This window comes from Nocardioides halotolerans DSM 19273, from assembly GCF_000422805.1.
In the GTDB taxonomy this organism is placed as follows: Bacteria; Actinomycetota; Actinomycetes; order Propionibacteriales; family Nocardioidaceae; genus Nocardioides; species Nocardioides halotolerans.
In genome coordinates this window covers 1-56611 of sequence record NZ_KE383925.1, presented here as the reverse complement: position 1 = coordinate 56611, position 56611 = coordinate 1, and the positions used below count along the sequence as shown (strand labels likewise).

Here is a 56611-nt window from a genome sequence, read left to right as displayed (position 1 = left end):
CGAGGCTGGGTCATTGTCGACGGCCAGCTCCGGCCGAAGGTCGAGGATCGGGTCTGGGCTCGAGGGATGCAACGGGATCGGTCACCACATCGCGATGCGGCTGCTTGCTGCCGTCGAGAGCACCCTGGTCATGCTCGAGCGACTGCGGACGGCGCGATCGTCGGTCCGAGCTCGGGTTCGGTTCGTGCCGCCGCGGACGCCCGAGCCGCTCAGGTCTCCGCGCGCAGCACGGCGTACGCCGGCTTGATCACGTCGGCGATCAGTGCCAGCCGCTCGTCGAAGGGCAGGAACGCCGACTTCATCGCGTTGACCGTGAACCACTCGAGGTCGCGCACGGTGTAGTCGAAGGCCGCGGCGAGGTTGGTGAACTCCGAGGTCATCGAGGTGCCCGACATCAGCCGGTTGTCGGTGTTGACGGTGACCCGGAAGCGCAGGCGGGTGAGCAGTCCGATGGGGTGCTCGGCGATGGAGGTGGCGGCACCGGTCTGCACGTTGGAGGCCGGGCACATCTCGAGCGGGATCCGCATATCCCGGACGTACGCCGCGAGGCGGCCCAGCGTGACGTCGCCGGAGTCGGAGACGGTGATGTCGTCGATGATGCGCACGCCGTGGCCGAGCCGGTCGGCGCCGCACCACTGGATGGCCTCCCAGATCGACGGGAGGCCGAAGGCCTCGCCGGCGTGGATCGTGAAGTGGGAGTTCTCCCGCTGGAGGTACTCGAACGCGTCGAGGTGCCGGGTGGGCGGGTAGCCCGCCTCGGCGCCGGCGATGTCGAAGCCCGCGACGCCGCGGTCGCGCCACGCGATCGAGAGCTCGGCGATCTCGCGGGAGCGGGCCTGGTGGCGCATGGCGGTCAGGAGCTGGCGGACCGTGATGCCCGTGGCCGCCATGCCCTCCTCGAAGCCCTGCTGCACGGCGGAGACCACCTCGTCGAGGCTGAGGCCGGCGGTGACGTGCTGCTCGGGCGCGTAGCGCACCTCGGCGTAGACGACGCCGTCGGCCGCGAGGTCCTCGACACACTCCCGCGCGACCCGCGTCAGCGCGTCCGCGGTCTGCATCACCGCGACGGTGTGGTCGAACGTCTCGAGGTACTTCACCAGCGAGCCGGAGTCGGCCATCGTCGTGAACCACTCGCCCAGCGACTCCGCGTCGGGCGCGGGCAGGGTGTGCCCCACCTCGTCGGCCAGCTCGACGATCGTCGCGGGCCGGAGGCCACCGTCGAGGTGGTCGTGCAGGAGCACCTTGGGTGCCCGCCTCACCTGCTCGCGGGTGACCGCGGGACCTGCACTAGGTTCGGTCAGGACTGCGCTCATGCGCGCCATCCAACCACCCTCGCCGATCACCCTGCTGGAGGAACGACGTGCGCACCTTCACCGACCTCGACGAGCTGGCCGCTGCCGTCGGGGAGGAGCTCGGCACCAGCGAGTGGTTCGAGGTCACCCAGGAGCGCGTCGACCAGTTCGCCGACGCCACCGACGACCACCAGTGGATCCACGTCGACCAGGAGCGCGCCGCGCAGGGACCCTTCGGGGGCACCATCGCGCACGGCTACATGACCGTCAGCCTGATCCCCGCGCTCAGCCAGAGCATCTTCAGCGTCGAGACCGACGGCCCGCGGCTCAACTACGGCCTCAACAAGGTCCGCTTCCCCAACCCCGTCAAGGTCGGCAGCCGGGTCCGCGCTCACGCCACCCTGGCCGAGCTCGCGGACGTCCCCGCCGGCAAGCAGCTCGTGGTCCGCTACACGATCGAGATCGAGGGCGAGGACAAGCCCGCCTGCGTCGCCGAGACCGTGGTGCTCCTGCTGGGCTGACGGCCTAGCGATCCTGCAGCGCGGCCTCGATCGAGGCCAGCTCGGCCGGCGCGGCGAGCGCCGTCGTGTCGTCGGACGTCCGGAGCTGGACCACGACGACGCTCGGGTCCTCGGCGTACGACGCGGCGTACGCCGCCGAGAACGGCTCCCCCGCGACCCGGTCGGACGCCAGCTCGCACCGGCGCTGCGCCTCGCCGACCTGGCTGCCCACGGCGGTGCGGCAGACCAGGTCGAGCGCGGCCGCCGCCGCGTCGCGGTCGCCGAAGTCGGTGAGGGTCACCCGGAGCGAGGTGTCGCCCGGCCCGGTCAGCTCGCACGTCGCGGTCGAACCCTCCGTCCGGTGGGCGTCCTCGGTCAGCTGCCACTCATCCGTCACGGCGCCGAGCACGGGCTCGCAGAGGTTGTCCGGGAGCGACGCGGACGCGTCCGACGACCCGGAGCCGTCGGACGTCGAGTCGCCGTCGGAGCACGCGGACAGGGCTCCGACACACGCTGAGAGGACGACCGCCGCAGCGGCCGCGCGGAGGACGAGCACACTGCGAGCCTGCCTCGGGCCGCGCTCCGGCAAACCCTCGAACGCCGGTGTTTGCCGGACGCCGGACGCGGGCAAGCCTCGGCACATGGCAGTGACCTACGACGCCCGGCTCGCCGAGCTGCGTCGCTTCGACTCCGTGGGCCACTACGCCCACGACGGACTGGTGACCGGCCGCGACGAGACCGGCACCCTGCTCGTCACCGTCGACCCGACCCGCCGGGTCGTCGGCGTCAGCTCGGGTCGTCTCGACGACTCCCTGCGCCGCCCCGCCGGGCTCGCCCACGCCGTACGCCGCGCGCACACCGACGCCGTGATGGACGCCGTCGAGCTCGGCCTGCGGGCGGCCGGCCGGATCGACCCGACCGCCCCGCGCCGCAACCACGCCGCGCCCGCGGGCTCCGCGCCCTCGGTGGCCGAGCTGCACCCCGACTTCGGCCACGCGCCGGTCGACATGGAGCTCTTCCGGAGCCTCCCCGACCGTCCCGGGCCGCGCACCACCGGCCCGCACGTCGGCCACTCCGACAACGACTGCGTCACCGTGACGCTCGACGCCGCCGGACCGTGCGGCGAGGTCGAGACCGACCCGGGCTGGCTCGCCAACGCCGGGCCCGCCGCCGTCGCGGCCGCCGTCCACCAGGCCTTCACCGCCGCCTACCAGGAGAGAGACCACCATGGGTGACATCGGATCGTTCGAGGTCCAGAGCCGAGAGCTGCGCCGGGAGGGCCAGGAGTGGCAGACGCGCAAGGAGGCGGTGCAGGGCGCGCACGACCTCGCGGACAACGGGGTCGGCAAGGGCTACATGTTCGGCTTCCTCGCCAACGTCGCCCACCTCGGTGAGTACCACGACAACTTCATCAGCTCGATCACCGAGGCCTTCGCCGACGGCGTGAAGACCTTCGACTACATGTCCGCGGCACTCATCTCGGCGGCCAACGCCTACGACGGGGCCGACAGCACCGCCGCCGAGTCGGCACAACACCTCGAGAACAGGCTGCCCCGATGACCGACATCACCAACTGGGACGAGCTCGCCGAAGAGGTCCGCAAGCGCTGCCAGGAGCTCTTCGACAGCGTCTGGGGTGAGCTCAACCGCATGGCGGACGTGCTCAACGACGCGGCGAGCCACTTCGACTGGGTCGGAGTCCTGTTCCCGATCCCCAAGCTGATCTGGGACGGCCTGACCTCCGACGACGTCGAGCGCGCGATCGACAAGTTCAACAACGAGATCCGGCCCCAGCTCGAGCAGAAGGCCCGCGACGTCGTCGCCGACATCAACAAGGTCGTCGGCACCCTGGCGGGCGACCCTCCCGGCCTCAAGCGGCTGTCGTTCGACTACGCCCAGTGCCGCGAGAAGCTCGTCTACCCGGCGCCCTCGATCCAGTCCGAGATCCAGCAGCTCGGCAAGTCGTGGAAGGGCGAGGCGTTCGCGGCCTACTCGCTCGCCGCCGGCGAGCAGGTCAAGGCGATGAGCGACGCGGCGCTCGGCATGGAGCGCGCCGCCGACATGACCAACAAGGGGGCCGCGAAGATCCTCCAGCTCTGGGTCGACCTCAACGACAAGCTGATCGGCGGCCTGGTCGACGTCGCGAAGCTCCTGTCCGACGCCACCACGGTCGACAAGATCCTCAGCTTCGAGATCCCGGTCGTGGTCAGCGCGATCGGCGACCTCATCGCCTTCGTCCAGAGCATCGCCAAGACGCTCGAGGACTACTGGATCGGCGTCGGCTTCCAGGACCAGCTCGACTGGGTCAAGCTCAACAACGGCGCCACCGGGCTGCCCCACAACACCTGGCCGGTCATCCACCCCGGCGAGGTCGACGACATCTCCAACTCCCACGACTGGGGCGTGGTCGCCTAGGAGCCTCCTAGCGGCTGACGAAGCGGTGCAGCTTGCCGAGCCCCTGGGTCGGCACCGTGATCGGCACGCCCTCGCCGACCGCGTCGAGCACCCAGCCCGACGACGTTCGACGCAGCAGCGCGAGCACCGCGCCGGTCTCGGTGACCGACATCGTGAGCGTGAAGCGCGCCAGCTCCTCGGCGGTGTCCTCGTCGACCAGCCGGCAGTAGGCGTTGGCGACCCACTCCAGCGAGTGACCCTGGTAGCTGCTGACCAGGAACACGATCGTGTCGACCGGGCCGTGCACCTTGTCGAGGTCGACCAGCACCTGCTCGTCGTCGCCCTCGCCGCTGCCGGTCTGGTTGTCACCGAGGTGCTCGACCGACCCGTCACGGGTCCTCAGGTTGTTGTAGAACGCCAGGTCGAAGAGCTGGGTGCCCACGAACTGCAGGGCGGTCGCATCGAGGTCGACGTCGGGCCGCCCGGTGCGGGCCACGCCTGCGCCGGCGTCCTGGTCCCAGCCGATCCCCATGCGCAGGCGGGTGGCCGCGACCTCGAACGACTCCCCCGCGGAGAGTTGGGTCATGGCTTTTCGGGGTCCCCGCGGAAGCGGTTGGCCTCCACGCGGAGCGCCCCCTCCGAGCGATTTCGTGGGGTGATCATTTGCCGACCCGGTCGATGACGATCGGGCCCGCGGTGAAGGAGCCGTCGGAGGAGATGTCGAAGGAGCCCTCGAGCACCGCCAGCGCCCGCTCGAACCGGTCGGGCTCGTCGGTCAGCAGCGTCATCAGCGGCTGGCCCTCGGTCACCTGGTCGCCGGGCCGCGCGTGCCACCGCACCCCGGCTCCGGCCTGCACCGGGTCCTCCTTGCGCGAGCGTCCCGCGCCGAGCCGCCACGCGGCGGTGCCGACCGCGAGGGCGTCGAGCCGGGTCAGCACGCCGGACGCGGGCGCGACCAGGTCGTGAGACTCGCGCGCCGTGGCCATCGGGGCGTCGGGGTCGCCGTCCTGGGCGCGGATCATCGCCTTCCAGGTGTCCATGGCGGACCCGTCGGCGAGCTTGTCGGCCGGGTCGACGTCGGTGACGCCGGCCCCGGCCAGCATCTCCTTCGCCAGTGCGAGGGTCAGCTCGACGACGTCGGCGGGCCCGCCCCCGGCCAGCACCTCGACCGACTCCTCGACCTCGATGGCGTTGCCCGCGGTCAGCCCCAGCGGCGTCGACATCTCGGTCAGCAGCGCGACCGTGTGCACGCCGGCGTCGGTGCCGAGCGCCACCATCGTCTCGGCGAGCTCGCGGGCCGTCTCCTCGGTCTTCATGAAGGCACCGGTGCCGACCTTGACGTCGAGCACGAGCGAGCCGGTGCCCTCGGCGATCTTCTTGCTCATGATCGACGAGGCGATCAGCGGGATGGCCTCGACGGTGCCGGTGACGTCGCGCAGGGCGTAGAGCTTCTTGTCCGCGGGCGCCAACCCGTCGCCGGCCGCGCACACGACCGCACCCACCGACTCGAGCTGGGCGAGCATCTCGTCGTTGGACAGACCGGCCCGCCAGCCCGGGATCGACTCGAGCTTGTCGAGGGTGCCGCCGGTGTGCCCGAGGCCGCGACCCGAGAGCTGCGGCACGGCGACCCCGCAGGCCGCGACGAGCGGCGCGAGCGGCAGCGTGATCTTGTCGCCGACGCCGCCGGTCGAGTGCTTGTCGGACGTCGGGCGCGAGAGCCCCGAGAAGTCCATCCGCTCGCCCGACGCGATCATGGCGTCGGTCCACCGGCCGATCTCGGCGCGGTCCATGCCGTTGAGCAGGATCGCCATCGCCAGCGCCGACATCTGCTCGTCGGCGACCACGCCGCGCGTGTAGGCGTCGACGACCCAGTCGATCATCGTGTCGGAGAGTCGGCCGCCGTCGCGCTTGGTGACGATCACCTCGACGGCGTCGTGGGCCTCAGCCATGGTGCTCCTCGATCTTGTGGAGGTCCTCGGGCCCGAACGCGTCGGGCAGCACCTCGGTCATCGGCTTCACTCCCGAGACGGTCCACGCGAGCAGGGCCGCGCCGCCGTTCTCCCAGAGCAGCTGGCGGCAGCGGCCGCACGGCATGATCACCGAGCCGTCGGCGTCCACGCACACGAAGTGGGTCAGGCGCCCGCCGCCGGTGATGTGCAGCTGGCTGACCAGCCCGCACTCGGCGCACAGCGTGACGCCGTAGGCGGCGTTCTCGACGTTGCAGCCGGTCACGACCCGGCCGTCGTCGACACGGGCCGCGGCGCCGACCGGGAAGTGGGAGTACGGCGCGTAGGCGTGCCGCATGGCCTCCACGGCCTGCGCCTTGAGCCCCTCCCAGTCGAAGCCGTCGTCAGGAGTCGACGTCATCGCGTCACGACTTCACGTAGGGCTCGCCGTCGGCAGCCGGCGGTCGCACGCGGCCGACGAACCCGGCGACCGCGATCACGGTCACGAGGTAGGGAGACGCGCGGAGCAGCTCGCCCGGGATCTTGTCGAGGAACGCCAGCTGGGCCTGGAGCGTGAAGCAGAACCCGAACAGCAGCGACGCCAGGGTGGCCCCGACGGGGTGCCAGCGACCCATGATGACCGCCGCCAGCGCGATGAAGCCGTTGCCGGCGGAGGCGTTGGAGTCGAAGGTGCCGGTGGACCCGACGGTGAAGAACGCGCCGCCGAGGCCGGCGAAGACGCCACCGATCAGGACCGCCTGCCACCGGATCCGGTTGACGTTGATGCCGACCGTGTCGGCCGCCTTGGGGTGCTCGCCGACCGAGCGGACCCGCAGGCCCCAGGTGGTCTGGAAGAGCAGGAGCGTCACGAACACGACCGAGCCGTACATGATGTAGACGAGGATCGTCTGGTTGAACAGCGCCGGCCCGATGACCGGGATGTCGACCAGCCCGGAGACCGGGACCTTCTCGAGGATCAGCGGCTCGTTGAGGTACTTCTTGATGTCGGGGTCGTCGGGGATCTGGCTGAGCAGGAAGTCGGTGAGACCGGTCGCCAGCGCGATCAGCACGACTCCGAGCACGACCTGGTTGACCTGGTAGCGGAGCGCGAAGACACCCAGCAGCGCGGCCATGGCGACCCCGGCGGCGATCCCGCCGACCAGGCCCATCTCGGCACTGAAGGCCAGGGACGACGCGACCGAGGCGAAGAAGGCGCCCATGAGGAACTGACCCTCGATCGCGATGTTGATGACGCCGGCCCGCTCGCACAGGCAGCCGGCGAGGGCACCGAAGATCAGCGGGGTCGCGAGCCGGATCGTGCCCGGGAACGGGTTGATGATCGCCACCGAGAACGTGCCGGTCTGGTCGGCGTAGTTCCAGAACACGAAGCCGGCGAAGAACGCCACGCCGACCAGGAAGTAGATCAGCCCGCCGAGCGCGCCCTTGGGCACCTTGTTGACCACCGCCAGCAGCAGCGCGACCGCGACGACGACGAGGCCGGCGATCATGATCGTCTGCGCGTCGAGGTCCTTGGCGGGGTCATCCTTGGTGACGCGCTCACCGAGCGTGTACTTGACGCCGAAGTCGTCGATCTTCAGGTAGAAGAAGACCAGCGCGAGCAGCACGAGGCCGAAGACCGAGACCAGCCTGATCTGGCGGCGTACGTCGCCACGATCGCGGACATCGACAGCGCCCTCGTCGGAGATGGCAGTCGCAACGGCCACGTCAGGACCCCCAGCCCTTCGCCATGACGGTCGACCCGCCGCCTGTCTCCCTGATCCGCAGCATGCCCTTGACGAGGGCGGGAGCGGCCACGAAGAGGACGATCAGCGCCTGCAGCACGTCGGTGAGCTCCTTCGGGGTGCCGGCGCTGGCCTGCATCGCCACGCCGCCGACGCTCATCGCGCCGAAGAGCAGCCCGGCCAGCACCGTGCCGAGCGGGGTCGCCCGGCCGAGGAGCGCCACCGTGATCGCGTCGAAGCCGATCGAGCCGGGCAGCGTCGGGCTCAGCGAGTTCTGGTTGCCGAGCACCTGCATGGTCGCCGCCAGCCCGGCCAGCAGGCCGGCGAACAGCATCGCGAGGGTGTAGACCTTCGCCACGCTCATGCCGGCGGTGCGCGAGGCGTCGGCGTTGGCGCCGACGGCCCGCAGCTCGAAGCCCCAGGTGCTGCGCTCGAGCAGCCACCACACCGCGAAGCCGGCGAGGATCGCGAGGACCACACCGGTGTGCACCGGGAACCCGTCGCCGAGAGGCTTCCCGAACGTCGCCGAGTCGTCCACCTTCGGGGAGAGCGCGTTGTCGCTGCCGGGCCGCTGGAAGGTGTCGTGCCCGAGCGCGAAGATCAGGATCGAGGCCGCCAGGTAGTTGAACATGATGGTGGTGATGACCTCGTGGGCGCCGGTCCGGGCCTTGAGGAAGCCCGTGATGGCACCCCACACGGCGCCGCCGAGCAGGCCGGCGATGAGCGCCACGACGAGGTGGAGGACCGGCGGGAGGTCCCAGGTGAAGCCGACGTAGCCGGCGCAGATCGCTCCGACGATCAGCTGGCCCTGGGCCCCGATGTTGAACAGCCCCGCGCGGAACGCCAGCGTGACGCCGAGACCCGCGCAGATCAGGGGCGCCGAGCGGTTGAGCGTCGAGGCGATCGCGTTGCTCGATCCCACCGAGCCGCGCACCAGCGCGCTGTAGGACGACCAGACCGCGTCGGCCGACCGGGTGAAGAAGTCCCAGGGATAGCTGCCGAAGTAGCTCAGCGACTCGATGACGTCGTCGTCGCTGAACGCGATCACGAACGCGCCGATCACCAGCGCGATCACGAACGCGCCGGCGGTGACCTTGACGCTGGGCAGCCAGGACCTCGGGTCGCGCAGGTCCGTCCTGGGCTCCGGCTCGGCCGGCTCGGGAGCGGCGCCGGGCGGCGGCGCGGGTGCTTGGGTGCTCATGCCGGGACCTCCTCGGTCTTGCCGGAAGCGGGTCCGGAATCGGGCGTGGCTCCGGCCATCAACAGACCGATGTCCTCCCGGGCGATGTCGGGACTGACGGTGGCGACGATCCGGCCGTCGTACATGACCGCGATCCGGTCGGAGAGCGTGAAGATCTCGTCGAGCTCGGTGGAGACGATGATGACCGCGGTGCCCTTGTCGCGCTCGGAGATGATCCGCTTGTGGATGAACTCGATCGAGCCGACGTCCACGCCGCGGGTCGGCTGTGAGGCGATCAGCACCTTGAGCGGCCGCGAGAACTCCCGCGCGACCACGACCTTCTGCTGGTTGCCGCCCGAGAGCGACGACACCGGGGTCTCCGCGGACTCGGTGCGGATGTCGAACTCCTTGATCCGCGCGTCGGCGTTGGCGGCGATGTCGTCGAGCTTCAGCGCGAGGCCCGTGGAGAACTCGTCGCTGCGGTAGATGTCGAGGATGAGGTTCTCGCGGACGCTGAACGCACCGACGTAGCCGTCGTGCGAGCGGTCCTCCGGGATGTAGCCGATGCCGTCGTCGAGGCTCTCGCGCGGCCCGTGCCTGCTGATGTCGTCGCCGTCGAGGCGGATCACGCCGGCATCGGGCTTGACCAGCCCCAGCAGCGCCTTGATCAGCTCGGTCTGACCGTTGCCCTGGACTCCCGCGATGCCGAGCACCTCGCCGGCACGGGCCTCGAAGGACACGTCCTTGACGACCTGGTGACCGCGCGGGTCGACGACGGTGCAGCCCTCGACCGACATCACGACGGCGCCGGTGTCGGGCGGGTCCTTGTCGACCTTGAGCTTGACCTCGCGGCCGACCATCATCTCGGCCAGCTCGGCCTCGGACGTGCTCGGCGGAGCGGTGCCGACGACCTTGCCGCGCCGGATCACCGAGATCCGGTCGCCCACCGCCTTGACCTCGCGGAGCTTGTGGGTGATGAAGATGATCGAGGTGCCCTGCTCCTTGAGCGAGCGCATGATGTCCATGAGCTCGTCGATCTCCTGCGGGGTGAGCACCGCAGTCGGCTCGTCGAGGATCAGCACCTTGGCCTCGTTGGACAGCGCCTTGATGATCTCGACCCGCTGCTGCACGCCGACAGGCAGCGCCTCGACCAGCGTGCCCGGGTCGACCCGGAGGCCGTAGCGCTCCGAGAGCTCGGTGACCATCGCGGACGCCTTGCGGCGCGACAGCACCCCCGGGACCGAGACCTGCTCGCGGCCGAGCATGACGTTCTCGGCGACCGTGAACACCGGGACCAGCATGAAGTGCTGGTGCACCATGCCGATGCCGGCGGCGATCGCGTCGCTGGGCGACTTGAACGTGACCGGCTGCCCGTCGACGAGGATCTCGCCCTCGGTCGGGTCGAGCAGCCCGTAGAGCATGTTCATGAGCGTCGACTTGCCGGCGCCGTTCTCACCGAGCAGGCAGTGGATCTCGCCAGGCTCGATGGTCAGGTCGATGTGGTCGTTGGCCGTGAACGACCCGAACCTCTTGGTGAGCCCCTTGATCTCCAGCTTCATCGCTGTCCCTCCACTGACGGCACCTTAGGGCATGCAACGTGAGGCAGAGCCGGGGCGGGGGAAGTCCCCGCCCCGGCTCTGTGACTCAGTGTTGAGCGGTGTCGACCAGATCAGCCGGCAGCCGGCGTGATCGTGATCGAGCCGTCGATGATGCCGGCCTTGAGCTCCTCGATCTTGTCCTTGAGCTCCTGCGGGATCACGCTGTCGAAGTCGTGGTACGGAGCCAGGCCCACACCACCGTTCTCGAGCGTGCCGTTGAAGAGCTCGTTGCTGAAGGTGCCGTCGATCGACTCCTTGATCGCCTCGGTCACGGAGACGTCCATGCCCTTGGCGACCGAGGTCAGGAGGATGTCGCCGTACTCGGTCGACTCGAAGCCGTCGGTGTCGACCCAGATGGCCTTGGCGCCGGCGTCCTTGGCGGCCTGCAGGCCACCGAGGCCGGCGGGACCGGCGACCGGGAACAGGATGTCAGCGCCCTGGCCGATCAGCTGCTCGCCGACCGACTGGCCCTTGGTCTTGTCCTCGAAGTCCTCGGTGAACGAGCCGTCCTTGCCGTCCCAGCCGAGCAGCTGCACCTCGGCGCCGTTGTCCTCGTTGTACTTCTCGACGCCCTGGCGGAAGCCCTCCATGAAGATGGTCACGGTCGGGATCGGCAGACCGCCGAAGGTGCCGACGATGCCGCTCTCCGACATGCCCGCGGCGAGGTAGCCCGCGAGGTAGGAAGGCTGGTCGGTCGCGTAGACGAGACCCTTGAGGTTCTTCGGCGCCTTGTCGTAGGCGAAGTCGACGATCGCGAAGTCGACGTCGGGGTTCTTCTTGGCGGCCGCCAGCGTGGCGTCGCCGAGGAGGAAGCCGACCGTCGTGATCTCGTTGCAGTTCTGCTGCACGAGCTGGTTGATGTTGTCGGCGTACTGGTCGTCGCCGGTCGACTCGACCTGCGCGGTCTGGATGCCGAACTGCGCACCGGCGTCGGTCTGACCCTTCAGCGCGGTCTGGTTGAAGCCCTTGTCATCGAATCCGCCCGAGTCGGAGACCATGCACGCCTTGAAGTCCGGGTTGCCGGTCGCCTCGGTCGGCGAGGCCTCCGTGGTCGCCTCGGTCGGTGCCGCGCTCGTCGTCTCCTCGTCGGGCGCACTGCTGCCACTCGAGTCGTCCCGGTCCCCACATGCAGTCAGCACCAGTGCGGCACAACCCGCCACCAGCGCCATGCGTGCCGTCTTCTTCACGGCATCCTCCTGATCGTTTTTGTCATAGTGCACGCCCGGTCCGGGAGCGCGTCGCGCCACCCTAGGCCCTGACAGGGGTCTTGGGCGATGGCCCGACCGGAGTTTTGCGCGTTGTTATCCGTTGGTGACCTCGGACCATCCGCCACAAGGGGAAACCCCCTCCCAAGGGGCCATTGCGCCATGGTCCGGACGGGTGGTGTCAGCGTGTCAGGGCACGGGTGGCGGTCTGTGCCAGCAGCTTGGCGCCGATGCCGACCGCGCGCTCGTCGATGCGCAGGTTGCCCTGGTGGAGGTCGTACGTCGGCCCGCCGGGTGTCCGGGTGCCGAGGCGCATCATGGCCCCGGGCACCCGCTCGAGGTACCAGCCGAAGTCCTCCGCGCCCAGGCTCTGCGGCGCCACCACCTGACCCTTCTCGCCGAGGACCGCGCGCACCGCGTCGGAGAGGATCCGGTTGGAGACCGGCTCGTTGACCACCGGAGGCACGCCGCGCTGGTAGTCGATCTCGGCGCTGACGCCGTAGGGCCGCACGATCTCGTCGACCACGGTGCGGACGACGTTCTCGCAGTCGGACCACGCGACGGCGTCGAGGATGCGGACCGTGCCGGTGACCACGCCGTGGTCGGGGATCACGTTGGCCGCCGAGCCGGCGTGGAGGCTCCCCCAGACCATGCTGACACCGGCGCGCGGGTCCATCCGCCGGCTCAGCACCGCCGGGAGCTCGGTGGTCACCTTGGCGAGGGCGAAGGTGAGGTCGCTGGTCAGGTGGGGGCGGCTGGTGTGTCCGCCGGACCCCGTGAGCCGCACCTCGACCCGGTCGGCGGCGCTGGTGAGCGGTCCGAGCCGCAGCCCCACCTGGCCGACGTCGACGCCCGGGTCGCAGTGCAGCGCGAAGACCCGCTCGACCTCGTCGAGGGCGTCCTTCTGGATGAGGTGCAGCGCGCCGCCGGGCATGACCTCCTCGGCCGGCTGGAACAGCAGTCGCACCCGGCCGGGCAGCAGCCCGCGGTCGTGGACCTCGGCCAGCGCCAGCGCCGCGCCCGTCAGCGCGGTGGTGTGCACGTCGTGACCGCAGGCGTGGGCGACCCCGGCCACCGTGCTCGCCCACGGGTCGTCGGTGAGGTCCTGCACCGGCAGCGCGTCCATGTCGGCACGGAGCGCGACCAGCGGGCCGCCGTCGCCGAGGTCGGCGGAGAAGCCGGTGCGGCCGTAGCGGGTGATCCGCCAGCCGGCCTGCTCGATCCGGCCGCCGACGACCTCCGCGGTGCGCAGCTCGGACCACGACAGCTCGGGGTGGGCGTGCAGGTCGCGCCGCAGGTCGACGAGGTCGGCGTCGTGCTTGTCGACGACGTCCGAGATCACCGTGGAGGCCGTGGCGCCGGCCCGCTCCTGCTCCTGCATGTCCCTCGCAGGCTAGTCGAGCCACACCGGCCGGGCCTCGGTCGGGTCCGCGCCCGGGACCCGGGAGGCGTGGGCAGCAAGGATCCCCGGCGCCGTGGTGGCGCCGGGGATCCTCGTCGAGGTCAGCTCCGGGTCACGGGGTGATCGTGACGACCTGCCCCTTCGGCTTGGGACCCATCGGCACCGCGTGGGCCGAGGCGAGCAGACCGGTCGGGGTCACGTCGACCGCGGCCGGGAACGGGAGCTTCACGTAGGTCTTCACCTTGTGCGAGCCCGCCGCGATGCGGGAGATCTCGCCGCGGAACAGCTGGGCGACGTACACGTCGCCGTTCGCCGCGACCGCCACGCCCGTGGGGCTCAGCAGACCGTCGACCAGGGTCGTGACCTTGCCGCTGACCGGGTCGATCTTGAGCACGCGGCCGTTGAGGCCGAGGCTGCCGTCCTCGGGGCCACCGGGGAGGCTGGTGACGTAGAGCTGGCCGTCGGGGCCGTACTCGATGTCGGTCGGCACGGCCTCGAGGGCGTACTTCTTCCCGGTGACGCAGCGGGGCAGGTGCAGGGCCTTGACGGCGGCAGCCGTCATCTTCACCTTCACCGGCTTCAGCGCCGCCACGGTGCGGAAGACGCCCTGGGCGTCGAGCGCGAGGATGGCGTTGCCGCCGGCGTCCGCGATGTAGTCGACACCCCCGGCCGAGGCGACGGCGTAGGCGTGCGTCTCCTTGACGCCGGAGTAGGAGCCCGGCCCGATGTCCTTCGGCAGCTGCGCCAGGCACGACTTCGGGGTCTTGAGGAAGCCGTACTTGAACTTGCCGTCGGGGTTGGCCTTCTTCTCGTAGGCGTAGGTGTCGCCCAGGAGCTTGGGTGCGCCGTTGGCGTCGAGGGTCCAGACGCCGCCGGACTTGTTGTCCGGGGAGCCGGTGACGAAGCGGAGCTGCCCGCCGTCGGCGGAGACGCCGTCGGCCGCGTGGCGCTTGCTCTTGTAGATCACGGTCACGGCCCCGTCGGGCGCCTTCTTGTAGAGGCGGCCGGCGAACGAGTCGGCCCAGTAGCGGGTGCCGTCGGGCGCCTGCGCGACGCTCAGCGGGCCGACCAGCTTCTTGGCGACCACGGCGACCGTGGGCTTGGCCTTCGCCGGTGCCGGCGCGGCACTCGCGGAGGCGGCGCCTCCGGCGAGGGCGAGCGCCGCGGCGGCGGCCAGGAGTTGACGAGTGGACATGGGTTTCCTCCGGGATGTGACTGACGAGGTTGGACGACTGCGAGGCCGTCCGCTGCGTTCCCGAGGCCGCAACGGCGCCTGCTCGGAGACTTCTACGCGATCTGTCCCGCCGACAAGGGGACCCGTGTCCCGACCTGCCGGGAAATGCCCGATTTCACCTGTCCGGGTGAGCCTCGTCGTAGGCCGCGAGCAGGCGGTCGGCGGCGGCCGGCGCCGGCAGCTCCCCGGACAGCACGGCGTCGCGCACCTCGTCCCGGATCCGGCGTACGCCGGGTGAGTGGCGCAGCCGCTGGTCGAGCTCGTCGCGCACCAGCGACCAGGTGAACTCCAGCTGCTGCTGCGCGCGTTTCGCGGCCAGCCCCTCGGCGCCGAGGTGCTCACGGTGCTCGAGCACCCGCCGCCACAGGTCGTCGACGCCGAGGTCGTGCAGCCCGGACACGGTGACCACGGGCGGGGCCCACTCCCCCTTGCCGCGCACCAGCCGCAGCGCGCCGGCGAGCTCGCGGGCCGCAGCGCGGGCCTCGCCCTCGCGGTCGCCGTCGGCCTTGTTGACGGCGAGCACGTCGGCGATCTCGAGGATGCCCTTCTTGATGCCCTGCAGCTGGTCGCCGGTGCGGGCCAGGGTCAGGAAGAGGAACGTGTCGACCATCCCGGCGACGGTGACCTCGGACTGGCCGACGCCGACGGTCTCGACCAGCACCACGTCGTATGCCGCCGCCTCCAGCACGGCCATCGCCTGCACGGTGGCACGAGCCACCCCGCCGAGGGTGCCCGCGGCGGGCGAGGGCCGGATGTAGGCGTCCGGGTCGGCCGAGAGCCGGCCCATCCGTGTCTTGTCGCCCAGCACGGACCCGCCCGTGCGGATGCTGGACGGGTCGACGGCGAGCACCCCGACGCGGTGGCCGTCGGCGGTGAGCCGGGTGCCGAGCGACTCGATGAACGTCGACTTGCCCACGCCCGGGACGCCCGAGATGCCGACCCGCACCGCCGGCGACTGCACCCCGGAGCCCGGGGCGGAGGCGAGCTCGCCCAGCAGCTCGCGCGCGTCGGCGCGGTGCTCGCGCTTCGACGACTCGACGAGCGTGATCGCCTGGGACACCGCGGCGCGCCGGCGCGCGCGGATGCCGTCGACGAGCGACGCGACGTCGGGCATGTGCTGGCGTCCGGACCTAGTGCTCGAGCTGCTCGCGGAGCCGGGCCAGCAGGTCGAGCGCGGACTCGGCGATCACGGTGCCGGGCAGGAACACCGCCGCGGCGCCCATCTCCTGGAGCCTCGGCACGTCGTCGGGCGGGATCACCCCGCCGATCACGACCATGATGTCGGGCCGCCCCTGCTCCTCCAGCGCGTTCTTCAGCGCCGGGAGCAGCGTGAGGTGCCCGGCCGCCAGCGACGAGATGCCGACGATGTGCACGTCGGCGTCGACGGCCTGCTGGGCCACCTCCTCCGGCGTGGAGAACAGCGGCCCCACGTCGACGTCGAAGCCCATGTCGGCGAACGCCGAGACGATGACCTTCTGGCCGCGGTCGTGACCGTCCTGGCCCATCTTCGCCACCAGGATGCGGGGGCGGCGGCCCTCGGCCTCCTCGAACTCCGCGGTGGCGTCGAGCACCTGCTGGACGACGGTCGCGCCGGACTGGCCCGACTCGTCCCTGAACACGCCGCTGATCGTACGGATGGTGGCCTGGTGCCGGCCGTAGACCTTCTCGAGCGCGTCGGAGATCTCGCCGACCGTGGCCTTCGCGCGGGCCGCGTCGACGGCGAGGGCCAGGAGGTTGCCGTCGAGGTCGGAGCCGGGGCCGACCTCGGCGGAGCGGGTCAGCGCCTCGAGCGCGCGGCGTACCTCGTCGTCGTCGCGCTCGGCGCGCAGCCGCTCGAGCTTGGCGACCTGCTGGCGGTAGACGTCGTCGTTGTCGACCTTGAGGACGTCGAGCCTGTCCTCCGCGGCCAGCCGGTAGGTGTTGACGCCGATCACCTTCTGGGCGCCGGAGTCGATGCGCGCCTGGGTGCGGGCCGCGGCCTCCTCGATGCGCATCTTCGGGATGCCCTGCTCGATGGCCTTGGCCATGCCGCCGGCCTGCTCGGCCTCCTGGATGTGCGCCCAGGCACGCTCGGCGAGGTCGTGGGTCAGGCGCTCGACGTAGTAGGAGCCCGCCCAGGGGTCGATGGTGCCGGTGGTGCCGCTCTCCTGCTGCAGCAGCAGCTGGGTGTTGCGGGCGATACGCGCGGAGAAGTCGGTCGGCAGCGCGATCGCCTCGTCGAGCGCGTTGGTGTGCAGCGACTGGGTGTGGCCCTGGGTCGCGGCCATCGCCTCGATGCAGGTGCGGCCGACGTTGTTGAAGACGTCCTGCGCGGTGAGGGACCAGCCGGAGGTCTGGGAGTGCGTCCGGAGCGAGAGCGACTTCGGGTTCTGCGGGTCGAAGTCGCGGACCAGCCGGCTCCACAGCGCGCGGGCGGCGCGCAGCTTGGCGACCTCCATGAAGAAGTTCATGCCGATCGCCCAGAAGAAGCTGAGCCGCGGGGCGAACTGGTCGATCGTCATGCCGGTCGCGAGCCCGGCGCGGATGTACTCCACGCCGTCGGCGAGCGTGTAGGCCAGCTCGAGGTCCTGCGTCGCCCCGGCCTCCTGGATGTGGTAGCCGGAGATCGAGATCGAGTTGAAGCGCGGCATCCGCGCCGAGGTGTAGCTGAAGATGTCGGAGATGATCCGCATGCTCGGCTCGGGCGGGTAGATGTAGGTGTTGCGGACCATGAACTCCTTGAGGATGTCGTTCTGGATGGTCCCGCTCAGCTGCTCGGGCTTGACGCCCTGCTCCTCGGCCGCGGCGATGTAGAGCGCGAGCACCGGCAGCACCGCGCCGTTCATGGTCATCGAGACCGACATCTCGTCGAGCGGGATGCCGTCGAAGAGGGTCCGGGTGTCGTAGATCGAGTCGATCGCGACGCCCGCCATGCCGACGTCGCCGCGCACCCGCGGGTGGTCGGAGTCGTAGCCGCGGTGGGTGGCCAGGTCGAAGGCGACGCTGAGGCCCTTCTGGCCGGCCGCGAGGTTGCGGCGGTAGAACGCGTTGGACTCCTCCGCGGTCGAGAACCCGGCGTACTGCCGGATCGTCCACGGCTGGGTGGTGTACATCGTCGGGTAGGGCCCGCGCAGGAACGGCGAGAGCCCGGGCCAGGTGTCCAGCGCGTCGAGGCCCGCGAGGTGCTCAGGCCCGTAGACCGGGAGGATGTCGATGCCTTCGGGCGATGTCCACGGCGCGGCCGACGGCGGCTGAGGTGCGAGCGCAGCGAGCCTCGAAGCCTCCGCGGCATCGGCGGCCAACGGCAGTCCGGCGAAGGTCTTCGGGACGCTCATGCCAGCTTCTCCCTCGTCCGGCGCAGGAACGCCAGGGCGTCCACGCCCACCGCTGCCGAGTCGTCGACCCGGTCGCGCGGCTTGCCGGCGATCACCACCCACTGCGCGCCCGCCGCGCGGAGCGCGGCGGCGGCCTCGTCGGCCCAGGCGTCGTAGGCCCCGTCGCTGCCGGCGAGGCAGACGACGGGCTGGCCGGCGTACGCCGCGACCAGGTCGTCCGCGGTCTCGGTCGGCCCGGCGACGTCGACCCCGATGCCGCCGGCGGCGAGCAGGTTGGTGGCGAACGTGGCGCGCGCGGTGTGCGCGGCAACGGTGCCCATCGTCGCGAGGAAGACGCGCTGGTCGGCCGGGTCGTCGCGGAGCGCCTCGTAGGCCGCGCCGTAGCGCCGCACCTCGCGGCTCTCCGGTGGCGCGGGCCGCTCGGGGAGCGACTCGGACAGGTGCGGGAACTCCGAGAGGCCCGTCAGCGGCAACCGGCGCGTCGCGACGAGCCGGTCGCGCTCCGCCACCGTGGCCTCGACCAGGGGCGCCAGGTCCGCTCCCTCCTCCAGCCTGCCGAACAGCTCCCACGCGGCGAGGGCGAGGTCGTCGGTGAGCTTCTCGACGGCGTAGGCGCCACCGGCGGGGTCGGACACGACCGCGACGTGCGACTCCTCGACGAGCAGGTGGGAGGTGTTGCGGGCGATGCGGCGCCCCAAGGCGTCCGGCCGGCCGAGCGGGGTGTCGAACGGGAGCACGGTGACGGCGTCGGCGCCGCCGACACCGGCCGCGAACGCGGCGACGGTGGTGCGCAGCATGTTCACGTAGGGGTCGTACTTGCTCATCATGGGCCGGCTCGTCACCGCGTGCTGGTGCTGGTCACGGACGCTCGTCCCACTCAGCTCGAGGACCCTGGCCCACAGCCGGCGGGCCGCGCGCAGCTTGGCGATCGTCGTGAACTGGTCGTCGGTCGCGGCGTAGCGGAACTCGACGATCCTCGCGGCCTCGTCGAGGTCGAGCCCGGCGCCGGTCAGCGTGCGGAGGTACGCCGCCCCGACGGCCAGCGAGTGCGCGAGCTCCTGGACGTCCGACGCGCCCTGGTCGTGGACCTCGGTCGCGTCGACGACGAACACGCGGACACCGGCCTGCCACGCGTGCTCGGCGAGGTCCCGGGTGGCGACGCGGGCGTCGAGCCCGAGGTTGGTGTGCGGGTGCAGGTCGCGGCCCGCGGCGTAGTCCAGGAACGCCCGGGCCCCGGACTCCGAGGTCTGCAGGACCACGGGTGCGAGGTCGAGCAGCACTCCGCTGAGCAGCACGCCCCAGTCGGTGCGCTCCCCCGCCTCGAGCCACAGGGACGTGGCACCACCCTCCAGGTCCGCGAGCAGCGCCTCGTTGTCGGTCCCGGGGTCGGTGACCGCGAGGTGCGCCCGCACGTCCCACGCGCCGGCCCGGGTCGGGCGGCCGCCCGTGGTGAGCCCGTCGAGCAGGTCGGGAGTGCCCAGCGGGGTGATCCCGATCCCGTCGAGCGTCGTCCGGGTGAGCCTGTCCCAGACGAGCTCGTCGGCGTCGTCGTCGGAGAGCCTCCGCGCCTTGCGCAGCACCGCGGCAGCGGCGGCCTCCCACTCGGCGCGGTCGTGGCTGTCCTGTGGTGCCGCCAGCGCGAGCGAGCCCTGCTCGGGCTCGAGCTCGGTGGGCTCGTCGAGTCCGCCCTCGACGGTCTGCTCGTCGGTCACGCTGCCGAGCGTAGGTTCGCCGCGCTCGTGGGGCCATCGACTGTGAATTTGTCCATGCCCAGGGGTTGAGGACTCCCGGTGGTCAGGAGCAACGTGTCCCCATGGGTGATCGACATGGGTGACAAGGGAGCGCGCGCCGCCGGCAGACAAGATCTCGAGGCCCTCAAGCCCGACGAGATCCGCAACGTCGTCCTCGTGGGACCCGGCTCCGGCGGCAAGACCACGCTCCTCGAGACCCTGCTGGTCCGCAGCGGTGCCCTGAACCGTGCGGGCTCGGTCGCCGAGGGCACCACGGTCTCCGACTTCGAGCCCGGTGAGCGCACGCACGGGCGGTCGATGGCGCTCTCGGTCGCGCCGGTCGTCCACCGCGGTGTGAAGGTGAACCTCATCGACACCCCCGGCTACGCCGACTTCGTCGGCGAGCTCAGGGCCGGGCTGCGGGCGGCCGACTGCGCGCTGTTCGTGACGGCCGCCAACGAGCCGGTCGACCAGGTCACGGCGATGCTGTGGCGCGAGTGCGCGGACGTCGGGATGCCGCGGGCGGTGGTGGTGACCAAGCTCGACCACGCCCGGGCCGACTACCCCGGGGTGCTGGCCGCAGCACAGGAGACGTTCGGGAGCACCGGTGACAAGGTGCTCCCGTTGTACGTCCCGGTCATGTCGGGCACCGACGTCACGGCGCTCGTCGGCCTGCTGGGCTCGGACGCCGAGGCCGAGCACGCCGACGCCAGGGCCGCGCTGATCGAGGGGATCATCGAGGAGTCCGAGGACGAGGGCCTCATGGACCGCTACCTCGCCGGCGAGCAGGTCACCGAGGACGCCCTCCTCGAGGACCTCCACCGCGCGATGGCGCGCGGCACGTTCTTCCCGGTCGTCGCGGCCTGCTCGACGAGCGGCGTCGGGTGCGGCGAGCTGCTCGACCTCATGGTCCGAGGCTTCCCGGCGCCCAGCGAGCACCCGAGCCCGGCGACGTTCACCCCCGCCGGCGCGGCCGCCCCCGCCGTGACCTGCGACCCCGACGGTCCGCTCGTCGCCGAGGTCGTCAAGACGACCAGCGACCCCTACGTCGGCCGGGTCAGCCTGGTGCGCGTCTTCTCCGGCACCCTCGACCCGGACCGTCCGGTGCACGTCTCGGGCCACCTGACGTCGTTCTTCGGCGCCGAGTCGGGCCACGCCGACCACGACGACGACGAGCGCGTCGGCGCGCTCTCCTACCCGTTCGGCCAGGCGCTCCAGCCCGCGACCCGAGTGGTGTGCGGCGACATCGCGACCGTCGGCCGGCTCGGCCGCGCGGAGACCGGCGACACGCTCTCCTCGGTCGACGACCCGCGAGTGCTCCGGCCGTGGTCGCTGCCGACTCCCCTGCTGCCGGTCGCGATCGAGGCGGAGACGAAGTCCGACGAGGACAAGCTCTCGACGGCACTGTCTCGGCTGGCCGCCGAGGACCCCTCGCTCCGCATCGAGATGGGCACCGGCGACCACGGCCAGCTGGTGCTCTGGACGATGGGTGAGGCGCACGCGGACGCCGCCCTCGAGCGGCTGTCGGAGCGCTTCGGCGTCTCGGTCCGCCAGGTCGACGTGCAGGTGCACCTCCGCGAGACCCTGGCCGGGCCCGGCACCGGCCTCGGCCGGCACGTGAAGCAGTCCGGCGGCCACGGCCAGTACGCCGTCTGCGAGATCGAGGTCGAACCCCTCCCCCGCGGCGCCGGGTTCGAGTTCGCCGAGCGGGTGGTGGGCGGCGTGGTGCCGCGGCAGTTCATCCCCTCGGTCGAGAAGGGCGTGCGCGCCCAGATGTCGCGGGGCTGCGCCGGCCACCCGATGGTCGACGTCCGGGTGACGCTCACGGGCGGCAAGGCGCACAGCGTGGACTCCTCCGACATGGCGTTCCAGAGCGCCGGAGCCCTCGCACTGCGCGAGGCGGCGCAGAGTGCCGGCGTCCAGCTGCTCGAGCCCTACGACGAGGTCGAGGTGACCGTGCCCGACGACCTCGTCGGCACCGTGATGAGCGACCTGTCGGCGCGGCGCGGGCGGGTGCTGGGCCAGGACACCGCCGACGGGATGGCCGTGGTCCGGGCGCACGTGCCGTGCTCGGAGCTCATCCGCTACCCGATCGACCTGCGCTCGGCCACCCACGGCACGGGCGCGTTCACCCGCGCCTTCGCGAGCTACGAGCCCGTGCCGACCTAGCAGGCGTCGGCGCTGCGCTCGTCGACCCTGCGGTAGACCGCCGCGCGGGCGTGCGGCTCCCCGGACGCCCGAGCGAGGCCGCGCTGGATCAGGCGCTTGCCGACGTCGGTGCCGTTGCGCTCGACGTAACGCAGCAAGCGACCGTCGGCGTCCTTGTCGGCTCCGCGCCGGGTGAGGGCCACCGGCTGCCCGAGCACGAGGGTCCCGAGAAAGTCCGCACCGCAGCTGTCCTCGACGCCGAGGAGCCGGACCTCGGCGCCGTTGTCGAGCTCGACCGTGCTGCCGTCGACGACGGAGGCGACCGTCCAGCTCCGGCGATCGGGCGCGGCCGCGTCGTCGGGCTCGGTCTGCTCGCTGGTCGGTGAACCCGGCGAGCTCGACGCCGGCGGTGGCGTCGACCCGTTGTCGGCCCGGCCGGTCTGGTCGTCACCCACCACCAGCACGGCGGTGCTGACCAGCACGAGCACCGCCACCGCGGCCAGCACCCAGGGCGCGACCCGCCGCACCCGTGCCTCGACAGGGGCGGAGGTGGGCGCAGCGGAACGCCGCTCGGTCCAGCGCTCGCCGTCCCAGTAGCGCTGGTGGCCCGGCGGTGCGTCGTAGTCCGGGTACCAGCCCGGCGCGACCCTCCCCGTCACCGCTCAAGCAAGGCACAGCGCCCGAGCGAGGGTCAAGTCCGCCTGACACCCCTCGGGGTATCGGGAGGCCGAGACCGTCAGGCGCGCGCCCGAGGACGCTTGACCGAGCTCTTCTGTCGCTTCGGCGCCGCCTCGCGGTCGTCGTTGTCCTTGTTGCGGATGCCGATCTTCTCGCCGAGCCACACGAGCGGGTCGTACTTCTTGTCGACCACGCGCTCCTTCATCGGGATGATCGCGTTGTCGGTGATCTTGATCCCCTCGGGGCAGACCTCGGTGCAGCACTTGGTGATGTTGCACATGCCGAGACCCGCGGCCTGCTGGGCGAGCTCGCGGCGGTCGTGGGTGTCGAGGGGGTGCATGTCGAGCTCGGCGTACCGGAGGAAGAAGCGCGGGCCGGCGAAGGCGGGCTTGTTGTCCTCGTGGTCACGGATGACGTGGCAGACGTTCTGGCACAGGAAGCACTCGATGCACTTGCGGAACTCCTGGCCACGCTCCACGTCGATCTGCGCCATCCGGCGCTTGCCGTCGGCGTCGCGGGGCGGCAGCGCCACACCCGGCAGCTCGGCGGCCTTCTCGAAGTTGTAGGAGACGTCGGTGACCAGGTCGCGGATGATCGGGAACGTGCGCACTGGGGTGACCGTGATGGTCTCGCCGGGCTCGAAGTCCGAGAGCCGCGTCATGCACAGCAGCCGAGGCCGGCCGTTGATCTCCGCCGAGCAGGACCCGCACTTGCCCGCCTTGCAGTTCCAGCGCACCGCGAGGTCGCCGGCCTGGGTCGCCTGCAGCCGGTGGATGGCGTCGAGGACGACCTCGCCCTCGGACACCTCGACGGTGTAGTCCTCGAGCCCGCCGCCCTGGTCGTCGCCACGCCAGACCCGCATCTTCAGCTGGGTTGTCTCCGCCACGTCAGACTCCCTACTTGTCCTCGAAGAAGGCCTTGAGCTCGTCCGGCATCACCGGGAGCGGCTTCTCGGCCAGGTCCACGCCGTCGCCGGCCGAGTTGAGCGTCAGCACGAGGTTCTTCGCGCCCCACTCCGGGTCGGGACCGGGGAAGTCGTCGCGGGTGTGACCGCCGCGCGACTCCTGCCGGGCCAGTGCCGCCTTCGCGATGCACTCCGAGACGAGCAGCATGTTGTGGATGTCGATCGAGAGGTGCCAGCCCGGGTTGTAGGCGCGGCCGCCCTCCACCTTGAGGCGGGAGGCCCGCTCCTTGAGCCTCTCGATCTCCTTCAGCGACTGCTCGAGCTCCTCGGCGGTGCGGATGATGCCGACCAGGTCGTTCATCGCCTGCTGGAGGTCGGCCTGGATCGTGTAGGCGTTCTCGTCGCCCTTGGGGTCGAACGGCGCCAGCGCCTCGGCCTGGGCCCGCTCCAGCTCGCCGTCGATCGACGCGCGGGCCTCGAGCCCGGAGGAGTACGCCGCCGCGGCCTCGCCGGCCCGCTTGCCGAACACGATGAGGTCGGAGAGCGAGTTGCCGCCCAGCCGGTTGGAGCCGTGCATGCCGCCGGAGCACTCGCCCACGGCGTAGAGGCCCTTGATGCCGGACAGCTCGGTGTCGGGGTCGACCTCGACGCCGCCCATGACGTAGTGGCACGTGGGGCCGATCTCCATCGGCTCCTTGGTGATGTCGACGTCCGCCAGCTCCTTGAACTGGTGGTGCATCGACGGCAGCCGCTTGTGGATGAACTCCGCCGAGCGGCGCGACGCGATGTCGAGGTAGATGCCGCCGTGGGGTGATCCGCGACCGGCCTTGATCTCGGAGTTGATGGCCCGGGCCACCTCGTCACGGGGCAGCAGCTCGGGTGGCCGGCGGTTGTTCTTCTTGTCGTCGTACCAGCGGTCCGCCTCTTCCTCGGTGTCCGCGGTCTCGGCCTTGAAGAACTCGGGGATGTAGTCGAACATGAACCGCTTGCCCTCGGAGTTCTTCAGCACTCCGCCGTCGCCGCGCACCGACTCGGTGACCAGCAGCCCCTTCACCGAGGGCGGCCAGACCATCCCCGTGGGGTGGAACTGCACGAACTCCATGTTGATGAGCGCGGCCCCGGCGCGCAGCGCGAGCGCGTGCCCGTCGCCGGTGTACTCCCACGAGTTCGACGTGACCTTGAACGACTTGCCGATGCCGCCGGTGGCGAGCACCACCGAGGGCGCCTCGAAGGCGAGGAAGGTGCCGGTCTCGCGCCAGTAGGCGAAGGCGCCGGAGATGGCGCCGGAGTCGTCCTTGAACAGGTCGGTGACCGTGCACTCCATGAACACGTCGATGCCGAGCGCGACCGCGCGCTGCTGGAGCGTGCGGATCATCTCGAGGCCGGTGCGGTCGCCGACGTGCGCGAGCCGGGCGTAGCGGTGGCCGCCGAAGTCGCGCTGGGAGATCAGCCCGTCGTCGGTGCGGTCGAACAGGGCGCCCCAGTCCTCGAGCTCCTGGACCCGCTCGGGCGCCTCCTGGGCGTGCAGCTGGGCCATCCGCCAGTTGTTGAGCATCTTCCCGCCACGCATGGTGTCGCGGAAGTGCACCTCCCAGTTGTCCTCGGGCCAGCGGTTGCCCATGGCGGCGGCGATGCCGCCCTCCGCCATGACCGTGTGCGCCTTGCCCAGCAGCGACTTGGTCACGATGGCGGTCTTGGCGCCGGCCTCGTGCGCGGCGATGGCGGCCCGGAGGCCGGAGCCGCCCGCGCCGATCACGACGACGTCGTACTGGTGCTTCTCGATCTCGGATGTCTCAGCCATTGCTCACTCGCCTCAGAAGAACCGCGGGTCGTCGAAGGTGTTCGATGCCAGCAGGAAGATGTAGAGGTCGACCAGCGCGACCGAGAACAGCGACAGCCAGGCGTAGTTGGCGTGCCGCTTGTTCAGCACCGACACCCAGGTCCAGAGCTTGTAGCGCACCGGGTGCTTGGAGAAGTGCCGCAGCCGGCCGCCGACGATGTGGCGGCAGGAGTGGCACGAGAGCTGGTAGAGCCAGATGAAGGCGACGTTGATCCACATCAGGACCGTGCCGAGACCCATGTGGATGCCGTCGGACTCGCCCTCGGCCGGCCCGAACGCGAGGACGGCGTCCCAGGTCAGGACGAGCGCGACCACGAGGGTGGCGTACCAGAACCACCGGTGCACGTTCTGGAGGATCAGCGGGAACCTGGTCTCGCCGGAGTACGACGAGTGCGGCTCGGCGACGCCGCAGGCCGGCGGCGAGAGCCAGAACGAGCGGTAGTAGGCCTTGCGGTAGTAGTAGCAGGTCAGCCGGAAGCCGAGCGGGAAGATGAGGATGATCAGCGCCGCCGAGAGCGGGAACCACCCGAACGGCTGGCCGAAGTCGGACGAGCCCTCGACGCAGTCGCCCAGGCACGGCGAGTAGAACGGCGAGAGGTACGGCTCGACGAAGTAGTCCTTGTCCATGAACGCACGGATCGTGGAGTAGACGACGAACGAGAGGAAGACGACGAACGTCGTCAGCGGGTAGGCCCACCACCGGTCCTGCCGGAGCGTCCGCTCGCCGATGCTGGCCCTGGTCGGGCCTCCGACACCTGCCGCCAGCGGGCCGTCACCGGCCTGCACTGTCGACTCACGTGCCTCCGTCGACGCCATGCGCCACCTCCGCTTCCACGACCTGGGCCTGCCAACCGCGCAGTCTGCACACTGCCACGTCCAATGGAAACCTGATGCACCGGGTGAGCGCACTCAACGCGGGAAATGTCACAGCCGCGGACGCTCGAGTGCGACGGCATGTGGGACGGTGGGCCGATGGTGCCGGAGGAACCCATCGCCGACTGGCTCGACCAGGGCACGAGCGACCCCCGGCAGGTCGCCGAGCGATACGACGACTGGGCGCAGCGCTACGACGACGACCTGGCCGCGTGGTCCTACCGGGCGCCGGCCTCGGTCGCCGAGGTCGTCGCCACCCGCCTGCCCGACGCCGCGTCGGTGCTCGACGTCGGCTGCGGCACCGGCCTCGTCGGCCGGGCGCTGCGCGAGCGGGGCGTCACCGCGCGGCTGCTCGGCCTCGACATCTCGACGGCCTCGCTCGACGTGGCTCGGGCCGGCGGCCTCTACGAGTCCCTCGAGGAGGCGGACCTCCAGCAGCGTCTCCCCCTGGAGGACGGCCGCGTCGACGCGGTCGTCTGCGTCGGGGTGATGACCTACCTCCCCGAGGTCGAGGCGGTCTGGCGCGAGCTCGCACGCGTGGCACGGCCCGGCGGCCTCGTGGTCCTGACCCAGCGCGAGGACCTGTGGCACGAGCGCGGGTGCCAGGACGTCGTGGACCGCCTGCGCGACGACGGCGTGTGGACCCCGCTCGAGGTCACCGGCCCGGCGCCGTACCTGCCGCAGGGTTACGGCGGCACCCCGGCGGTGGGGTGCTACTACCTGACCGCGCTCGTCTCCTAGGCCTAGTCGTCCCCGTTGCGGCCGGCGCGAGCCACCGCGGTGGCGGCCGCCACTCCGAGAGCCGCCCCGGCCGCGAACGCGCCCTTCCGGAGCCGGCTGCTCCCGTCGGTGTCGGCGAGCTCGTCGACCGAGGGCAGGGGCGGACCCTGCACCGGCTCGGCCGGCTCGACCACGCGCTGCTCGCGGGCCAGCGGGTGCGTCCACGCCCATGCGGCGGCGTAGAGCACCACGCGGGAGAAGTAGTTGATCCAGACGAGCAGGATCAGCACGAGGCCGAAGACCTGGAACGCCGGCTGCCCCTGGGTCGACGTGATGAGCAGGCTCGAGACCTGCTTGAGCACCTCGAAGCCGACGGCGCCGAGGAGGGCGCCTGACCAGAGGGCCCGCGCGGGCACGTCGTCGGGCGCCGCCAGCAGCCGGAACATCGCGAAGAACAGCGCGGCGTTCGCGAGCAGGCCGAGCACGACCGTGACCAGCTTGACCAGCCAGCCGAGCTCGCTGCCGAGCCCGAGCCAGCCGAGGACGTCGCTGGAGAAGCCTGCGACCAGCCCGGTGAACGCCACCGCGACGAGCAGCACCGTGCCGATGAGGACCAGAGTGATCAGGTCGCGGATCTTGCCCATCACGAAGCTCGGCTGCTCCCGCTCGGGCAGCTGGAAGACCGTGATCAGGGCGTCGCGGAGGGCGGAGAGCCAGCCGAGCCCGGAGTAGAGGACACCGACCAGACCGATGAGGCCGACGGTGCCGGCGGCGTCCTCGATGTCCTCGAGCTGGATCTGGTTGTCGCCGTTGCCGATGATGCCGGGGAACATCTCACCGATCGCGGTGACCAGGTTGTCCTGGGCGTCGGGGTAGACCTTCGAGACCCAGCCGACCACGAAGAACGCCAGCGCCAGCACCGGGAAGACCGACAGGAAGCCGAAGTAGGTGACCGCGCCGGCCTGCTGGCTCGCCTTGGTCTCGCCGTAGTGCTCCTGCATGCGCAGGACGTGGTCGACCGCCGGGCGGTGCTGACGCACCTCGGAGATGCGGCGCTTGAAGCGGTCGACGAACGCGGGCACGCCCGTCAGGTACCCGCCGCCAGCGGGAAGTAGCGGGTCGGGGTCCAGCCCTGCTCGTGGTCGTGGACGTAGAGCTGGAAGTCCTCGACGTCGAACTCGCACTCGAAGTCGGCGAGCTCGCCGAACGCCTGGTCGAGACGGCCCTCGGCGATGTCGTGGGCCACGGTGACGTGCGGGTGGTAGGGGAACGCCAGGTCGACGGCGAGCGGCCCGCGACGCACGACGGACGCGAGCTGCTCGCACTGGGAGATGCCCTCCACCAGGCTCACGAACACCACCGGCGAGACCGGGCGGAACGTGCCGGTGCCGCGCAGGTGGACCTCGAACGGCGCGACCTCGGTCGCGGCCTCGGCGAGGTGGACCTCGATCTCCGCGAGCTCCTCGTCGGTCACGTCGGTCGGCGGGACGAGCGTGATGTGGGTCGGGATGGTCGCGGCCATCGCGTCTCCGACGCTGGTGCGGTAGTCCTGCAGCTGCGTCGCCCAGGGCTCCGGGATGGCGACAGCCACTCCGATGGTCGGCACTCCAGGACCCTACTTCGGGCCTACGTGGCGCGGGCCACGAACCCCACGCGCTGGTAGACGTCGTCGAGGGTGGCCTGGGCGACCTCCTGGGCCTGGTGGCGGCCCTGCTCGAGCACCTGCGTGAGGTGGGCCTGGTCGTCGAGCAGCTCGAGGGTCCGGTCGCGGAACGGCGTCACGAAGTCGACGACCACCTCGGCCAGGTCCTTCTTGAGGTCGCCGTAGCCCTTGCCGGCGTACTGCTCCTCGAGGTCCTGCACGCTGGTGGCGGTCAGCGAGCTGTAGATCGTGAGCAGGTTGCTCACGCCCGGCTTCTCGTCGGCGTCGAAGCGGACCTCGCTGCCCGAGTCGGTCACCGCGCTGCGGATCTTCTTCGCGCTCACCTGCGGGTCGTCGAGCATCTCGACGATGCCCGAGGGGCTGGAGGCCGACTTGGACATCTTGGCGGTGGGGTTCTGCAGGTCGCCGATCTTCGCGGTCGCCTTGAGGATGTAGGGCTCGGGGAGCCGGAAGGTCTTCTTGTAGCGGCTGTTGAACCGCTGGGCGAGGTCGCGGGTCAGCTCGAGGTGCTGGCGCTGGTCCTCGCCGACGGGCACGTAGTGGGGCCGGTAGAGCAGGATGTCGGCCGCCTGGAGGATCGGGTAGGTGAACAGCCCGACGCTGGCGGCGCCCTCGCCGCCCTTGGCGGACTTGTCCTTGAACTGCGTCATCCGGCGGGCCTCGCCGAACCCCGTCAGGCACTGCATCACCCAGGCGGCCTGGGCGTGCGCCGGCACCTGGCTCTGGATGAAGATCGCCGAGCGTTGGGGGTCGATGCCCATCGCCAGCAGCTGCGCCGCCGCGCGCAGCGTGCGCTCGCGCAGCGCCCTGGGGTCCTGCTCGAGGGTGATGGCGTGCAGGTCGGCGATGAAGAAGAACGGCGCGTGGTCGCGCTGGAGGTCGACCCACTGCCGCAGCGCACCGAGGTAGTTGCCGAAGTGGAAGGAGTCGGCGGTCGGCTGGATGCCCGAGAGCACCCGCGGCCGGGAGCCGCCCGACACGGCGGCGGGCACGCTGACCTCGGGCTCCGTCGAGGGCGGGCTGAGCGGGGCGGCAGGCATGGGTGGCATTGTCCATCGTCGTGACGACCACCAGGGAACTGGTCCGCTCCTTCTACGACGACCTCTGGAACCGCTGGGACGACGACCTAGTCGACCGGATGCTCTCCCCCACCTTCGACTTCCGCGGCTCGCTCGGCACCACGACCTCCGGTCGCGACGAGTGGCGCTCCTACCGCGACGCCGTGCGCGGCTGCTCCGCGGACTTCCACAACGAGGTCGTGGCCCTGGTCTGCGAGGGCCACAGAGCCGCGGCGAGGCTGCGCTACTCGGGCACCCACACGGGCCCGCTGCTCGGCCTCCCGCCCACCGGGCGGCGGTTCGAGTACGCCGGCGCGGCGTTCTTCACCGTGGCCGAGGGCCGGCTGGACTCCGCGTGGGTGCTGGGCGACCTCGCCGGCCTGGAGGAGGCGTTGACCTGATGGACTTCCGCATCCTCAGCCGAGCGCGCGGCCGGGCTGTCAGGCCGCGAGCTGACGGTGCACGACTGGGAGCTCGGCGGACGGCGCTGACCCGCGGCGTACTGCCCACTCCGCGACGGCGAGGTTGATCACCCACCCCGCACCCTTGGCCAGGTCGCCGCGCACCTCGCCGGTGCCGAACAGGGCACCCCCGACGCCCTCGGTGAAGGCCTGGGTGCCCGCCGCCAGCCCGATCGCGTAGGCGCGGATCATCCAGGCGCGGTGCGCCGGGACGTCGCGACGACGGATCGCCGAGAACCCCAGGACCAGGCATCCGGCCATGGCCGTGGCGAAGGTCAGCCGGAAGCCGTACAGCAGCTCGCCGGTGCCCGGCTTCGGCGGGTAGGAGATCGTGAGCCACAGCGCCGAGCCGGCCACGGCCAGCCCTGCGACGGCCAGGACCCGGCCGGCCCGGCGGTGCCAGGCCCAGTGCCGGCGCCGGAAGCGCGGCGCGAGCTGGAGCACGCCGAGCAGTGCGTACGTCGCGGCGCCGAGGATGTGCACGACGAGCGCGACCGGGACGGCGTCGAAGCGGTCGTCGGCCGGCATCAGCGCGGGCCCGCCCGTCAGCTGGATGATCCGGAGCGCCCCTGCGGTGACGGGGATGACGCTGAGTGCGACCAGCGCCGCGGGCACCAGCCGCGTGCCGGCGCTCCTCATGCCGGCTCCTCGGCGTCGATGCGGACGACCGAGAGCAGGGGCAGCCCCAGGTCGCGCAGCCTGGCGAGGCGTCCGTGCAGGGCGGCCTGGTCGGCCACCGGGCCCTTCAGCACCGAGCTGCCGTCGACGGTGGTCAGCGTCATCCCGTCGAACCAGGTCGACCACCTCGGGTCGAGCCGGCCCTGCACGCGGATCTCGTACCAGTCCATGACGCCGAAGCTAGGAGTCGGCGCGGTGACCGGGCGTCACACCATGTGGTGATCGAGGTGGTGATCTTGGCCCGGATCAGGCCGGGCGGACGAGCAGGCCGAGCTGGTGGGCCCTGCTCACCGCGCCGCGGCGGCTGTTGACGCCGAGCTTGGCGTAGATGTGCTTGGTGTGGGTCCGCACGGTGTTGAGCGACACCACGAGGTGGCGGGCGATGTCGGGGCCGTCCAGGTCGCTCGCCAGCAGCCGCAGCACCTCGAGCTCACGCTCGCTCAGGGGGTCGACGAGCGGCTGCCCGGCCGCCGGTGCCGTCGCCGGCGCCGATGAGCCGCCCATGGCCGCGTCGAGCACGCGGCGGGCGAACGCGTGGTCCGGACGGTCGCGGAGCAGCCGCTGCAGCAGCGGCACCAGGGCCGGCCCGGCGCCGAGCAGGACCCGGACCCACCCGTCCGGCTCGGCGAGCGCGAGCGCCCGCTCCAGGGACGCGGGCTCCTGCCGGGCGACCGCCAGCAGCGCGAGGATCTCGATGAGGCTGCCGTCGCGACCGCCCTCCTCCGCGGCCACGCGCAGGCGCTCGAGCATGGCCACCGCCTCGTCGGACCCCGGCTGCTGGGCGAGCAGCACCCGCGCCAGCGTGACGTGCTCGTACTCCCGCAGGTAGGACGGCTCGTCGTCCGCGCGCACCCCGTGGAGCCGTGCCCACTCCAGTCCCCCGGCCACGTCACCGGACCCGACCAGGACCCGCGCGCGGGTGGCGTGGATCGGGTGGACCGGCGGCGAGAAGTCGCCGACGTAGACCCGCTCGGCCTCGTCGAGCAGCTCCAGGGCCGTCGCGAGGTCACCGGCGGCGGCGCGGAGCCGGGCCAGCGCGACCCGCCAGCGGTAGGGGTGCTGGGGCAGGCCGGCCGGCTCGCCGAGCTCCTCGGCCCTCCGCAGGAGGTCCGCCGAGGTCGCGAGGTCGTCGCGGTGCCAGGCGGAGCGGCTGAGCGCCACGAGCATGTCGGCCGTGCCCCGCAGCGGCCCCGGGCCGCCGGGGTGCTGCTCGGCGAGCGCGAGCGCGTCCTCGAGCGTGCGCTGCGACGCGGCGAGCCGGCCCAGGGCGAGCTCCATGTCGGCGAGGGCCAGGGAGCAGCCGAGGACGTCGACGACGCGCCCGGCCCTGAGCAGACCGGCGATCGCGACGCCGTAGCTGCGGTGGGCGGCGGCGAGGTCGCCCATCGCCCAGGACGCCAGGCCGGACAGAGCTGGCGCAGCCGCGCGGACCAGGAGGTCGTCGTCCGTCGCCAGCTCGAGCGCGCGGTCCGCGACCGAGATGGCGGTCACCGGGTCCCCGGAGCCGAGCGCCAGCGCCGAGCGGTACATCGCGATCGACGCGGGGACCCGCGCCAGCTCGTCGGGGTCCTGCACGACCAGCTGGTCGGCCGGCAGCGCGAGCTGCCGCTCGATGTCCTGCAGCCGCTCCTCGACCCCGTCGAGCTCGTTGCTGGACATCCGACCGCCCACCAGGCCGATCGCGAGCACGGGACGGTTGCGGAGGACCTCCTCGGGAAGCTCGTCGGCCCAGGCACGGAACACCGCCTCCCGGCGCGCCTGCGCCAGCGCGGGGATCGCGCGCTCCGCGAGCTCCGCGGCGCGCTCCGCGTCGCCCGCGGCGAGCGCGTGCCGCACCGCCGGGTCCGGCTCGCCGACCTCGGCGTACCAGTCGCTGGCCCGGCGGTGCAGCCCCGGCGCACGGTCGGGCTGCTCGGCGAGCAGGTGGGCGCGCAGCACGTCGCCGAACAGGTGGTGGTAGCGGTACCACCGCCGCTGGTCGTCGAGGGGGACGACGAACAGGTTGCGGCGGTCGAGCGACTCGAGGATTTGGCTGCCCCCCGACCTCTCGGTCACCGCGTCGCACAGGGGGCCGGTCAGCCGGTCGAGGACCGCCGTCCCGAGGAGGAAGTCGCGCAGCTCGGGCGGCTGGCGGTCGAGGACTTCCTCGACCAGGTAGTCGACGACGTAGCGGTCGTCGCCGGCGAACCCGGCGATGAACCGCGACGGGTCGTCGCGGCCGCGGAGCGAGAGCGCCGCGAGCTGGAGCGACGCGATCCAGCCCTCGGTGCGCGCCTCCAGCGCCGACACGTCGCTCGCGTCGAGCGCGAGCCCGGTCGCCTCGGCGAGGTAGGCGGACGTCTCCTCGCCGGTGAAGCGGAGGTCCGCGGCGCGCACCTCGGCCAGCTCTCCGCGGGCCCGCAGGCGGGCCAGCGGCAGCGCCGGGTCGGCACGGGTGCTGATGACGAGCCGGACCTGGGGCGGCAGGTGCTCGACGAGGAAGGCCAGGCCGGGCTGGGTGTCCGGGCCCTCCGCGAGGTGGTAGTCGTCCAGCACCAGCGTGACGTCGTCGGGCAGCACGCTCAGCTCGTTGAGCACGGCGGCCAGCACCGCCTCGACGGGCTGGCCGGCGCCGAGCAGGGCGAGCCCGGCGGCCCCCGTGCCGGGAGCGACCCGCTCGAGCGCGGTCAGCACGTAGCTCCAGAACACGTCCGGCCGGGCGTCACCCTCGTCGAGCGACACCCACGCGACCGACGGCTCCCCCGACAGCCAGGTCGTCAGCAGGGTGGTCTTCCCGAACCCCGCGGGCGCCGAGACGAGCGTCAGCCGCGCGTGGCCGGGCTCGAGGGTCCGGTCGAGGCGCGGGCGGGGCACCAGGCCCGGGCGCGCCCTCGGCAGGAAGAGCTTGGTCTCGACGAGCGCGGCCGTCATCACTCGTCACCGGTCCGGACGTGCATCCGCTCGCCCGGACGGCCGAAGATGCTGAGCACCTCCGCCGGCCCCTCACCGGTGCTGCCGAACCAGTGCGGCAGCTGGGTCTCGAACTCGGCGACCTCGCCCTCGCCGAGCACGAGGTCCTGCTCGCCCAGGACCAGCCGCATCCGGCCGGCCAGCACGTAGAGCCACTCGTAGCCGTCGTGCGTGCGCGGTTGCGGGGTCGACTGGCTCGCCGGGATGACGATCTTCCACGCCTGCACGCCGCCCGGGTGGCGGGTCAGGGGCAGCACGGTGCGCCCGTTGACTCGGCGCGGCTTGAGCCGGATCCGGGGGTCGCCGACGTCCGGAGCGCCGACCAGGTCGTCGAGCGGGACGCGGTAGACCTGCGCGAGCGGGAGCAGGAGCTCGAGGCTGGGCCTGCGCTGGCCGTTCTCCAGCCGCGACAGCGTGCTCTTGGAGATCCCCGTGCGGGCGGCGACGTCGGTCAGGGTGACCCCGCGCTGCTCCCGCACGGTGCGCAGGCGGCGTCCGACCGAGTCGAGCGCCGCCTCGATCGACTCCCCCACGGGCGCCATTGCACCGCGGAATTCCCAGGATTGGCAACGTTCGTTGTCGGCGCAGCAAGGGCGGGCCACGCTCGTGCCCATGAACGAGTACGACGTGGCCATCGTCGGCGGCGGTGCCGCCGGCCTCTCCGCAGCCCTGGTCCTGGCCCGCGCCCGCCGCGCGGTCGTGGTGATCGACGCGGGCGCGCCCCGCAACGCGCCCGCCGCCCACATGCAGGGCTTCCTGTCGCGAGACGGCCTGCCGCCGTCCGAGCTGCTGGCGGCCGGCCGCGAGGAGGTCGCCGGCTACGGCGGACACCTGCGCAGCGGCACGGTCAGCGCGGTCCGGCCCCTGCACGACGAGGGCGGCGGCTTCGAGGTCGCCCTGGCCGACGGCAGCAGCGTGACCGCCCGGCGTGTGCTGGTCACCACCGGGCTCCGCGACGAGCTGCCGGACCTTCCGGGAGTGCGCGAGCGCTGGGGCCGCGACCTGCTGCACTGCCCCTACTGCCACGGCCACGAGGTCCGCGAGCAGCGCCTCGGGGTGCTCGGCGGCACCCCCGACGCGGTCCAGCACGCGCTCCTGCTCCGGCAGTGGTCGCACGACGTCGTCTTCTTCGCCCACACCACGACGATCACGCCCGTCGAGCGGGAGCAGCTCCTCGCCCGGGCCGTCGGCGTCGTCGAGGGCCCCGTGCGCGGCCTGGTCGTCGAGGACGACCGCCTCGCGGGCGTGGAGCTCGACACCGGGCGGGTCGTGCGCCGCGACGCGGTCTTCGTCCGCCCGCCCATGACCCCGAACGCCGACCTGCTGGCGGCCCTCGGCTGCGACACCCACGACACCGGCTGGGTCGTCGCCGACCCAGCGGGACGCACCACGGTGCCCGGCGTCTGGGTCGCCGGCAACGCGGTGAACCCGCGCGCCCAGGTCATCACCGCGGCCGGCGAGGGCTCCGCGGCCGCGATCGCCATCAACACCGACCTCGTCGACGAGGACGTGCGGCTCGCCGTACGCGACTTCCGCGCCGGGCGCCCCGCCTGACGCACTCCCTCACTCCTCTCCCACCAGCCACCTCATCTGCACCACTCACCCACGAAGGAGCACTCCCATGTCCGCAGTCCCCCCGCCCACCAAGCACCAGCTCGCCCTGATGATCTGGGTCGCGGTGTTCCCCACCCTGACGGTCCTCAACCTCGCGCTCGGCGGCTGGCTCGCCGACCTGCCCGGCGTCGTGCGGACCTTCGTCCTCGCGACGGTCGCCGTCCCGATCGTGATCTACGGCGTGATGCCGCGCCTGCACCGGCTCCGCGCGCGCCTCATCGCCGCCCGCGCCGCCTGAGCCCGGATCCACGCCGAGCCCGGATCCACGCCGAGAGATCACCACCTCGCTCACCACGTGTGGTGACGACCGCTCACCACCCCCGTTCCTAGCTTCGGGCCACCAGATCGACCCCGATCCCGATCCCGAGAGGCCCGACCATGAACAGGTTCACCCGCTCCATCGCCATGACGAGCGCCAGGCACCCGTGGCGCACCATCGCCGCCTGGGCGGTCGTCCTGGTGGCCACGCTGTTCCTCGCCGTCAGCGGCGGTGGGAGCTTCGGCGAGGACTTCGCCGCCAAGGGCAGCCAGAGCGACCGTGCCCGGCAGCTGCTCGCCGAGAACTTCCCGGAGGCCGCCAAGGGCACCGCCCTGGTGGTCCTGGAGGCCGCGGACGGCACGACGCTCGCCGACCACCGCGCCGGCGTCGAGGCCGTCCTCGGCGACGTCGACGGCCTCGACCACGTGGCGTCGGTGACCGACCCGTTCGCCGCCGGCACCGTGTCCGACGACGGGCGGATCGCCTACGCGCAGCTGACCCTCGACGTGCCCGAGCGCGAGATGGGCAAGCCGGCCTTCACCGTGCTGTCCGACGCCGTCTCCGGCACCGACGTCGACGGCCTCCGCGTCGAGCTCGGTGGTGACGCGGTGTTCCTCAACGCCGAGGACAAGACCTCCGGCCACACGGCCATCGGCCTCCTGGTGGCGCTGCTCGTGCTGCTCGTGGTCTTCGGCACGGTGGTCGCCGCGGTCATCCCCATCGGGCTCTCGATCGTCGCGGTCGGAGCGGGCATCGGGGGCATCACCCTGCTGGCCGGCTCGATGGACGTGTCGGCCTCCGCCATCCCGGTCGCCGGTCTCGTCGGGCTGGGTGTCGGCGTCGACTACGCGCTGTTCGTGGTGGCCCGCTACCGGGAGAACCGCGCGGCCGGCATGGCCAACGACCAGGCGCTCGCCCAGGCCATGGGCTCCTCCGGCGCGGCTGTCGTGTTCGCCGGCGGCACCGTCGTGATCGCCACCTCGGCACTCGCCATCACCGGTCTCGGGGTGCTCACCTCGATCGGCCTCTCCACGGCGATGATGGTCTTCTTCGCCGTCGCCGCGGCGATCACGCTGCTCCCCGCGCTGCTCGGGCTGCTCGGTGACCGCATCGACACCGGCCGCCTGGTGCGCCGCCACCGCCCGGCCACGCGCGCCGAAGACACCGTCTGGTGGCGCTTCGGCCACCGTGTCTCGGGTCGCCCGTGGCCCTACCTCGTCGGTGCCGTCGTGACGCTGGTCGCGATCGCGATCCCGGCGTTCTGGATGCAGACCGCGTTCCCCGCCGCCGGCGACGCGCCCGCCGAGACCACCCACCGCCAGGCCTACGACCTGCTGGCCGAGGGCTTCGGCACCGGCATCAACGCACCGCTCATGGTCGTCGTCGACCTCCGCGCGCCGGGCGTCGACGCGGCCGGCGTCGAGGCCCTCACCGCGGACATCGCCGCGGTCCCGCAGATCGTGTCGGTGGGGGAGCCGCGCTTCTCCGAAGACGGCGACACGGTGGTCTTCACCGCGATCCCGACCACCGGCCCGGCCGACGCCGAGACCTCGGTCGCGATCGACGCGGTGCGCGAGGTCATCCCGGGCAACGTCTACGTCTCCGGTATCACCGCGATCACCGACGACCTCAACGCCCAGCTCAGCGACACCCTGCCGCTGTTCATCGGCGCCGTGATCGCCGTGTCGTTCCTGCTGCTGATGATGGTGTTCCGCTCGGTCGCCGTCCCGCTCAAGGCCGCGGTGATGAACCTGCTGTCGATCGGCGGTGCCTACGGCGTCCTGGTAGCGGTCTTCCAGTGGGGCTGGGGCGCGGAGCTCCTCGGCCTCGAGGGTCCGACCCCGATCACCTCGATCATCGTCGTGATCATGTTCCCGATCCTGTTCGGGCTCTCGATGGACTACGAGGTGTTCCTGCTCTCGCGGATCCGCGAGGAGTACGACCGGACCGGTGACAACGCCGAGTCGGTGGCCCGCGGGCTGGCCGGCACGGGCCGGGTCGTCACCTCGGCCGCGCTGATCATGATCGCCGTGTTCCTCAGCTTCGTCGCCAGCCCGGTGCCGTCGCTGAAGATGCTCGGTCTCGGGCTGGCGGTGGCGATCGCGATCGACGCCACGCTGGTCAGGATGGTGCTGGTGCCGGCTGCGATGGCGCTGCTCGGCAAGGCGAACTGGTGGCTCCCCACCTGGCTGGACCGTGCGATGCCGCACCTGAGCGTCGAGGGTCCGGACAGCTCCTCGGAGGCCCCGGCCGACCACCCCGCCGACGTGCCGGCGCTGAGCGTCTGACCCGTCCGCCTTTCCTCAGCCGCCGGCCCCAGCGCTCCGCTGGGGCCGGCGGTGCTCACCACCGAACGGAGAAGTCCCGTGTCTGTCGCCCGCCTGAACCTGATGCGCGCCGGCTACCTGCTGATGGCCGCCGGTCTCGTCGTCGTGAAGTGGCCGCACCTGCCCGAGGCACACACGATGCCGCTCTACGAGGGCGTGACGCTGTGCCTGCTCGTCGCCGTGTCGCTTCTCGCGATGCTGGGGTTGCGACACCCAGTGGCGCTCCTGCCCGTCCTCGTCTTCGAGTCGGTCTGGAAGCTGCTGTGGCTCGCGGTCGTCGCGCTCCCCCGCGCCGTCTCCGGTGATCTGGACGACGCTGCCACCGACGTCATGGTCAACTGCTCGCTCGTGGTGCTGATCATCGCCGTCGTGCCGTGGGGACACGTCTGGCGGACCTGGCTCTCCGCCCCCGGCGACCGCTGGCGCTGACCGGCAGGTCAGGCGCCGTTGGCGGCCCGATGTCAGGCAGGCTCGACGGGCAGCCACAGGTCGCAGGTCGCCGTCGCCGCAACCGGGTCGAAGGCGAGCATCGCGACGATCTCCGGGCCGGGCCGCAGGCGCCACGGCTGGGACGGGAACCAGTCCGTCGCGGTGGCGGCCCACGCCGTCTGCAGCGTGGCGGGATGCGGACCGTCGGTGCGGAAGACGGCCCACGAGCCGGCCTCGAGCTCGATGGTGTCGAGGCCTCCGGGATCGGCCGTGGTGGCGACGCCGTGGAGGTAGGTGAGCTCGCTGCCCTCGGCGCGGTCGGGGTCGAGGTCGGCGCTCACGGCGAGCACCCCGCGCGGCTCGGTGTCGTTGAGCGCCCGCAGCCGCGCGGTCTCCTCGGGAGCGATGGCGGCGACGTGCTCAGCGATCTGAGGGTTGACGCCCTCGTGCACGAGCCGGACTCGTCGGGCGTGGCCGACGACACGGGTGGCGGGCAGGTCGACGATGCGGGTGTCCATGGGTGTTCCTCCTTGCACGGTCAGGTGGAACCTGACCTGCGGTTGGGTGCGTAGCGGACCCCCGTCCCGGCGTACGTCGGCCGGGCTGGTGCCGTGCACGGCGCGGAACGCACGGCCGAACGCCTCGGTCGACCCGTAGCCGTGCCGGACCGCGATCGTGAGCAGGTCGTCGTCACCGGCGACCAGCTCCGCGGCCGCCAGCGACATCCGGCGCCGCCGACCGTACTCCGACAGCGGCATCCCGGCCAGCGACGAGAACATCCGGCGCAGGTGGTGCTCGGTCGTGCCGAGCCTGCTCGCCAGCGCCGAGGCGTCGACCTGGCTCGACGGGTCGTCGGCCAGCCGAGCTTCGACAGCGTCGACGACCTGGTTGAGAGCGGCGATCACGGGGCCCTCCTTTCGTCATCCAGCCTGGATGCTCGCGGGCGCGGAGACCCGATGATCGCGGACCGATGAGGTCTGCCGCTCGCGCCTGGTCAGCTGCTGGCCCTCGAGGCCTCACACCGACAGGACAGCCTCCGCCAGGTCGTCGCGGCCGGGATCAGTGTCTACGCTTGTCGGCCGACAGCCGTCGGGCCACTGCGCGAGGAGGATCGTGAAGTACACGAGGACCATCGACATCCCACGTCCTTCGGACCGCGTATGGGCGGTGCTCGAGGACGTCGGGTCCTGGCCATCCTGGGCGCCCACCTTCACGGCGGTCGAGCCGGCCGGGCCGCTCCAGGTCGGCACCGACGTGAGGATCACGCAGCCGGGGCGGGGTTCGGCCACCTACCAGGTGGAGGTCCTGGAGCCGGGCCGCCGCTTCCAGTGGGGGTCGGCTGGCCGGGCCGTCGTGCAGCACGCCGACCACCTGGTGGAGCCGACCTCCCCCGATGCGTGCCGCGTCACGCTGTCGTTCGAGATGAGCGGGTGGCTCGGCACCGTGCTGGGCGCGGTGGCGTCGCGCAAGATCCGGAGCATGGTCGACAGCGAGGCGGAGTCGCTCGCCCGTCATGTGACCGCCGACGGCGCCTGAGCCGCGCCCGGCCGCCGGCGAATCGAGTTGCGTCTAGCGGCCGGGTCAACCACGCTCCCCGCATGCCTGCGCCGACCACCCCGCCCACCCTCACCGACGGTGTCGTGACCCTGCGGGCGCACCGGGCCGACGACGTGCCGCGGATGGTCGAGCAGTGCCGCGACCCCGCCTCGATCGCGTGGACCACCGTGCCCGTCCCCTACAGCGAGACCGACGCGGAGGACTACGGCCTGAAGGTCCTCCCCGAGGGCTGGGCGAAGGGGACCGAGTGGGCGTTCGCCGTCGAGGTCGAGGGGAGGTACGCCGGCACGATCTCGCTGCGCGACGAGGGGCCCGGCCGTGCCGAGATCGCCTACGGGTCGCACCCCGACGTGCGCGGCACGGGCGCGGTGCTGAGGGCCCTGCGACTGCTGGTCGACTGGGGGTTCGCCGAGCTCGGCCTCCAGACCATCGTGTGGCAGGCGTTCACCGGCAACTGGGCGAGCCGCAAGGTGGCCTGGCGGCTGGGGTTCACGGTCGAGGGCACGCTGCGCTGCTACCTCCCCCAGCGCGGTGCGCGTCGCGACGCCTGGATCGGCACGCTGCTCAGGGACGACCCGCGCGAGCCGCGCTCGACCTGGCTGGAGGTGCCCGTCCTCGAGGGCGACGGGTTCCGCCTGCGCGCGGTGCGGGCGGACGACGCGCCGCGCATCCACGAGGGCACGGCCGAGCCGGAGACCGAGCGCTGGCTCGGCCACAAGCCGGCGCCGTACACGCTCGACCACGCGACGACCTTCGTCGAGCGGCGTCGCGAGCTGGAGGCGACCGGGCAGTCGGTGACCTGGGCGGTCGCCGACCCGGACGACGACCGGATCCTGGGCACGGTGCTGTGGTTCAACCACACGCCCGGCGTCGAGTGCGAGGTCGGGTGGTGGCTGCACCCCGACGCGCGCGGCCGCGGCCTGGCGACGCGCGCCGTGCGCACCGTCGTCGACCACGTCTTCGCGACGATGGACCTCAAGCGGGTCACCGCCCTCGTCGCGGCCGGCAACACCGCCTCCCGCGCCGTCGCGGAGCGGCTGGGGTTCGGGCTCTACGGCATCGAGCGGTACGGCGCGTGGGTGGGTGCCGGCCGCGCCGACCTGGCGCACTACGACGTGACGGCGTCGGAGTGGGCGGCGGCCGGCGCGCGGTCGAGCGAGAACGCGACCACGAACACGACGAGCCCGGCGAGCGACAGCCCCACGCCGACCACGAGCGGCGACCGGTAGCCGTAGCCGGCCGCGATGGTCACCCCGCCGAGCCAGGCGCCGACGGCGTTGCCGATGTTGAGCGCGCCGTGGCTGAGCGCCGCGCCGAGGGTCTCGGCGTGCCCGGCGGCGTCGATCAGCCGCATCATCATGCCGAGCGCGAGCACGGAGCCGGTGGTGGCGATGAGGAAGAACGCGGGCAGGCTGGCGTAGCCGAGCGGCAGCAGCAGCCATGCCCCGACCAGCGTGAGCGCGAGCGCGACGGGGGCGAGGAGCAGCGACCTCTTCAGCGACCAGTCGACGGCGTGGCCGGCCACCCAGTTGCCGAAGACCATGCCGATCCCGAGCGTCAGCAGGAAGACCGGAACGGCGGAGTCCGGGAGGTCGCCCACCCTGGTGGCCATGGGCGCGACGTAGGAGTACATCGCGAACATGCCGCCGAAGCCCACCGCCCCGGCGACGATCGTGAACCACACCTGGGGCCTGCGCAGTGCCTGCAGCTCGCGGCGGCCGGTCGCCTCGGGATTGCCCGCGTAGTCCGGCACGAAGGCCAGCACCAGCGCCACCGTGAGCGCGGAGAGCCCGGCGACCAGCCAGTACGACGACCGCCAGCCCAGGTTCTGCCCGATCCACGTCGCGGCGGGCACGCCCACGACATTGGCGACCGGGAGCCCCATCAGCACCAGCGCCATCGCGCGGCCACGCCGCTCGGGCGCGACCATGCTCGCGGCGACGAGCGAGGCGACGCCGAAGTAGCCACCGTGCGGCAGCCCGTCGAGGAAGCGCGCGACCAACAGCATCGGGAGGTTCGGCGCCAGCGCGCTGAGGGCGTTGAACAGCCCGTAGGCCGCCATCAGGCCCAGCAGCAGCTGGCGACGTGGGAGCCTGGCGCCGAAGTAGGCGAGCACCGGGGCGCCGACCACCACGCCCAGCGCGTAGGCCGAGATCACCCGGCCCGCCACCGGGATCGAGACGTCCACGCCGTCGGCCACCTGCGGCAGCACGCCCATGGTCACGAACTCGGTGGTCCCGATCGTGAAGCCGCCCATCCCGAGGGCGAGCACCGCGAGCCCGAAGTGGGCCGCGCGAGCGCCTGCGGCGGCGTCCTCGGCGGTCTCGGTCCCGCTGCTCGCCACGGAGGGGCTCAGGAGCCGACGACGCGCGGCGTCGACTGCACCAGGAAGACCTCGCCCGAGGCGGGGGCGCAGTCGCTCCCGGCGTAGGGCGCGAGGTCGCTGCTGAACCCGCCACCCAGCTCGATCGCCTGGCTGCTCCGGGCGACGATGTCGCGGTCGACGTCGTAGACCTTGACCTGGTCACTGCGCCCGACGTGCTGGACGCTCGCCTCGTAGTCGGCCGGCCAGACCAGCTCCACCTGGCTCCCGTCGGCAGCGGCCAGCCGCAGGCACCCGTCGTCGCCGAGCTCCAGCTCGCCGGTCACCTGCGCGCCGGCGGCCTCGTCACCCTCCTGCGAGTCGGAGGTGAGGATCGGCAGCAGGCGCCCGTCGACGAGGTCCTCCTTGTCGTAGTGGAAGTGGAGGAACGTGAAGCCCAGTGCGGCGATCACCAGCGGCACCACCACGCACACGGCGTAGCCGAACGGCGTCAGCGTCCGCCGGGTGAGGTCCGGCGGGCTCGGGTTGCTGGTCGGCGCCTCGGTCACAACGACGCCAGTGTCTCGTTGAAGGTCGCGGACGGCCGCATGACGCCGGTCGCCTTCTCCGCGTCGGGGCGGTAGTAGCCACCGATGTCGGCGGGGCCACCCTGCACCGCGAGCAGCTCGTCGACGATCTGCTGCTCCTTGGCCGCCAGCGTCTCGGCGAGCGGCTTGAACGCCGCCGCGAGGTCGCTGTCCTCGGTCTGCGCGGCGAGCTCCTGGGCCCAGTAGAGCGCCAGGTAGAAGTGCGAGCCGCGGTTGTCGATGCCGCCGAGCCTGCGGGTCGGCGACTTGTCGTTCTCGAGGAAGGTGCCGGTCGCCCGGTCGAGGGTGTCGGCCAGCACCTGGGCGCCGCGGTTGCCCGCGTGGCCGGCGAGGTGCTCGAAGGAGGCAGCGAGCGCGAAGAACTCGCCGAGGCTGTCCCAGCGCAGGTAGTTCTCCTTGACCAGCTGCTGCACGTGCTTGGGGGCCGAGCCGCCCGCGCCGGTCTCGAAGAGGCCGCCGCCGTTCATCAGCGGGACGACCGAGAGCATCTTGGCCGAGGTGCCGAGCTCGAGGATCGGGAAGAGGTCGGTGTTGTAGTCGCGCAGGACGTTGCCGGTCACCGAGATGGTGTCCTCGCCGCGGCGGATCCGCTCGAGGGAGTACGCCGTCGCGTCGGCCGGCGCCATGATCTCGATGGTCAGGCCGTCGGTGTCGTGGTCGGGGAGGTAGGACCGAACCTTGGCGATGAGGATCGCGTCGTGCGAGCGGGTCTCGTCGAGCCAGAACACCGCGGGGGCGCCGGTGGCGCGGGCGCGGGTGACGGCCAGCTTGACCCAGTCGCGGATCGGCTCGTCCTTGGTCTGGCAGGCGCGCCAGATGTCGCCCGGCTCGACGGTGTGCTCGATGAGGGTCTCGCCCGCACCGTCGACGACGCGCACGACACCGGCCGCAGGGACCTCGAAGGTCTTGTCGTGCGAGCCGTACTCCTCGGCCGCCTTGGCCATCAGGCCGACGTTGGGCACCGAGCCCATGGTCGCCGGGTCGAAGGCGCCGTGGGCACGGCAGTCGTCGATCACGGTCTGGTAGACGCCGGCGTAGGACGAGTCCGGGATCACCGCGAGCGTGTCGTGCTCCTCGCCGTCGGGTCCCCACATGTGGCCCGAGGTGCGGATCATCGCCGGCATCGAGGCGTCGACGATCACGTCGGAGGGCACGTGGAGGTTGGTGATCCCCTTGTCGGAGTCGACCATCGCGAGGTCGGGACCGTCGTCGAGGCCCTGCTGCACGGCCGCCTTGATCGCGTCGCCCTCGGGCAGCGAGGTCACGGCCGAGAGCAGCGCCCCCAGTCCGTCGTTGGGCGAGATACCGGCGGCCTTCAGCGCGGCGCCGTACTGCTCGAAGAGCGTCGGGAAGAACGCCTGCACGACGTGGCCGAAGATGATCGGGTCGGAGACCTTCATCATCGTGGCCTTGAGGTGCACCGAGAACAGCACGTCCTCGGCCTTGGCCCGCGCGATCTGCTCGGCGAGGAAGCGGCGCAGCGCCGCGACGTTCATGAACGTGCCGTCGACGACCTCGCCGGCCTGCACCTTCACCTCGGGGCGCAGCACCGTCACGGTGCCGTCGGCGGCGACGTGCTCGATGCGCAGCGTGTCGTCGGACTCGATGACCACCGACTGCTCGTTGGAGCGGAAGTCGTCCTTGCCCATCGTCGCGACGTTGGTCTTCGACTCGGGGCTCCACGCGCCCATGCGGTGGGGGTGCGCCTTGGCGTAGGCCTTCACCGAGGACGGTGCACGCCGGTCGGAGTTGCCCTCGCGCAGCACCGGGTTGACCGCCGAGCCCATCACCTTGCCGTAGCGCGCGCGGATCTCCTTGTCCTCGTCGCTCTGCGGGTTCTCGGGGTAGTCGGGCAGGTCGTAGCCCTGCTCCTGCAGCTCCTTGACCGCGGCCTTCAGCTGCGGCACCGAGGCCGAGATGTTGGGCAGCTTGATGATGTTCGCGTCGGGCGTCATCGCCAGCTCGCCGAGCTCGGCCAGGTCGTCGGACTGACGCTGGTCGTCGGTCAGCCGATCCGGGAACTGCGCGATGATGCGGCCCGCCAGCGAGATGTCACGGGTCTCGACCTCCACCCCCGCCTTGGCGGCGTACGCCTCGATGATCGGCAGGAACGAGTACGTCGCCAGCAGCGGCGCCTCGTCGGTGTGGGTGTAGATGATCGTGGCCACTGCGGTCACTCCTGTACGACGGGCTGTGCTCGGGTTAAATGTCTTGACGTCAAGATACCTGACGCCGCGAAGACGTCGGCACCCAGCCAGCCTCGCACCGCGACCTGAGGGGCGCAAAAGGGACGGCGACCTGACTAGGGTGTCGGCCATGGCAGACACCTCCACCACCGTCCAGAAGGTCTCCGCCGAAGCGCTCGGGACGTTCGTGCTCGTCTTCTTCGGCTGCGGGTCCGTCGTGTTCGCGAACAACGCCGGGGGCGGCGCCGACTACGTCGCCGTCGGGTTCACCTTCGGCCTCGCCGTGCTGCTCATGGCCTACGCCGTCGGGCGCATCTCGGGTGGACACTTCAACCCCGCCGTCTCGGTCGGCGCGGCGATGGGCGGACGGATCGCCTGGCGGCAGGTGCCGGTCTACGTCGGTGCGCAGCTCGCCGGCGCGATCGTGGCCGGGCTGTCGCTCTTCGTGCTGCTGCACGGGTTCGAGAACTTCGACTCCGAGGGCAACATGGGGCAGAACTTCTTCGGCGACGAGGGCAGCGGCTACGCCTGGTGGGCGGCGTTCCTGCTCGAGCTGATCCTCACGATGCTCTTCATCATGGTGATCCTCGCCGTCACCGACGCGCGGTTCGAGCACCCGGCCCTGGCGCCGCTGGCCATCGGCCTCACGCTCACCGCGATCCACTTCGTCGCCATCCCGGCCACCGGCACCTCGGTCAACCCCGCCCGCTCGATCGGCCCCGCCCTCTTCGCCGGCGGTGACGCGATCGTCCAGCTCTGGCTGTTCATCCTCGCCCCGGCCATCGGCGGGGCCCTGGGCGGCCTGGTCTACCCGCTGGTCTTCGGCCACGGCACCGACCCGGTGCCCGGCTCGGGGCTGACGTTCAGCCGGCCGTCGCCGGCCGCCGTGCCGGGCTACGGCGCGCCCGACCAGTTCCAGCAGGAGTGGAACCAGCAGCAGAGCGCCCAGGAGCAGGCCGCGTGGGAGCAGGAGCCGATCATCCAGGACGGCTGGCAGTGGGACCACGCCGCGCAGGAGTGGAAGCCGCTGGAGCAGTGGCAGCCGCCGGCGACGCCGGCCCAGTCGCAGGTGGAGCAGTCCCACGTGGTCCAGCCCGAGGTCGAGCAGCCTCCGGCGGCCCAGCCCCCGGTCGACCCGGGCACCCAGACGACCCAGATGCGCCCGCCCGAATGACCCGGCCCGCGTCCCAGGCCGTGGCCTAGCGCGGCGGGGTCTCCAGCTCGGCGAGGTGGACCGGGCCGGTGGTCGAGAGCTCCTCGACGAGCCCGACCCCGCGCTCGTAGAAGGACCGCGTCGTCGTGCCGGGCGCGAGCGAGCTGGAGACGTCGACCGTGACGGTGTGCTGGTACCTCCCCGCCGGGGTGGTCACGGGCTGGTCGCGGGTCTCGACGGTGACGCGCACGTCGACCACGTCGGCGCCGTACGCCGCCCGCCAACCGTCGCCCACGCGCGGCGACCCCGGCATCGCGAGGCCGGCCTCGGCGCCGGCCTCGCCGGCCAGCCACACCCCCTCGCGACCGAACCACCAAACGTTGCCGCGCCGATCCTGGGCGTAGTAGTCGACGACCTGGTCGCCCGTCGGTTCGGTGCGCCGCACCGCGGTGGTCGCGACGCCGGCCACCTCGTGGGTCCCGTCCTCGACCGTGATCTCCAGCGTGCCGACGGCCGTGCCGCTGACGCGGTAGCGCCAGGTCCGGCCGGGCACCAGCGCGAGCCACGGGTTGTCGACGCGGCGCACGAAGTCGCGCGGGTCGGGTGAGGGCGTCGGGATCGTGAGCTCGTCGACGCCCGACGGCGGGCTGTCGGGCGACGCGGCCCCGCACCCGGTGGTGAGCAGCGCGAGGGCGGCGGCGAGCGCGACGTACCGTCCCCACCGCCCAGCCACCCGCACATCGTGGCGCACGGGCCCGCTGCTAGCGTCGGCCGGGCCAACGATCGGGCCGACGAACGGCCCACCGCACGTAGGAGTCGTCTCGTGAGCTCTTCTCCCCTGAAGGTCGCCGTCACCGGTGCCGCCGGCCAGATCGGCTACAGCCTGCTGTTCCGTCTCGCGAGCGGTGCCCTCGCCGGTGACCGCCCGATCGAACTGCGCCTGCTCGAGATCGAGCCCGCGCTGAAGGCGCTCGAGGGCGTCGTCATGGAGCTCGACGACTGCGCCTTCCCCCACCTCGCCGGCGTCGAGATCGGGGCCGACGCGGAGAAGATCTTCGACGGGGTCAACCTCGCCCTGCTGGTCGGCGCCCGGCCGCGCGGGCCGGGCATGGAGCGCAGCGACCTGCTCTCGGCCAACGGCGCGATCTTCACCGCCCAGGGCCAGGCCCTCAACAAGGTGGCCGCCGACGACGTCCGGATCGGCGTGACCGGCAACCCCGCCAACACCAACGCGCTGATCGCCAGGTCCAACGCGCCGGACATCCCGACCGACCGGTTCTCGGCGCTGACCCGTCTCGACCACAACCGCGCGATCTCGCAGCTCGCGGCGAAGACCGGCGCGCCCGTCACCGACATCAAGCACATGACCATCTGGGGCAACCACTCCGCGACCCAGTACCCCGACCTGTTCCACGCCGAGGTCGGCGGCCGCAACGCCGCCGAGGCCGTCGGCGACCAGGACTGGATCGAGAACACCTTCATCCCGACCGTCGCCAAGCGCGGCGCCGCCATCATCGAGGCCCGGGGCTCGTCCTCGGCCGCCTCCGCGGCGTCCGCGACGATCGACGCCGCCCGCGACTGGCTGTTCGGCTCGGCCGAGGGCGACTGGGTCTCGATGGCGGTCGTCTCCGACGGCTCCTACGGCGTGCCGGAGGGCCTGGTCTCGTCGTTCCCGGTGACCTGCAGCGGCGGCGACTGGGAGATCGTCCAGGGTCTCGACATCGACGACTTCTCCCGCGGCCGCATCGACGCCTCGGTCGCCGAGCTCGGCGAGGAGCGCGACGCCGTGAAGGACCTCGGGTTGATCTAAATGCCCCCGCGAGCCGACGCGACGCAGGCGGGTAGGAAAGCCCAAGTGGAGCGTGGGAGCGCAGCGACCCGGTAGTTCCGAGCGCAGCGAGGCGCCCCGCGATCGGCCTCCGAGCCGCGGCGCCCGCGCCGCGGATTGGGGGCGGAAGCTCGCGGGGGTATCGGGTAGCGCAATGGGGGCGGTGGGAGCGAAGCGACCCGGTAGTTCCTCGCGCAGCGAGGCGCCCCGCGATCGGCCTCCGGGCCGTGGCGCCTGCGCCGCAGCGAGCGCCAGCGAGCCAGGCGCCGCGAAGCTGGCGCCACGGACTGGGGGCCGAAGCTCGCGGGGGTATCAAGCAGTCGGGATCGTCGCGACGAGGAAGAAGATCGCGGCGCCGACGCCTGCGAGCAGGAAGGCGTCGAAGAACCTGTTGCGCACGGCCAGCATGCCGGCGTCGCGCGACGGGAGGACCAGCCGCAGGAGCGCGGCGAAGCAGAGGGCCGCGGCGAGGCACTGCATGCCGAGCTGCCAGTCGCCGTTCCACACGACGGCGATGCCGACGCCGCTGACCGCGAGGACCAGCAGGTAGAACGCACCCCCGATCGTCGAGGGGTAGCGGCGCTCGGCCGCCTGCGCGTCGTGCTCCTCTGCGACCGCGTCGAGCTCCTGCGCGATCTCCTCGGGTGAGGGGACCGGCTCGTCGCCGGGCTGCTGCTGGTCCATGGCGAGGCTCACCCGGCCGCCTGCTCCGCCCTGAGCACGATGTTGCTCAGCAGCATGGCCCGCGTCATCGGGCCGACGCCACCGGGGTTCGGGGAGACCCAGCCGGCGACGTCCCAGACGTCGTCGGCGACGTCGCCGGCGATCTTGCCGTCGACGCGGGAGACGCCCACGTCGAGCACGGCGGCGCCCGGCTTGACCATGTCGCCGCTGATGATCCCCGGCACGCCGGCAGCGGCGACGATGATGTCGGCGGTGCGGGTGTGGGCGGCCAGGTCGCGGGTGCGGGTGTGGCAGAGGGTGACCGTGGCGTTCTCGGACTTGCGGGTCAGGAGGAGCCCCATCGGGCGCCCGACCGTGAGGCCGCGGCCGAGCACCGTGACCTCAGCTCCCTCGATCTCGACGCCGTGGCGGCGCAGCAGCTCGATGCAGCCGATCGGCGTGCAGGGCAGCGAGCCCGGCTCGCCGAGCACCAGCTTGCCGAGGTTGACCGGGTGCAGGCCGTCGACGTCCTTGTCGGGGTCGACCCGGGACAGCACGGCGAACTCGTCGAGCCCGGTCGGCTGCTGCACGAGGAAGCCGGTGCAGGACGGGTCGGCGTTCAGCTCGTCGATCACCGCCTCGACCTCGGCCTGGGTCGCCGTGGCCGGCAGGTCGCGCCGGATCGACTCGATCCCGATCTCGGCGCAGTCCTTGTGCTTGGCGCTGACGTACCAGTGCGAGCCCGGGTCGTCGCCGACCAGCACCGTGCCGAGCCCCGGCGTGATGCCCCGCCCCTTGAGCGCGGCCACCCGCTCCGCGAGCTCGGCCTTGATGGCCTTGAGGGTGGCGGTGCCGTCGAGCCTCTGTGCAGTCATGGTCCCTCTGGATCAGTGAAAGAAATGCCTGGTCCCGGTGAAGTACATCGTCACGCCCGCGGCCCTGGCGGCCTCGATCGTGAGCTCGTCGCGCACCGAGCCTCCCGGCTGCACGATGGCACGGACGCCGGCGTCGATGAGGATCTGGGGGCCGTCCTCGAACGGGAAGAAGGCGTCGGAGGCCGCGACCGAGCCGCCGGCCCGGTCGCCCGCGCGGGAGACCGCGAGCCGGCAGGAGTCGACGCGGTTGACCTGGCCCATGCCGATGCCGACCGAGGCGCCGTCCTTGGCGAGGAGGATCGCGTTGGACTTCACCGCCCGGCAGGCCTTCCACGCGAACGCGAGGTCCGCGAGGACGTCGTCGGGAGCGGCGTCGCCGGTCGCGAGGGTCCACGACGCGGGGTCGTCGCCCTCGGCGTCGACGTGGTCGACGCGCTGCATGAGCACTCCCCCGCTGATCCCGCGGAACTCCACGGGGTCGGGGTGCTCGTCGGGCGGGCAGACGAGGATCCGGATGTTCTTGCCCCCGCGCGGCAGCGACCGCAGCACCTCGACCGCACCCTCGTCGTACGCCGGCGCGACGATCGCCTCGGTGAACGTCTCGCGCATCGCCTCGGCCATGGCGACCGACACCGGTCGGTTGACCGCGATGACGCCGCCGAACGCCGAGGTGGGGTCGCACTCGTTCGCCCTGACGTAGGCCTCCGCCACGTCGGCGCCGACCGCGATGCCGCAGGGGTTGGCGTGCTTGATGATCGCCACCGCGGGCTCGGTGAAGTCGGCTGCCGCTCGGCGGGCCGCGTCGGTGTCGACGTAGTTGTTGTAGGACATCTCCTTGCCGTGCAGCTGCTCGGCCGAGGCGAGCCCGCCGCGCCAGTGCCGGTAGAGCGCTGCCGGCTGGTGGGGGTTCTCGCCGTAGCGGAGGACGGCGGCCTTGTCCCACGTGGCGCCGGTCCAGGACGGGAACCCCGTGCCGTCCGACGTGTCGGTCAGCACGGTGCTCATCCAGCTGGCGACCGCGACGTCGTAGGTCGCCGTGTGCTGGAACGCCTCGGCGGCGAGGGCCTGCCGCTCGCCGAGCGTGAACCCGCCGGCCGCAACCGCGGCGAGCACGTCGGCGTAGCGCGCCGGGCTGGTGACGATGGCGACCGAGGGGTGGTTCTTGGCGGCGGCCCGGACCATCGAGGGCCCGCCGATGTCGATCTGCTCGACGCACTCGTCGGGGCTCGCACCCGAGAGGACGGTCTGGCGGAACGGGTAGAGGTTGGACACCACGAGGTCGAACGGCTCGACCCCGAGCTCCTCGAGCTGCTCGACGTGGGACTCGAGCCGGCGGTCGGCGAGGATGCCGGCGTGCACCTTGGGGTGCAGGGTCTTGACCCGGCCGTCGAGGCACTCGGGGAACCCGGTGAGGTCCTCGACCTTGGTGACCGGCAGGCCGAGCCCCTCGATCAGCGCCGCCGAGCCGCCCGTCGACACGAGCGCCACGCCCGCGTCGTGCAGGCCGCGGACGAGGTCCTCGAGCCCGGTCTTGTCGTAGACGGAGACGAGCGCTCGCCTGATCGGGATTCGTGCGTCGTCAGCCAAGACGGACCTTCCTGTCCTCGATGGTGTAGCCGCGGCGCGCCATCGCGCCGATGGTGTCGACGAGCATGGCCCGCTCGGCGACCTTGATCCGCTCGTGCAGGGAGGCCACCGTGTCGTCGTCGGCGACCTCGACGGCCGACTGGGCCACGATCGGCCCGGTGTCGACGCCCTCGTCGACGAGGAACAGCGTGCAGCCCGTGACCTTCACGCCGTGGGCCAGCGCGTCGGCGGGGCCGTGCATCCCCGGGAACGACGGGCTGAGCGCCGGGTGGGTGTTGACGAACCGGCCGCCGAACGCCGCGAGGAAGTCGGGGCCGACCAGCTTCATGAAGCCCGCCGAGATCACCACGTCGGGCCGGTGCGCGGCCACCGAGCGCGTGAGCGCGCGGTCCCACGCGGCGCGGTCCTCGAAGTCCTTGACCCGGTGCACGAAGGTGGGGAGCCCGGCCCGCTCGGCCCGGGCCAGGCCCTCGATGCCGTCGCGGTCGGCGCCCACCGCCACGACCACTGCGCCGTACGCCGGGTCCGCGGCCGCGTCGAGCAGGGCCTGCAGGTTGGTGCCCGCCCCCGAGACGAGGACCACGAGGCGCGCGGGAGCGGCCTCGGACGAGGGGATGGGCACGACTCGTGAGTCTAGGCGTCCTCGGCCTGGTCGGCTTCGGCGGTGTCGTCGACCGGGGCCAGCGTTGCCTGGGTTGCGTCCGGGTCGTCGTCGAGTGACCCATTCGGCAGGTCGGGACGCTCGCCAGACCTGTCAGATGGGTCACTCGACGCACCCCCGGCGACCACGGCCACCAGCGCAGGGTCCGGCTGAGGCTCGGGCAGCGGCTCGAGCCGCCGGCGCTGCCAGAACGTGGCGACCAGGCCGCCGAGGAGGCCGCCGACGCCGAACGCCGTGACGGCGTGGACGAGGACGGCGCCGGCCAGCGGGCCGACGTCGGTCATCCGGCCGGGGCCGACGGCGCCGCCGGCCAGCAGGGCGAGGATGCCGAACAGGAGGCCGGCGAGCATGCCGCCGCCGCACCCGTGGAGGGCGCCCTCCTCCCAGCGGTACGTCGGGTGGTGGCGCTGGGCCCTCATCGCCCCGAGCGCTGCGACGAGGGGCGGCACCCCGATGAGGGCGGAGGTCCAGGCGGGCGTCGGCCCGGTGTCGGGCAGCGCGGCGAGCAGCGGGAACATCGGCAGCGCGCCGATCGTGACGACCGACGGCGACACGATCGTGTGCGTGCCAACGGTGAACCCGGGCCCCAGCAGGTAGGAGCCGGAGAAGACCACGGCGTTCGGGACCACGAGCAGCGAGACGACGACGAGCTGCACGGTCGCGCCGGTGTCGGTGTGCAGCTGCGAGGTGACGTTGAGCGCGGTGTCGAGGTCGGTCACGAGGGCGACGACGAACGCCAGGAGGGCGACCGAGAGCCACAGCCGGACGACCTGGCGGCAGGCCGCCGCGACGGCGACGACGGACGCCGGCAGGGTGGCGGTCCAGATCGCGGCGCGGCCGGAGCCGATCGCGATGGCGGGCGCACCGAGGACCCCGCAGAGCAGGAACGACCAGATCACGACCCGCGAGGTGTCGGGCGACGTCTCCGCGGTCGAGGCGAGTGCGCCGGTGGCGGCCGCGACGGCGACGTAGCCCGCCGCGTAGAGCAGGGCCGCGGCCGGCACGGTCCAGTCGCGCTCGCCGTCGGCGATGCGCTGGGCGTCGGGGCCGTGACCGGAGATCGAGTCGCCGAGGCGGTGGCCGATCCGCCAGGTCACCCAGGCGCAGGCGAGCGTGATGCCCAGCGGCATGACCGAGACGAGCGCACCGGCCACGTGCACGCCGGAGCCGTGGGCCATCAGCCAGGCCAGCGCGCCCACCCACAGGCCGTCGCGCGGAGTGCCGTGGGCGCCCGCGTCGGTGAGGAACCAGCCGGCCACGCCGAGGGCCAGGCAGACCAGCAGCGTGCCGGCCGCCGCCGTGGCACCGGCAGCGACCGCCAGGAGCACGAGCGGACGCCGGTGGCGCAAATCGCGCCGCAGCTCCTCCGCCGACGGACGGGTGCGGTCGGGCATCAGGGCGGTCATGCTTTTTCGGGGTCCGCGCGGCGTTGTGGGGCGGAGGAGCGGAGCGGGGGAGCCGCAGAACGCTGTGGGGTGCTCATGGCTCATTCATCTTCGCCGCGTCCGGGCGCCGTACCGCGCTGCCACGCCGACGCCCGCGAATCGGTGCGGTCAGGCCGCGGTCGCTACCGTTGCTCAGTCATGACCCGCACGCTTCCCCGCTCGTCGTCGCGCAGTCCCGAAGGCTTCGAGGCCTTCTACAAGGACGCCCGGGGCCGGCTGCTCCTGCAGAGCTACGCGCTCACCGGCGACCTGGTCGCCGCGCAGCGGGCGGTCCGCGACGCGATGGTCGTGGCCTGGCACCACTGGCGCAAGGTGTCGCGGCTCGACGACGCCGAGGACTACGTGCGCCCGCTCGCCTGGACCCGCGCGCAGCGGCGCAGCAGCGCCCGCTGGTGGGCCCGGCAGAAGGACCTCGACGACGCGACCCGGGCCACGCTCGACGCGCTCGGCAAGCTGACCGCGACGCAGCGCAAGGTCCTGCTGCTCACCCACCTCACCGCGCTGCCGATCGACCGGATGGCCCGCGAGGTCGGCATCACCCGGGCGCACGCCGAGCGCGACCTCCAGACCGCCAGCGCGCAGTTCGCGGTGCACCGCGAGGTCCCGTCCACGGCGATCCGCGGCGTCCTCGAGGCGCTCGGGCCGGCGCTGGAGGACGTGCGCTGGCCGCGGCCCTCGATCATCGTCCGCGCCGGATCGGCCCGCCGGCGCGCCCACACCGTCGTGGGAGTGGCGGCCGGGGTGGCCGCCGTCCTCGTGACCGGCTCCCTCGTGACCGACGCGTCCGGCGCCCGCCCGGCGCTGGCCTCGAAGGGCATCCTCGACGGCAGCACCCCCGGCACGAACCGCCACGACGAGCCGCCCCCACCGCCGCCGCCCGACCCGCTCACCCCGGAGGCGCTGCTCGGCGTCCAGCAGGTGGCCGCGGCGTTCCCCGGCACCTGGACCGAGGGCGCGACCAGCACCAACACCACCGGCGACGGGCTGGTCTTCACCTGTCAGGGCGGCCGCTACGCCGACATGCGCGGCATCGGGGCGCTGGTCCGCACGTTCGCCGGCACGGCGAAGAAGGGCTCCGGCCCGCTCACGGCGGGGCAGTCGGCCGAGGCCTCGGTCGACGAGCCCGCGGCCGAGCGCACCTACCAGACCATGCTCGGCTGGTACGCCGGTTGCACCAGCCCCCGCGTCCAGCTGCTGTCGACCTTCCGCGTCGGCGGCGTCGGCGACGAGGCGACCCTGATGGTGCTGCGCCGCTGGACGGCGCCGGTCACCACCCAGGTCGTCGGCGTCGCCCGCACCGGCGGGCTGACGACCACCGTGGTCAACACGCTCACCGGGATGACCGACCCGGGCAAGCAGCCCGACCTCGCTCCGAGCGTGTCGCTGCTCGCCAGCGCGGTCTCGGGGCTGTGCACGCTGCCCGACGCAGGGACCTGCACCGCGCCGAAGACCGCCCTGAAGAGCACCGCCCCCGTGCCGGTGGGCAAGCACCCGTCGCTGCTCGTCGAGGCGGACCTGCCGCCGGTGCCGACCGTCGACCTGCCCTGGGTCGGCACCGCGCCCACCAAGGCCAGGCAGAACGTCGCCGCGACCCGCTGCGACAGCACCGAGTTCACCGGGCCGGCCTTCGCGAAGGCGCTGACCCGGACGTTCGTCATCCCGGCCGCCAAGCAGCTCCCGCCCGAGTTTGGCCTGTCGGAGACCGTCGGCGCGCTGCCGCGCAAGCAGGCGCACGCGTTCGTCACCGATATCCGCGACAAGCTCACGAAGTGCCCCGACGACGCCTTCGGCACCGAGGTCGAGAAGCTCGCCGAGGAGGAGAGCGGTCGCCGTGAGCTCTACGTGTGGCGGCTCACCGTCGAGGTCTCCGAGACGCGGTCGGTGCGCTTCCTCATGGCCGCGATCCGCGAGGGCGGCGCGGTCGCACAGGTGACGTTCGTGCCGTCGGCGGACCTCAGTATCGGCGCCGACCCGTTCGTCACGCTCGTGCGGCGCGCGCAGGAGCGGCTGCGGCAGCTGTCCACCCCCGGCTGACACACTCCGTCCAAGAAAGTCCGGCCGCGGTGCAACCGCGGTCGGCGGCCGGGCGTACTCCTCCCGACAGCCCGCACGGCGGGCGCCGACAGACGGAGCACAGATGGACGAGGCCGAGTTCGACGACTTCTACACGTCGTCGTTCGCAAGGGTCACCGCGCAGGTCTACGCCATGATCGGCGACCGCGACGAGGCGCAGGAGTGCGTCCAGGAGGCCTTCGTGCGCGCCTGGTCGCACCGGCGCAAGCTGGACCAGGCCGAGCACCCCGAGGCGTGGGTGCGCACGGTGGCCTACCGCCTGGCGGTCAGCCGCTGGAGGCGCACGGTCCGCGGACGCCGGGCGCCCGATCGTGCGCTGTCCCACGCCGGCACGACGGCCGCACCCAGCGAGAGCCGGGTCGCGGTGGTCAACGCGCTCAAGCAGCTCCCCGAAAGCCAGCGCCGCGCGATCGTGCTGCACCACATCGCCGACCTGCCCGTGCACGCCGTGGCACGCGAGGTCGGCGCACCCGAAGGAACCGTCAAGGCCTGGCTGAGCCGCGGCAGGGCCACGCTCGCCGGCCTGCTCGCCGACGAACAAGGAGCCACCCATGCCTGACCTCGACGACCTCGACCACTTCTCCGAGGGACTGAACGTCATGAACCCGCTCCCCGCCCCCGAGATCCGCCGCCGCGGCGACCGGATGCGCCGCCGGCGTACTGCCGTGGCCGCTGCCGGAGGCGTCCTGGCCGCTGCGCTCGCCATCGGCACGCCGGTGATCGCGCTCTCCGGCACCGGCGCTGACGACCGAGGCGACGACCACATCGCCACGTCGCCCGGCCAGACCGACGACCCGACCCGGTGGCGCACCGAGATCCCCGCCGACTTCCCGCTGACCGCGGGGTTCGCCGACGAGGACGCCGTGCCGAACGACGGCCTGGCGCAGGACCCGAGCCTGGCCGCGAGGTGCGGGAGCGAGGGCTTCGCCGGCTTCACCGACAACCTCGTCGTCGCCTACCAGGGCGAGTCCGAGGACCGCGAGGTGCGGCTGCTCGCTGTCTACCCCGACGACCGCGCCGCCGAGGCACAGCTGGCCGAGCTGCGCGAGTCGCTCGACGGTTGCGGCCCGTTCCCGGTGTCCGGGGCGAGCCTGGTCTGGGAGACCGTGGACGCGGACCTCGGGACGGAGGAGACCTTCGCCTTCGCCCAGCAGCTGCACCACGACGACGGCCTGGTCAGCGACCTCACGCTCTTCCTGGTCGGCCGCACCGGCAACGCGATCTACGTCGACTCGTCGTACACGTCGGCTGGCGGCGACCAGGTCATCGGGGTCGAGGCCGAGCGTCTGGAAACGAACTCGGCGGCACCGCTCGCGGCCCTCTGCGCCTTCGCCGCGGACCCCTGCTGACGGCAACCTTCTCGGGGCGCGGCCGGTGGGCGTGGGGCCCGCCGGGTCCAGACCGTGAGGTAGGGGGTTGCTGGCTGACCGCTGGCCTGACGCGAGGCCGGGCAGCGGTCAGCAGCCAACCCCGCACCGACCCCGACCGACCTCCACGGGTTGCTGGCTGACCGCCGACCCGAACCGAGGCCGGGCA

52 protein-coding genes and 1 pseudogene are annotated in these 56611 nt (G+C 72.2%); 18 read left to right on the top strand and 35 right to left on the bottom strand.

What is annotated here, in order from left to right:
* Positions 1 to 209: 209 nt before the first annotated feature.
* Complete coding sequence (locus G514_RS0120445; RefSeq protein ID WP_051247907.1) at positions 210 to 1313, bottom strand: adenosine deaminase; 1104 nt, start codon at positions 1311 to 1313, stop codon at positions 210 to 212.
* Between the two features lie 47 nt (positions 1314 to 1360).
* On the opposite strand from G514_RS0120445, the gene G514_RS0120440 reads away from it, so the two are divergent.
* The gene (locus G514_RS0120440) at positions 1361 to 1813 is read left to right on the top strand and encodes a MaoC family dehydratase (RefSeq protein ID WP_028653261.1); all 453 of its coding nucleotides are present in this window, start codon (positions 1361 to 1363) and stop codon (positions 1811 to 1813) included.
* 4 nt (positions 1814 to 1817) lie between these two features.
* On the opposite strand, the gene G514_RS0120435 is transcribed toward G514_RS0120440, so the two are convergent.
* Positions 1818 to 2348 carry a hypothetical protein gene (locus G514_RS0120435; protein WP_028653260.1) on the bottom strand — a complete coding sequence of 177 codons (531 nt, stop codon included), beginning with the start codon at positions 2346 to 2348 and terminating at the stop codon, positions 1818 to 1820.
* A gap of 85 nt (positions 2349 to 2433) precedes the next feature.
* Here G514_RS0120435 and G514_RS0120430 point away from each other — a divergent pair, with 85 nt between their 5' ends.
* The 3 genes from G514_RS0120430 to G514_RS28070 are packed head-to-tail and all read left to right on the top strand — an operon-like array spanning position 2434 to position 4206.
* On the top strand, positions 2434 to 3027 hold the full coding sequence (locus G514_RS0120430) for a hypothetical protein (protein WP_157545077.1): 594 nt from the start codon (positions 2434 to 2436) through the stop codon (positions 3025 to 3027).
* Positions 3020 to 3352 carry a hypothetical protein gene (locus tag G514_RS0120425; RefSeq protein WP_028653258.1) on the top strand — a complete coding sequence of 111 codons (333 nt, stop codon included), beginning with the start codon at positions 3020 to 3022 and terminating at the stop codon, positions 3350 to 3352. Before G514_RS0120430 ends, G514_RS0120425 begins: the two co-directional genes overlap by 8 nt.
* Positions 3349 to 4206, top strand: coding sequence for a hypothetical protein (locus tag G514_RS28070; RefSeq protein ID WP_036565758.1), 858 nt, complete (start codon positions 3349 to 3351; stop codon positions 4204 to 4206). The genes G514_RS0120425 and G514_RS28070 overlap by 4 nt, the downstream gene beginning before the upstream one ends.
* Before the next feature lie 7 nt (positions 4207 to 4213).
* On the opposite strand, the gene G514_RS28065 is transcribed toward G514_RS28070, so the two are convergent.
* The 12 genes from G514_RS28065 to G514_RS0120360 all read right to left on the bottom strand — a co-directional run bounded on the left by G514_RS28065 (position 4214) and on the right by G514_RS0120360 (position 19518).
* The gene (locus G514_RS28065) at positions 4214 to 4771 is read right to left on the bottom strand and encodes a TerD family protein (RefSeq protein WP_051247905.1); all 558 of its coding nucleotides are present in this window, start codon (positions 4769 to 4771) and stop codon (positions 4214 to 4216) included.
* A gap of 73 nt (positions 4772 to 4844) precedes the next feature.
* Positions 4845 to 6134 (bottom strand): thymidine phosphorylase, encoded by a 1290-nt coding sequence (locus tag G514_RS0120410; RefSeq protein WP_028653257.1) that lies wholly within the window; start codon positions 6132 to 6134, stop codon positions 4845 to 4847.
* Positions 6127 to 6552 carry a cytidine deaminase gene (locus tag G514_RS0120405; RefSeq protein WP_028653256.1) on the bottom strand — a complete coding sequence of 142 codons (426 nt, stop codon included), beginning with the start codon at positions 6550 to 6552 and terminating at the stop codon, positions 6127 to 6129. The genes G514_RS0120410 and G514_RS0120405 overlap by 8 nt, the downstream gene beginning before the upstream one ends.
* A gap of 4 nt (positions 6553 to 6556) precedes the next feature.
* Positions 6557 to 7855: an ABC transporter permease gene (locus G514_RS28060; protein WP_051247903.1), complete on the bottom strand. Its 1299-nt coding sequence runs from the start codon at positions 7853 to 7855 to the stop codon at positions 6557 to 6559.
* A gap of 1 nt (position 7856) precedes the next feature.
* Entirely contained in the window at positions 7857 to 9074 is a 1218-nt protein-coding gene (locus tag G514_RS0120395) for an ABC transporter permease (protein ID WP_028653255.1), read from the bottom strand.
* Positions 9071 to 10612: an ABC transporter ATP-binding protein gene (locus G514_RS28055; RefSeq protein ID WP_036565755.1), complete on the bottom strand. Its 1542-nt coding sequence runs from the start codon at positions 10610 to 10612 to the stop codon at positions 9071 to 9073. Before G514_RS28055 ends, G514_RS0120395 begins: the two co-directional genes overlap by 4 nt.
* Before the next feature lie 110 nt (positions 10613 to 10722).
* Entirely contained in the window at positions 10723 to 11838 is a 1116-nt protein-coding gene (locus tag G514_RS0120385) for a BMP family lipoprotein (RefSeq protein ID WP_028653254.1), read from the bottom strand.
* 199 nt (positions 11839 to 12037) lie between these two features.
* Positions 12038 to 13237, bottom strand: a complete 1200-nt coding sequence (locus G514_RS0120380) for an amidohydrolase (RefSeq protein WP_051247901.1) — start codon at positions 13235 to 13237, stop codon at positions 12038 to 12040.
* Positions 13238 to 13370: 133 nt separating this feature from the next.
* Entirely contained in the window at positions 13371 to 14453 is a 1083-nt protein-coding gene (locus tag G514_RS28050; protein WP_051247900.1) for a ScyD/ScyE family protein, read from the bottom strand.
* Between the two features lie 154 nt (positions 14454 to 14607).
* On the bottom strand, positions 14608 to 15606 hold the full coding sequence (gene meaB, locus G514_RS0120370; protein ID WP_028653252.1) for a methylmalonyl Co-A mutase-associated GTPase MeaB: 999 nt from the start codon (positions 15604 to 15606) through the stop codon (positions 14608 to 14610).
* A 16-nt stretch (positions 15607 to 15622) separates the two neighbouring features.
* Positions 15623 to 17806 carry a methylmalonyl-CoA mutase gene (gene scpA / locus G514_RS0120365; protein ID WP_028653251.1) on the bottom strand — a complete coding sequence of 728 codons (2184 nt, stop codon included), beginning with the start codon at positions 17804 to 17806 and terminating at the stop codon, positions 15623 to 15625.
* Positions 17803 to 19518, bottom strand: a complete 1716-nt coding sequence (locus G514_RS0120360) for a methylmalonyl-CoA mutase family protein (RefSeq protein WP_028653250.1) — start codon at positions 19516 to 19518, stop codon at positions 17803 to 17805. The genes scpA and G514_RS0120360 overlap by 4 nt, the downstream gene beginning before the upstream one ends.
* A gap of 114 nt (positions 19519 to 19632) precedes the next feature.
* On the opposite strand from G514_RS0120360, the gene G514_RS0120355 reads away from it, so the two are divergent.
* Positions 19633 to 21705 carry an elongation factor G-like protein EF-G2 gene (locus G514_RS0120355; protein ID WP_028653249.1) on the top strand — a complete coding sequence of 691 codons (2073 nt, stop codon included), beginning with the start codon at positions 19633 to 19635 and terminating at the stop codon, positions 21703 to 21705.
* Here the strand turns inward: G514_RS0120355 and G514_RS30775 are convergent.
* From G514_RS30775 to G514_RS0120335, 4 genes are all read right to left on the bottom strand, one after another.
* Positions 21702 to 22343 (bottom strand): DUF2510 domain-containing protein, encoded by a 642-nt coding sequence (locus G514_RS30775; RefSeq protein ID WP_051247898.1) that lies wholly within the window; start codon positions 22341 to 22343, stop codon positions 21702 to 21704. The two genes, G514_RS0120355 and G514_RS30775, sit on opposite strands and share 4 nt — an antisense overlap.
* A gap of 77 nt (positions 22344 to 22420) precedes the next feature.
* Positions 22421 to 23248 (bottom strand): succinate dehydrogenase/fumarate reductase iron-sulfur subunit, encoded by an 828-nt coding sequence (locus G514_RS28040; RefSeq protein ID WP_245582287.1) that lies wholly within the window; start codon positions 23246 to 23248, stop codon positions 22421 to 22423.
* A gap of 10 nt (positions 23249 to 23258) precedes the next feature.
* Entirely contained in the window at positions 23259 to 25067 is a 1809-nt protein-coding gene (locus tag G514_RS0120340) for a fumarate reductase/succinate dehydrogenase flavoprotein subunit (protein WP_028653248.1), read from the bottom strand.
* A gap of 12 nt (positions 25068 to 25079) precedes the next feature.
* The gene (locus G514_RS0120335) at positions 25080 to 25922 is read right to left on the bottom strand and encodes a hypothetical protein (protein WP_051247896.1); all 843 of its coding nucleotides are present in this window, start codon (positions 25920 to 25922) and stop codon (positions 25080 to 25082) included.
* Positions 25923 to 26027: 105 nt separating this feature from the next.
* Here G514_RS0120335 and G514_RS29525 point away from each other — a divergent pair, with 105 nt between their 5' ends.
* Complete coding sequence (locus tag G514_RS29525; RefSeq protein WP_051247894.1) at positions 26028 to 26720, top strand: class I SAM-dependent DNA methyltransferase; 693 nt, start codon at positions 26028 to 26030, stop codon at positions 26718 to 26720.
* Positions 26721 to 26722: 2 nt separating this feature from the next.
* On the opposite strand, the gene G514_RS28030 is transcribed toward G514_RS29525, so the two are convergent.
* The 3 genes from G514_RS28030 to trpS are packed head-to-tail and all read right to left on the bottom strand — an operon-like array spanning position 26723 to position 29402.
* Positions 26723 to 27781, bottom strand: a complete 1059-nt coding sequence (locus G514_RS28030; protein ID WP_051247892.1) for a YihY/virulence factor BrkB family protein — start codon at positions 27779 to 27781, stop codon at positions 26723 to 26725.
* Positions 27782 to 27786: 5 nt separating this feature from the next.
* On the bottom strand, positions 27787 to 28305 hold the full coding sequence (locus G514_RS0120320) for a 2'-5' RNA ligase family protein (protein ID WP_028653246.1): 519 nt from the start codon (positions 28303 to 28305) through the stop codon (positions 27787 to 27789).
* 20 nt (positions 28306 to 28325) lie between these two features.
* Positions 28326 to 29402: a tryptophan--tRNA ligase gene (trpS, locus tag G514_RS0120315; protein WP_084152269.1), complete on the bottom strand. Its 1077-nt coding sequence runs from the start codon at positions 29400 to 29402 to the stop codon at positions 28326 to 28328.
* Between the two features lie 20 nt (positions 29403 to 29422).
* Between trpS and G514_RS0120310 the strand changes: the two genes are divergently transcribed.
* The gene (locus G514_RS0120310; RefSeq protein WP_036565843.1) at positions 29423 to 29821 is read left to right on the top strand and encodes an ester cyclase; all 399 of its coding nucleotides are present in this window, start codon (positions 29423 to 29425) and stop codon (positions 29819 to 29821) included.
* Positions 29822 to 29860: 39 nt separating this feature from the next.
* Here G514_RS0120310 and G514_RS28025 read toward each other — a convergent pair whose 3' ends face one another.
* From G514_RS28025 to G514_RS0120290, 4 genes are all read right to left on the bottom strand, one after another.
* On the bottom strand, positions 29861 to 30520 hold the full coding sequence (locus G514_RS28025; protein ID WP_036565753.1) for a DUF2306 domain-containing protein: 660 nt from the start codon (positions 30518 to 30520) through the stop codon (positions 29861 to 29863).
* Positions 30517 to 30729, bottom strand: coding sequence for a hypothetical protein (locus G514_RS0120300; RefSeq protein ID WP_028653243.1), 213 nt, complete (start codon positions 30727 to 30729; stop codon positions 30517 to 30519). Before G514_RS0120300 ends, G514_RS28025 begins: the two co-directional genes overlap by 4 nt.
* A 76-nt stretch (positions 30730 to 30805) precedes the next feature.
* Entirely contained in the window at positions 30806 to 33469 is a 2664-nt protein-coding gene (locus tag G514_RS0120295; protein WP_028653242.1) for a winged helix-turn-helix domain-containing protein, read from the bottom strand.
* Complete coding sequence (locus tag G514_RS0120290) at positions 33469 to 34050, bottom strand: helix-turn-helix domain-containing protein (RefSeq protein ID WP_084152268.1); 582 nt, start codon at positions 34048 to 34050, stop codon at positions 33469 to 33471. The genes G514_RS0120295 and G514_RS0120290 overlap by 1 nt, the downstream gene beginning before the upstream one ends.
* Positions 34051 to 34120: 70 nt before the next feature.
* Between G514_RS0120290 and G514_RS0120280 the strand changes: the two genes are divergently transcribed.
* From G514_RS0120280 to G514_RS0120265, 4 genes are all read left to right on the top strand, one after another.
* Positions 34121 to 35062: an NAD(P)/FAD-dependent oxidoreductase gene (locus tag G514_RS0120280; protein WP_036565752.1), complete on the top strand. Its 942-nt coding sequence runs from the start codon at positions 34121 to 34123 to the stop codon at positions 35060 to 35062.
* Positions 35063 to 35129: 67 nt separating this feature from the next.
* Entirely contained in the window at positions 35130 to 35360 is a 231-nt protein-coding gene (locus G514_RS0120275; RefSeq protein ID WP_028653239.1) for a putative antibiotic biosynthesis monooxygenase, read from the top strand.
* Between the two features lie 140 nt (positions 35361 to 35500).
* Positions 35501 to 37669 carry an MMPL family transporter gene (locus G514_RS28020; protein ID WP_084152267.1) on the top strand — a complete coding sequence of 723 codons (2169 nt, stop codon included), beginning with the start codon at positions 35501 to 35503 and terminating at the stop codon, positions 37667 to 37669.
* A 78-nt stretch (positions 37670 to 37747) separates the two neighbouring features.
* Positions 37748 to 38137, top strand: coding sequence for a hypothetical protein (locus G514_RS0120265; protein ID WP_084152266.1), 390 nt, complete (start codon positions 37748 to 37750; stop codon positions 38135 to 38137).
* Between the two features lie 32 nt (positions 38138 to 38169).
* Here the strand turns inward: G514_RS0120265 and G514_RS0120260 are convergent, their stop codons facing one another.
* Positions 38170 to 39042 carry an AraC family transcriptional regulator gene (locus G514_RS0120260; RefSeq protein ID WP_028653237.1) on the bottom strand — a complete coding sequence of 291 codons (873 nt, stop codon included), beginning with the start codon at positions 39040 to 39042 and terminating at the stop codon, positions 38170 to 38172.
* Between the two features lie 208 nt (positions 39043 to 39250).
* Between G514_RS0120260 and G514_RS0120255 the strand changes: the two genes are divergently transcribed.
* Positions 39251 to 39673, top strand: a complete 423-nt coding sequence (locus G514_RS0120255; protein ID WP_036565750.1) for an SRPBCC family protein — start codon at positions 39251 to 39253, stop codon at positions 39671 to 39673.
* 62 nt (positions 39674 to 39735) lie between these two features.
* Positions 39736 to 40737 (top strand): annotated as a pseudogene (locus G514_RS30005) (GNAT family N-acetyltransferase); the annotation flags it as partial.
* 65 nt (positions 40738 to 40802) lie between these two features.
* Here G514_RS30005 and G514_RS31225 read toward each other — a convergent pair.
* The 3 genes from G514_RS31225 to G514_RS0120230 are packed head-to-tail and all read right to left on the bottom strand — an operon-like array spanning position 40803 to position 44772.
* Positions 40803 to 42038 carry an MFS transporter gene (locus tag G514_RS31225; RefSeq protein WP_028653234.1) on the bottom strand — a complete coding sequence of 412 codons (1236 nt, stop codon included), beginning with the start codon at positions 42036 to 42038 and terminating at the stop codon, positions 40803 to 40805.
* Positions 42039 to 42046: 8 nt separating this feature from the next.
* Complete coding sequence (locus tag G514_RS0120235; RefSeq protein ID WP_028653233.1) at positions 42047 to 42565, bottom strand: hypothetical protein; 519 nt, start codon at positions 42563 to 42565, stop codon at positions 42047 to 42049.
* Entirely contained in the window at positions 42562 to 44772 is a 2211-nt protein-coding gene (locus tag G514_RS0120230) for an NADP-dependent isocitrate dehydrogenase (RefSeq protein ID WP_028653232.1), read from the bottom strand. Before G514_RS0120230 ends, G514_RS0120235 begins: the two co-directional genes overlap by 4 nt.
* 148 nt (positions 44773 to 44920) lie before the next feature.
* On the opposite strand from G514_RS0120230, the gene G514_RS0120225 reads away from it, so the two are divergent.
* Positions 44921 to 45964, top strand: coding sequence for an MIP/aquaporin family protein (locus G514_RS0120225; RefSeq protein ID WP_028653231.1), 1044 nt, complete (start codon positions 44921 to 44923; stop codon positions 45962 to 45964).
* A gap of 25 nt (positions 45965 to 45989) precedes the next feature.
* On the opposite strand, the gene G514_RS0120220 is transcribed toward G514_RS0120225, so the two are convergent.
* Complete coding sequence (locus tag G514_RS0120220; RefSeq protein ID WP_028653230.1) at positions 45990 to 46676, bottom strand: hypothetical protein; 687 nt, start codon at positions 46674 to 46676, stop codon at positions 45990 to 45992.
* A gap of 90 nt (positions 46677 to 46766) precedes the next feature.
* On the opposite strand from G514_RS0120220, the gene G514_RS0120215 reads away from it, so the two are divergent.
* A complete protein-coding gene (locus G514_RS0120215; RefSeq protein WP_028653229.1) occupies positions 46767 to 47753 on the top strand; it encodes a malate dehydrogenase in 987 nt (328 codons plus the stop codon).
* A 330-nt stretch (positions 47754 to 48083) separates the two neighbouring features.
* Here the strand turns inward: G514_RS0120215 and G514_RS28015 are convergent, their stop codons facing one another.
* From G514_RS28015 to G514_RS28010, 5 genes are read right to left on the bottom strand one after another with little or no spacing between them, the layout of a single operon-like run.
* Complete coding sequence (locus G514_RS28015; RefSeq protein ID WP_245582286.1) at positions 48084 to 48467, bottom strand: DUF3017 domain-containing protein; 384 nt, start codon at positions 48465 to 48467, stop codon at positions 48084 to 48086.
* Positions 48464 to 49309: a bifunctional methylenetetrahydrofolate dehydrogenase/methenyltetrahydrofolate cyclohydrolase gene (locus tag G514_RS0120205; protein ID WP_028653228.1), complete on the bottom strand. Its 846-nt coding sequence runs from the start codon at positions 49307 to 49309 to the stop codon at positions 48464 to 48466. Before G514_RS0120205 ends, G514_RS28015 begins: the two co-directional genes overlap by 4 nt.
* Before the next feature lie 12 nt (positions 49310 to 49321).
* Positions 49322 to 50896 (bottom strand): bifunctional phosphoribosylaminoimidazolecarboxamide formyltransferase/IMP cyclohydrolase, encoded by a 1575-nt coding sequence (gene purH, locus G514_RS0120200; RefSeq protein ID WP_028653227.1) that lies wholly within the window; start codon positions 50894 to 50896, stop codon positions 49322 to 49324.
* Positions 50889 to 51518 (bottom strand): phosphoribosylglycinamide formyltransferase, encoded by a 630-nt coding sequence (gene purN / locus G514_RS0120195; RefSeq protein WP_028653226.1) that lies wholly within the window; start codon positions 51516 to 51518, stop codon positions 50889 to 50891. Before purN ends, purH begins: the two co-directional genes overlap by 8 nt.
* A gap of 11 nt (positions 51519 to 51529) precedes the next feature.
* Positions 51530 to 52963 carry a cell division protein PerM gene (locus tag G514_RS28010; RefSeq protein ID WP_157545075.1) on the bottom strand — a complete coding sequence of 478 codons (1434 nt, stop codon included), beginning with the start codon at positions 52961 to 52963 and terminating at the stop codon, positions 51530 to 51532.
* Positions 52964 to 53140: 177 nt separating this feature from the next.
* Here G514_RS28010 and G514_RS0120185 point away from each other — a divergent pair, with 177 nt between their 5' ends.
* From G514_RS0120185 to G514_RS0120175, 3 genes are all read left to right on the top strand, one after another.
* Positions 53141 to 55036 (top strand): SigE family RNA polymerase sigma factor, encoded by a 1896-nt coding sequence (locus G514_RS0120185; RefSeq protein WP_028653225.1) that lies wholly within the window; start codon positions 53141 to 53143, stop codon positions 55034 to 55036.
* A gap of 103 nt (positions 55037 to 55139) precedes the next feature.
* Complete coding sequence (locus G514_RS0120180) at positions 55140 to 55634, top strand: RNA polymerase sigma factor (RefSeq protein WP_028653224.1); 495 nt, start codon at positions 55140 to 55142, stop codon at positions 55632 to 55634.
* Positions 55627 to 56424, top strand: a complete 798-nt coding sequence (locus G514_RS0120175) for a hypothetical protein (protein WP_028653223.1) — start codon at positions 55627 to 55629, stop codon at positions 56422 to 56424. Before G514_RS0120180 ends, G514_RS0120175 begins: the two co-directional genes overlap by 8 nt.
* The last annotated feature ends 187 nt before the right edge of the window (positions 56425 to 56611 follow it).

Bases quoted from the DNA above. Each gene is read 5' to 3' on its own strand.
- G514_RS0120380 (WP_051247901.1), bottom strand. From the start codon at position 13,237: ATGCAGGAGCAGGAGCGGGCCGGCGCCACGGCCTCCACGGTGATCTCG.
- G514_RS0120340 (WP_028653248.1), bottom strand. From the start codon at position 25,067: ATGGCTGAGACATCCGAGATCGAGAAGCACCAGTACGACGTCGTCGTG.
- scpA (WP_028653251.1), bottom strand. From the start codon at position 17,806: ATGAGCGTCCCGAAGACCTTCGCCGGACTGCCGTTGGCCGCCGATGCC.
- G514_RS0120355 (WP_028653249.1), top strand. From the start codon at position 19,633: ATGGGTGACAAGGGAGCGCGCGCCGCCGGCAGACAAGATCTCGAGGCC.
- G514_RS0120205 (WP_028653228.1), bottom strand. From the start codon at position 49,309: ATGACTGCACAGAGGCTCGACGGCACCGCCACCCTCAAGGCCATCAAG.
- G514_RS28055 (WP_036565755.1), bottom strand. From the start codon at position 10,612: ATGAAGCTGGAGATCAAGGGGCTCACCAAGAGGTTCGGGTCGTTCACG.
- G514_RS0120225 (WP_028653231.1), top strand. From the start codon at position 44,921: ATGGCAGACACCTCCACCACCGTCCAGAAGGTCTCCGCCGAAGCGCTC.
- G514_RS0120295 (WP_028653242.1), bottom strand. From the start codon at position 33,469: ATGACGGCCGCGCTCGTCGAGACCAAGCTCTTCCTGCCGAGGGCGCGC.
- G514_RS0120430 (WP_157545077.1), top strand. From the start codon at position 2,434: ATGGCAGTGACCTACGACGCCCGGCTCGCCGAGCTGCGTCGCTTCGAC.
- G514_RS0120425 (WP_028653258.1), top strand. From the start codon at position 3,020: ATGGGTGACATCGGATCGTTCGAGGTCCAGAGCCGAGAGCTGCGCCGG.
- G514_RS28050 (WP_051247900.1), bottom strand. From the start codon at position 14,453: ATGTCCACTCGTCAACTCCTGGCCGCCGCCGCGGCGCTCGCCCTCGCC.
- G514_RS0120180 (WP_028653224.1), top strand. From the start codon at position 55,140: ATGGACGAGGCCGAGTTCGACGACTTCTACACGTCGTCGTTCGCAAGG.
- G514_RS0120410 (WP_028653257.1), bottom strand. From the start codon at position 6,134: ATGGCTGAGGCCCACGACGCCGTCGAGGTGATCGTCACCAAGCGCGAC.
- G514_RS28065 (WP_051247905.1), bottom strand. From the start codon at position 4,771: ATGACCCAACTCTCCGCGGGGGAGTCGTTCGAGGTCGCGGCCACCCGC.
- G514_RS28020 (WP_084152267.1), top strand. From the start codon at position 35,501: ATGAACAGGTTCACCCGCTCCATCGCCATGACGAGCGCCAGGCACCCG.
- G514_RS0120445 (WP_051247907.1), bottom strand. From the start codon at position 1,313: ATGAGCGCAGTCCTGACCGAACCTAGTGCAGGTCCCGCGGTCACCCGC.
- G514_RS29525 (WP_051247894.1), top strand. From the start codon at position 26,028: ATGTCACAGCCGCGGACGCTCGAGTGCGACGGCATGTGGGACGGTGGG.
- G514_RS28010 (WP_157545075.1), bottom strand. From the start codon at position 52,963: ATGACCGCCCTGATGCCCGACCGCACCCGTCCGTCGGCGGAGGAGCTG.
- G514_RS0120395 (WP_028653255.1), bottom strand. From the start codon at position 9,074: ATGAGCACCCAAGCACCCGCGCCGCCGCCCGGCGCCGCTCCCGAGCCG.
- trpS (WP_084152269.1), bottom strand. From the start codon at position 29,402: ATGCCTGCCGCCCCGCTCAGCCCGCCCTCGACGGAGCCCGAGGTCAGC.
- G514_RS0120300 (WP_028653243.1), bottom strand. From the start codon at position 30,729: ATGGACTGGTACGAGATCCGCGTGCAGGGCCGGCTCGACCCGAGGTGG.
- meaB (WP_028653252.1), bottom strand. From the start codon at position 15,606: ATGCCCGACGTCGCGTCGCTCGTCGACGGCATCCGCGCGCGCCGGCGC.
- G514_RS0120335 (WP_051247896.1), bottom strand. From the start codon at position 25,922: ATGGCGTCGACGGAGGCACGTGAGTCGACAGTGCAGGCCGGTGACGGC.
- G514_RS28070 (WP_036565758.1), top strand. From the start codon at position 3,349: ATGACCGACATCACCAACTGGGACGAGCTCGCCGAAGAGGTCCGCAAG.
- G514_RS0120175 (WP_028653223.1), top strand. From the start codon at position 55,627: ATGCCTGACCTCGACGACCTCGACCACTTCTCCGAGGGACTGAACGTC.
- G514_RS0120280 (WP_036565752.1), top strand. From the start codon at position 34,121: ATGAACGAGTACGACGTGGCCATCGTCGGCGGCGGTGCCGCCGGCCTC.
- G514_RS0120290 (WP_084152268.1), bottom strand. From the start codon at position 34,050: ATGGCGCCCGTGGGGGAGTCGATCGAGGCGGCGCTCGACTCGGTCGGA.
- G514_RS28025 (WP_036565753.1), bottom strand. From the start codon at position 30,520: ATGAGGAGCGCCGGCACGCGGCTGGTGCCCGCGGCGCTGGTCGCACTC.
- G514_RS0120275 (WP_028653239.1), top strand. From the start codon at position 35,130: ATGTCCGCAGTCCCCCCGCCCACCAAGCACCAGCTCGCCCTGATGATC.
- G514_RS0120405 (WP_028653256.1), bottom strand. From the start codon at position 6,552: ATGACGTCGACTCCTGACGACGGCTTCGACTGGGAGGGGCTCAAGGCG.
- G514_RS0120185 (WP_028653225.1), top strand. From the start codon at position 53,141: ATGACCCGCACGCTTCCCCGCTCGTCGTCGCGCAGTCCCGAAGGCTTC.